Here is a 57,671-nt window from a genome sequence, read left to right as displayed (position 1 = left end):
TATGGACAGAATGTTCGGGCCAAACTTCGTTTCGACGCACGCAAGGGCTCCGGACCACTCGAGATCCTCAAGGAGCTCGCTCAGGTCGACACTTCGGAAGCTGACATTGCTCGAGCGCGCCTCACTGTCCTCATCTCCGAGGGCATGCCCCAGCAGCGGATCAGCGTCTTGGTCGACATCCGCGGTGTGCAGCATCCGAAGAAGGCCGAGTTCGATGCCGTCGAGACGTGGTGCGTTAGGAAGTATGGGCTGTTGGACAGCACCTGGGGGGTGAGGAGATCAAAGGATGTCCTTGCCAAGGCGCTGGTCGAGTACGGCGATCTGCTTCCCGTTGTCCGAGATTCGCTCGCTGGGCACTTCGCTCTGCCGAGCCGGCTCGACGAGATCCCCACTGTCGTCTTGAGAGAGTTCCTCGGGCGCAACGGGTACATCATCGGGAACGCGGCGCTTCTCGCAGATGTCCTTAGTGAGGCGGCCGCACGCCCGGAACTTGTCGGCGTGGCTGCCATCCCCGCGCTTGGGATTGGCGGCAGGACGGTCCAGGTCACCCCGATCGACCAGGTCGTCATCGCAGCAGCCGACGAGCTGGACGACCTGGCCTCGCACGGGCTCCGCTACATCCCGTCGGGTCCGTGGGGCGAGGCGCTCTCGAATGCGTGGAATCTGCAGACGGCTGCCGACGTGGTCGCGCGCTCGATCGACTGGGACGCGGCCGGCGATGCAGTTCCGGTCCTTGACGTGTACCCGACGCTCGACCGAGTTCTTCCGTCGGGGTCCGGGGTTGAGAACGCAATGCTGCGTCGGTGCAGCTCGATCGTCCGGCGCACGACGAGTCTTACCGGCTCTCGCGAGCAGCGACTCAGCGGACACGTTGACGGGTATACCGTGCTTGTTGACGCCGAGCTGTCGGACGTCGAAGCGCTCGTCGAGGTCAGCAGACTTCTTCGGCTTGGGCTTACACGTGCGGACGCTGAGGACGTCATCGCAAGTGACGAGCGTCTACGCAAGAATGCACTCGTCCAGACCGTGCAGGCCGCGCCGACCGAGAGCGCAAAGCTCCTGAAGCTCGTCGAACGCGCGGGTCTGGTCGCAAACCTGCCTGATGGTCTCCTCGACATCATCGAGGAGAAGCAGGGCAAGCAGTCCGACGCGGCCGTCGCTGACATCTTCCTCAGCACCTATGGCAACGACTCCCTACGCAGGCTAAAGAGCGCGATCGCTGCAAGGCACCTTGCGGTTCCGCGAGTGTGGGACGGTTCCTCCGAGGCCGATGGGTTCGTCACCAACTTGGGATTTCCCCGTGCATTCGCGGGAACCCGTGAGAAGAAGGCACCCGCAGTCGATATCGTTCCCGGCAGGGTCGACCTCAAAGCGCTCCACGACTTCCAAGAACACCTTCTCGATCAGATACGCGAACTGGTCCTCATTCGGGAAAAGGACGGTGAGCACCGCCGGGGACTCCTCTACCTGCCAACGGGCGCTGGAAAGACCCGTGTGACGACCGAATCGATCGCTCGGATGCTTCGGGATAACGAGCTTGCCTCGCCCGTCCTGTGGATCGCGCAATCCGAGGAACTGTGCGAACAGGCGATCGTCAGCTGGGCCGAGGTCTGGCGTGCTATCGGAGACCAACGTCCGCTCGAGATCACACGCTACTGGGGCGCCTACGAGGCGGACGAGTCCCTCCAAGAACTTCAGATCGTAGTCGCGACCGACGCAAAGCTCGCGCAGATGATTGACAGCAAGGTCAACAATCAGGCCCACCGCTGGCTGCAGGACGCCAAGCTCGTCGTCATCGACGAGGCTCACCGTGCTGGGTCTCAGCGGTACACCAAGATCCTCGACTGGCTCGGCATCGATCAGCGCCGAGGATCCCGCACCGCGCGTCCGCTGCTCGGTCTCACAGCAACGCCGTACCGAGGCACCAACCTTGAGACCAACAGACTCTTCGCCCAGCGCTTCGGCGACCGGCGACTCGACGCGCTCGACCGGGAGAACCCCACCGAGCAACTGCGCGAGATGCGAGTGCTCTCGAACGTCGAGCACCAGCTCCTGGACTCGAAGGTCACGATCTCCGAAGGCCCGACGATGGGCAAGACCGGAGCGGTCGCGTGGGACGACGTCTCGCGAGCAATCCTCGACAAGCTCGGCTCCAACCTCGACCGCACCCAATTGCTTGTCAACCACATTCTGCGTCAGGAGCCCGAGTGGCCGATCCTCGTGTTCACACCGTCCGTGGTCTCGGCGCACGTGACCGCTGCACTGCTTCGGACGCTCGACCGTACGGCCGAGGCCGTGGACGGTGAGATGAGGGGGCAGGAACGCCGGCGCAAAATCGAGAGCTTCAGGAGTGGCGAGACCAAGGTATTGGTGAATTGCGATCTGCTTACCCAGGGCTTCGATGCCCCAAAGGTGCGGGCACTCTACATCGCGCGCCCGACCTTCTCGCCGAACCGTTACGTCCAGATGGTCGGACGAGGCCTCCGCGGGCCACTTAATGGCGGGACCGAGAAGTGTCTCATCGTAAACATCGTCGACACGTTTGAGCAGTTCGACAAAGACCTCGCCTACACGGAGTTCGACTACCTCTGGACGCAAAAGGGAGCCCGAATCAAGTGACCTCTCCTGGCCAGGCTTCATACATCGAGTACCTTCGTAACAACTTCGTCGGGCCAAAGAACGGTGACGAGGACGAGGTCATCGAAGGCAGCCCTGTCTACGCCTACCTCACCGGAATGCTCTTCCCCGTTGAGGCTGGGGAAGGCCTGTCTCCAGAGAACCTGGATGAAAATCTGCTCCCGAGCGAGACTCCACTCGACGAGGGGGACGATTCGGTCGACCCCTTCGAGGGTGAGGCCGCCGATGACGACGACCTCGGTGGCTTGACAGCCGCGACCGGCTGGGCGCCGTCGTCGCTTGGTCTCTCGTTCATCCACGATGCCAACGAGCTCATCGTCCGAGTCCGCGCCGCACGGTACGAGCGCATCGAAGTCGCGGACGACAATAGCGACAACGGTGACGTGGAGTCCGATTCCGGCGTCAAGGTCGATGTCGCGGATGCGGTTGCCGTACCGCCCCATCACGAGGCGTGGAAGCGCGTGCCGCTGCCTGAGACCGCGGTCTCCGTCACGACCGGAAGCACCGGCGCCCACGAGCTGTGGGGCGGGCGCGCTCGCTTGCAGTGGCGCTCACGCCCTAAGAGAGACGAGCCCATCGTCACCGTCGCTCTGTCGAACGCGGCTGAGGTCCCCCTCGGCCGCGCGAAGCGCGAGATCGCCGACGTGCTTTTTCAGGCCAGCTTTTCCATTGAGGTGGTTACCGGTGAGATCCGTCCCTACCCGGGAAGTGTCGTCGTTAACGCCAGCGAAGAGGACCGCGAGCTCGATTACCGCTACCAGCGGCACACCAGCTACGCCGTCGGCCACGGCGTAGCTGGCACGTGGGGAGCCGAGCGGCCGGTTCAGAAGATCGAGACCGACTCCCTTCCCGTGGAGACCGTGCGGCCCATCAAGCGCCTCGAGATTGTGGACGACACACTCAAGATGAGCTGGCTTGCCGACGAGAGCATCGCCCCAGATGTGCTCCGCGACAGGCTGATTGCTTCTACGTCGGGCTACGCGGCATGGTCGGCGAGGCAGAGAGTCGTAGCCGAGAGCGCCCGGCCCGACCAGATGGATGTCGCGAAGGCAATCGTCGACCGTCAGGACACGGCAATGTCGCGCATTCGAGACGGTATCGACCTCCTCGCATCCAACGAGCAGGTTCGCAAGGCGTTCCGCATCGCTAACCTCGCCATGCGGATGCAGGCCGTGAGCCCCAAGAATCCCGACCCGGCATGGCGACCGTTCCAGCTGGCCTTCATCCTTCTCGCTCTGCGCTCTACCGTTGAGGAGGAGCACGACGACCGCGACCTCGTCGACCTCATCTGGTTCCCCACCGGTGGTGGCAAGACCGAGGCTTACCTTGGCCTCGCCGCGATCGAGATGGTCCGTCGTCGGCTCGACCGCGGATATGCGGGCGCCGGCACCGCCGTCATCACTCGCTACACGATGCGTCTGCTCACCGCACAGCAGTTCCAGCGCGCCTCCCGACTCGTTTGTGCCCTCGAACTCCTCCGTCGCGATGGCGAACCACTCAAGGGCACGGCGCCCTTCAGCATCGGACTGCTCCTCGGAAACTCGACAACACCGGGCACCTATGCCTCTGCACAAGTGCAACTCGATGAACTGATGAACCAGCAGACACCGCAGAGCCCGTTCCAGGTCCGAGTCTGCCCGTGGTGTAGCACCCCGCTGCTTCCCCCGCGACGCTCGATCCACAAGGAGAAGTATGGCTTCCGTGCGACGAAGCACTCGTTCACGGTCCGCTGCGTCTCGGACGTGTGCCCGTTCACCGAAGCCTTGCCGCTCCAGGTCGTCGACCAATCGATCTACGAGAACCCGCCGACGATCGTCGTCGCGACCGTCGACAAATTCGCGCGGTTAGCGTGGATCTCCGACGGCGGATCGATCTTCGGCCTGGACAGCGCGCCCTACGATCCGCCCTCCCTTCTTATCCAGGACGAACTTCACCTCATCTCCGGGCCGCTCGGGACCATCGTCGGCATCTATGAGGCTGCGATCCGTGCGCTCCTCGGCTGGCGTGGCACCAAGCCGAAAATCGTCGCCTCGACCGCGACCATCCGGTCCGCCGACGAGCAGGTCAAGGGCCTCATGGCCTCGCGTGTCGATGTCTTTCCACCCGCTGGCGTGGACGCCGACGACAGCTACTTCGCCAAGCTCGACACAGAGGCCCCGGGCCGTCTCTACGTCGGACTCATGCCACAGGCATTCCCGCAAGCGTGGGCCATCGGCCAGGCGGCCGGCCGACTCCTCGCCGCGGCCGAGTCGGTTGAGCTCACCCCTGCCGAACGAGACGCGTACTGGACGCTCGTGCTTTACCACAACAGCCTGCGCGAGCTCGGTCGGACTGTGACGATCCTGCGTGACGACGTCCGAGACAACCTGCAGCGCGAGCACGAGCGAGGGCTCTCCGAACGAACGCTCTCATCTGACGGCGTCTTCGAACTCACGAGCAACGTGAGTTCCCACGAACTCGTCGAGATTCTGGAGCGCCTTGAGACCCACGTCGACGAGGATGGCGCTATCGATGCGATCGCCGCGACGAACATCCTCTCGGTAGGCATCGACGTCCCTCGACTCGGTCTGATGCTCGTCAACGGGCAACCGAAGGCAACGGCCGAGTACATCCAGGCGACAAGTCGCGTCGGTCGTGACAAGGTGCCGGGCATCGTCCTGGCCCTCTACCGATCCGGCAAGGCGCGCGACCGTTCGACCTTTGAGTCCTTCAGGAACTTCCATGGGTCGTTCTACCGGTTCGTCGAGCCCACCTCGGTCACGCCGTGGGCGCTTCAGGCCCGTCGTCGCGCACTTCGCTCGGCCCTCGTCATCATCGCGAGGCACGCGATTGGATGGAGCGGCAACGACGATGCAGCACTGTTCGACTCCGAATCGGTCCAGGTGAAGAAAGCGATCAGCCTGCTCCTTGATCACATCGCGATTGCCGACCCGCGGGAGGCCAAAGCCACCGAGCTCGAGCTCCGTGCAGCGGCGGCGGACTGGAGCGTGCGCGCGAAGGACAAGGGATTGCCCCTGAAGTACGAGTCACGCCGAGACCCCAAGGAGCGACTCCTCAAGAACTTCGGAGACAATGCCCAGGGTTGGGCGACGATGCACTCGATGCGTTCGGTCGACAAGTCCGTCCGCATTCGACCGGTCGGAGAGAAGGCATGAACAAGCGCATCCTTCAGGTCACCGTCGCCCAGCTGATTTCACCGTTCAGCCCCGGAGCGATCGTCGACATCCTCGGCGAATCCTTCGTGACCCGGACCGCGGAGTACTGGCCGAAGCGCAGCGTGCTACCCGAGATCGAGTGTGAACGGCTCTCCTCCCGGCTCGGCGTCCAGAGGTTCTACGGCCCGCCGACGTCGGAGAACCCCGAGGACCCGAAGTCGATCGCGGTCAAGGTCGCTCGTTTTCCTGCATGGCTCTTCTGCCAAACATGCCGGCGAATGATCAAGTGGGGCCCGAAGGAGGAGCAGAGCGCTGCTCCCGTATGTCCCCACGATTCCGGCCGCCTGGTCCCGATGCGTTTTGTCGTCGTGTGCCGCGAGCGCAGCCACGCGACTGACGTGCCATGGGTCGACTGGGTGCACCGTGTGGCCAAGGACGGAGTGGCGTGTATTGACGCAACGCACCTGCGCTTCCAACAGGTCCGGGGCGGATCCCAGGGTCTCTCCGGACTCGAGGTCCACTGCGACGCCTGTCAGACCCGTCGAGCGTTTGGTGACCTGCGAGCAGATGTGCTTACCCGCGAGGGACTCACGTGCCGCGGCATCCAGCCATGGGAGTCCACGTGGGGCCAGTGCGCGAGCCCACTGGAGGTCTTGCAGCGCGGTGCGACAAGTTTCCACTACTCCGAGACCGAGGCGGCGATCGACATTCCCTCGATGTCCGGCCAGGTCCTGGATGCGACGGATCTCATCACCCAGCACCCGCTCTTCCTGGGGCTCAAGGACACCTTCGACCAGGCGTACGCGCCGGGACTCGCGAAAGCGATTGCGGACGACCTCGCAGCACAGGGCCACGCTGTCGACGCCGTCGCTGTAATGGACACCGCCCGTGGAGCGCGTGGCGATGAGCCCGACCCGCAGCACACCCACGGTGTCCTACTCGCCGAGGAGTTCGAAGCGTTCCGCGCGGCAGCCCACGACAAGGCGGACGAAGCAAACTTCAAGACGCGGGCCGTGACACTCGGTCTTGCCTCCAGCGACGTCGTCGAGCGGACGCTGGCCTCACTGTTTGACAGCGTGATCCTTGTCGACCGGCTCCGCGAGGTGCGAGCCGCGCTCGGGTTTAAGCGTTACCGCCCCGACGCGCGCCGTATCCCCTCAGTGACGAACACTGGGGAGGAGGCATCGTGGCTCCCTGCGTCCGAGGGGTTCGGCGAGGGCATATTCCTACGGCTCGACCCCAAAGCGGTCGAAGCATGGGCGTCCACCCCCGGCGTCGTCGCTCGCTCAGGGAAGCTTGCCGAGAAGTTCAGTGCATCTCGGTTCGCGAGCCGGCTGCACCCCTTCTCTGCCCAATACGTCGCCCTCCACACGTTGGCCCACACACTGCTGCGTGAGTTCTCCTTCATATCCGGGTACTCCGCCGCATCGCTTCGCGAGCGTGTGTACTGCGAGACGAACGGCGACTACGGCATCTTCATCTACACGACATCGAGTGATGAAGAGGGAACCCTTGGCGGCCTCGTGCGTGAGGGCGAGCACGATCGCATCGGCACCGCTCTGGCCAGGGCTGCCGAGCACCTCAACTGGTGCTCGAACGATCCGGTGTGCTCAGAGTCCTCCCCCCAGAACCTTGATGGTCTCAACCTTGCCGCCTGCCACTCGTGCCTTCTCGCGTCCGAAACCTCATGCGAGGGATCGAACTTGCTACTCGACCGAATGCTCCTGGTGGGCAACGAGACTACCGAGGGCCTGCTCCAGGAGGTCATAGGCGCGGTCGTCCGGGCTTCGTAAGACGCCGCAACGAGCGAGCCTCCCGAATGAGCCCCGGGCCAACTCCGTACGGTGGAGGCAGAAGCTTGACGGGAATATGGCGCGTGACGCGGAGACCGACAAGATCCTGGCCGATCGAGGCTGGATCGTCCTGCGCTTCTGGGAGCACGAGGATTCGTCGGTCGCGGCCGACAAGGTGCGGGCGGCTGTCGGCAGGGCCGGCTGAGCGGGTAGGCAAAGCTTACGGACGTGACAGCGCGGGGAGGTTGTGGCTCATTTGGTGGTCCGCGCGTTAGGTATCGCCTAGGTACGGTGTGACTACACCTGATGGTGGCGAGAGGATGGGCTCGGTGACTTCAGAATCATGTACCGACGTCTTACGGTGATTGTGGAGTGTGGCTGCGAGCACTGCGTTCAATACGCCGATCGCAAGGACCTCGGACTTCCGTTACGAGCCGAAGAAGTGAACGTCGAGGTGGCCGCCGCAGCGATCTGCGGCACTGCCAAGGGACTGCACTCGGTGGTGCAGAAGGCGTATCAGCTGCCATTCGGCCGGGTGGAGCCTATGCAGGAGAAATTCGGCCCCTGGGTCGCCTGACTTCGCACACGGGAACCTTGAGAGCCTAGGTGGAGCCGCGCGGGGAAGTGGTGTCTCGGTGCAAATGCCAGCACCTGATCTTCGAGTGGCACGCAGCAGGCACGCCCCGCGTCCGCTAACCTAGAAACCGCGGAATCCCAACGATCCAGCGCCCCCAAACCACATGATCAACTTCTAGTTGGTCGCTCGGCCGCCCTTGGGCGGTCGGCCGGGCCTCTTCTGCGTCCTGGGGTGTCGTGGACACCCATGGACGCGAACAGTCCGGCATGGGCCTTTTGCGGGCAGCATGCTCCGTCGGCCTGGCCCGGTGATCTCCCGCCGGCCTCGCCTGCACAGCTACCTCACGAAGCTGTTCGGCGAGCGCTAGTTGTGCCCATCAACAACCCGCTCGACGCGGTCGAAGTTGCTGGTCTCTCGGGGGTCGCCGACGTCACCCTCGGGGTCGGTGTCCAGCGGGACGACCTGGCCGTCGCGGCGCAGCGCCCAGGCCACCAGTGGCGCGCGCAGCTCGGTGTCGTCGTCCTTGTAGACGGCGACCCACACGTCGGCGGGAATGAGCTGCACGATGTGCTCGTCATTGCTGGTCTGGTCGCTGCTGACGTCCGGTGTCTCGGTCATGGTCGGCACGCTATCCGACCCGGTTGCCTGCGGCCGCGCACCAAGCCGGCACCGAGTTCGAGGAGGGTCCGCCGGCAGCCAGCTCGACCTTCTGATCGAGAGCCGCACACCGGCCGAGAGCCCCACGAGCACCGCCGTCGCTCCAGAGGCCAGCGGACCCGCCGGACTGCCGCTACAGCCTCCATCCTGTGAGGCAGGGACCAACGAGAGACGGGCGGTAGGTTCGGCCTCGAACCGGGTGGAACGGCCGGGCACGAGCGAGGAGAAGGCGTGTACAGCAAGCGCGAGCGAGAACCGAGCGACACGGACGGCGCCGTCGTCGGACCGGACGTGGTCGTACTGCGACATGCGGCTACCGAGCTCGCTCGACGCGGTGCTGACGATGCCGTCGCCCGGTTCCGGCGTGCGATCAGGATGCGGGACGTGGCCGACGTGACCCGAGGGAGCACATGAGATGCGCCCGACCCTGATCCTGCTGTCCGACTCCGCAACGAAGGCGGTGATCCTCGAACGTCTTCGAACGGCAGGGGAGTACCAGCCGGAGCCGGTCTTTGACCGCCTGACCGTGGCCGGTGCGTCGTTCGGTGTCGATCCCACGGACGCGGTCCTCGTCGAGTACGACGTCGGCGTGCTCGAGCGGGTGCTGCCTGGTGGCCGGGCGCACGCGGTGATGATCGAGTACGGCGCGCGCGAACAGGTCAGGCCGCTCGTGCTGGCAGTGGCAGACGGCCTCGACGGAGTCCTCGACACCAATTACGGACCGTACCTGCGGTTCGGTGACCTGCCTGCGTCAGGATGGCTGGCGCGGCCCGGACACCCGGGTCGGGATGACACACCCGGCGATCCGCTCGCGGTCTTCGAAGAGCAATCGGAGGAAGTGGTTCGCAATTGATATCGTCGATTCAACGACCTACCTGATCTGCAGGGGAGTCCGCGCCGCTCTGGCGTGTTCGATTCCGCGGAGGTCGTCATGGTCAATCCCCCTTCAACGTCGCGGTGGGTCCCGTTGTGGGACATGGTGGACGGCCCGATGCCACGAGGCCTCCTCGGCCTGGGTGACCCGGACGTTCATGTCATCGACGGTGTCCCCACGATGTTCCTCGGTGGGTTCAGCACCACGTTCCGGAACCGCCTGTACGTCGCCACGCTCGCCGAGACCGCCGAGACCGCCGAGACCGCCGAGACCGCCGAGACCGCCGAGACCGCCGATCCAGCCTCATCCACCTGGCGTATCGAGACCGACAACCACGGGCGCGCACGCCCCGTGGCCGCGGATCCTCCGCGAGGGGCATGGGACGGCGCCGGGATGCACACACCGTCCTACGTGCCGGCCGCCAACGGGCATCCCGCGCGGATCTACTACACCGGACGCGCCTCCCTGAAGCAGTACGGCGCTCAGAGCCGGTACGCCATCGGAGTGCTCGAGTACATCGATGAGCGGTGGGTGCGCCGATCGGAGCCCCTGATCCGAGGCGTCGCGCCACGGCTCAGTGTGCTCGAGCCCCTTGTCGTCCAGGATGACGGGCGCTACATCATGTGGTTCCAAGCGAACCAGCACGAGATCGGCCCGGGTGAGCTGCCGGACTATGAGCTGCACGTCAGCGAGAGTGCTGACGGGATCGCCTGGGGCGAACCACGGGTGTTCGCGACATCCGAGGAGGGGTTCTTCGACAACGCCGTCACGCGCACGCCAGATGGTTGGCTCATGGTCCTCGCACGTGGCGCCGACATTCACGGGACCGGTGGCTTTCCCCCGCAGGGCCTGTGGGTGAGCGTGGCGCCACAGCTGACCGCGGATCGCGCCGGCTGGTCCGAGCCGCGACATGTCGTGCGGACGGACGATCCCGGCACTCCCGAGTCCCTTGCCCGCGGTGTCTACGGCCCTGGGGTGCTGCGCACCGCAGGGCCTGACCGCACGATCGTCTATGCGACGGGCGTGCGTGCGACGCCGCCCTGGCCCCGGCTTCTCCTCCAGCGCCTTCTTGGCGGGCGACGGCTCCCGGTTCCCGCGCCCTTCTACCTCAGCGTGGCGGCGGTCGAGCTCTGAATGGGTCCCGCCGTCGAAGGAGGGACCAGCCCTCTCATCCCGCACGGTCGTGCGACGTGAGGCGTGGCACGCGGAGCAGCCCGAGATGCTGCGCTCTGGCGAGCGCCTCGTTGCGGTTCGAGACCCGGAGCTTCTGGTAGATCTTGCGGATCTGGCTCCGAACGGTGGTGACCGAGACGCCGGACTGCGCTGCCGTCTGCTCGGCGGTCGCGCCGGCGCTCAGAGCGCGGAGCACCGCGCTCTCGCGCGGGGTCAGGTGCACCAGCATGCCCGACGGCGGTGTGTTGCGTCGGGCAGGAATCGCGCCGCTGTGCAGCAGCAGCGGATTCGGCACCAACGCCAGCGCGGAGAGCTCGTCGAGCTCGTCGTCCCGCAGTGCGAGGAACGGCGAGACGTGGGCGGGCGTGGACCGCAGGCGGATCGCCGCCAGGAACGAGGTAGCGCCGCGCTCGGGGTGGCCCGTCCGCAGGCTGGCGATGGCCAGTGCCAGGTGGTGTCCCATCTGGTCGTTCACCGGAAGGTCGTGGTGCTGGAGCGCTTCGGCGGACATCCGCATCGCTTCGTGGTGTTCTCCGGCCAGGAGGTGGGCCCAGGTAGCGTGCAGCATCAGCGCCTCGACCTCGGCGTGCCGGTCGGCGAGGCTGAGCACACGTGTGCCGGCCCCGACCCTCAGGAGGAGCTTGGCCTCGGCGCGTAGGACGAGCTCTCCGGTCATCGTTGTCGGATCGGGTCGGAGGGCACCGTGCTGCTGGCGCGCCGTGTCGAGCATCCGCAGGCCCTTGTGCGGGTCGCCGTAGTGCGCCTCGTAGCCGGCGTTCGCGTAGGCCACGAACGGCCAGAGCTCCACCTTCTGTGTCACCGCCCCGATCCGGCTCAGAAGCCTCGCCGCCGTGGTGGGGTCGCCCTCGTCGATGGCGATGAGCGCGCGGGCGATCTCGGCGCCGACGGTGGTCAGGTGCTGGATCCAGTCCGGAAGGGGACCCGAGCTCTCGAGCGTCGCGAGCCAGGTGCGGGCGAGATCGAGGTGGCCTCGATAGGCGGCGAGGAGCGCGAGGTTCGCAGCGGCTGCGGTCCCGGCGTAGTGGGCGTAGGGCGGGTCGCCCGCTTCGTCGTGCGCCCTCGTGAACAGCTGGGTCGCTCTGTCGAGGGAGCCGGCAAGCATCGCCGTGAGTCCACGTTCCGCTGACAGCCATCCTGGACGGGCCGCTGCTCGGACCGACAGCCAGGGCAGAGCCGGTCGGACGGTACCCAGCCTGACCTGTGCGTCCGTCCAGGCACCCAGGTGCTCGGCCCCCTTGTAGTCCCCGCGCATGCGCCCGGAGATGACTGCGGCCGCACCGGCGGTGACGAGGTCGCCGGGCCGGGTGAGGGACGGCAGCCGCTTGCTGTAGCGCTGCCCCGTCACCACGTAGAACTGGAGCGCCCGGCGCAGCTGCTGGTGCTCGCCCTCGGCATAGCTCATGCGGTGGTAGCCGAGCAGGACGGCGTGCAGCAGTCGGGGACGTGCGTCGAACGCGCTGGAGGGGATGCCTTCGACCGCCCGGAGCAGTTCGGGCGCGAACCTGCTCGCCAGGTCGTACCAGAGGGCGTCGAAGAGGGCTTCGATCCGGTCGAGGTCTCCGGATCCGAGGCTTGTGCGGATTTCTGTGTCGGTGAGTGAGTCCAGTCCATCAGGTGAGGTGGGCACGCTTCGGATCCTGCCTCTCCCGCGAAGTGACCGCGCTGTCAGAGCGGGTGAAATTGATGTCAGAACTGATGATGCGGCTGATGATTTTTGCCGTCTCAGGCGACGAGCGACTCGCACATCGACGTCCTATGGGGAGTGCAAGAGGCACGCGACAGGCGCGTGCGAACAGGAAGGGACACCCATGCAGAGCTCGTCTGAAGGTCGTCGCACCGGTCGCATGAGAAGCCGTCAACGGACGAGGACGCCGAGAGCACCGGGCGGCGGACAGCGTCTGGTCAGGCGCCTGATCGGAGGAACGCTGGCCACCATGACGGCCGCGACAGGGATCGTCGCCGCAGCGGCGCCGCCGGCGTTCGCCGAGACCGTGTACGAGATCGAGGGTGAGTGGGAAGAGGGCACGCCGGCGACGGTGGGCCGCGGCGACGTGGTCAACGCCGTGTGGCGGGTCAACGTCAACGACGACGAGGAGGCGCCGGCGAACGAGCCGGTGGAGAACGTGACGTTCTCCGCCACCCTCGACAAGGGGCTGTTCGAGGAGGTCCCGAACGTGTGCCTCACGGCGGACGTCGATCCGGTCTCGGTGATCTCCGAGGACGGCAAGACGCTGACCTGCAACCTGGGCACCGTCGTGCAGGGCACCGCCGTCGTGGTGCAGACACCGGTCGTCGTCGACGGCGCGACAGGTGAGCAGCTCACCGCTGTCGGCGAGATCAACGGCCAGGAGCAGCCGCTGGACCCGATCGACATCGCGAACGACTTCGCGCTGGACATGCAGTTCGGCGGCAACACGGAGTACTACCACTGGAACGAGGACTACACGACGGTCGACGTCGACCTGCAGTGGGCGCTGCGGTTGGGCAAGGGGTCGGACCAGGGCCCGGACTCCGTGACCTACCGGCTGCAGCTCGCCGACAGCAACGGCGCCACTGTGACCGTGGGGACGAGCAACCGCGGCGTCGTGGGCTGTTCCCCCTTCGATTCCAACCGGGCGAGCGGTGTTCCCTGGTCGGAGCTGCCGGGTTACCCGGCCGACCAGCAGACGTCCTTCGTGGACAACTGCACGCTGACGCCGGTCGCGGGCCAGTCAGGAGTCTTCGACCTGACGCTGAGCGGCATCAACTATGACCTCGCCACCGTGCCGAAGTACGACTCGACGGTCGGGCGTGCCCCCCTGCCGACCGACTGGAGCTACATCGCCAGCGGCAGCATCTGGCTGCACGTGGCAACGAACCAGGCCGGTTCGATCACGCTGCAGTCCAACGCGCCGACGTACACGTCGACGACAGGGCTGACGTCCACCGACCTGGCCGGCAACAACTCCACGAGCAAGACCTACGTGCTGCCTGGCAGCTGGGCCGCACCGTGGTACCGGGGCTTCACCGGCGCCGGTGGCACGAACTGGGACGACACCTACCGCGTCTCGGCCGGGACGCAGGTCATGCAGTACCTCAACAACTACTACCCCTCCCGTCTGCCTGTTGCCCCTACCGCGCAGCAGGGGCAGTGCCTGGTGTTCGACGCGGACTACGTCGACTTCAGCCCGGTCCCCGAGGGCCAGGCACCGATGATCCTCGGCTTCAACCACGGCGGTGGGTCGGGCGCACTCGACAACCCGCCAGCGCTCGAGTACTACGTGGGCGACGTCGGTGACCCGAACACGTTCAACTGCGGTAGCGACCCGGCGAACTGGACGACCACGGAACCTGCGGACCTGACCACGATCCAGGCTGTCCGGATCCTCTTCCCGGACTCGCTGGCCACGGACGAAGGCTGGCACGGTATGCAGCTCCGGGCCTACCCCACGATCCAGGCCGACGCCCCCACCGGTCAGGACGTGTGGATGTTCGGCTCGGTGTACAACCCGGTCAGCGGTGTGTGGGAGGGCCCAGGTGAACCGTGGGACTCCAGCCCGATCGCACAGACGCCGGGAGCGCGCTACCCGTCCACGAACGGGCGCCGCGACATCCTCCGGATCATCTACGCGACCCCCGCCATCCAGAAGAGCGTCAACCGGGCAGTGGTCAGGCCCGGTGAGCCGGCGACGTTCACGCTGACGTACTCGGCCAACGGCTCGGGTGCGCTGCCCGACACGGTCGACGACTACTCGATCGTGGACACCCTGCCGGTGGGCATGTCCTACGTCGGCGGGTCGGCGGACCCGGAGCCGACGGTGACCACGAACGGCGAGGGGCAGCAGGTCCTGACCTGGTCCATCGACGATGTGCCGACGAACGAGGAGCAGGAGCTCACCTACCAGGCGGTGGCCGGCAACTCGGTGGTGCCGGGCCAGGTGCTCACCAACACCGCCACCAGCTCCCTGGCCGGTGAGTCGTCGCGTCCCGCGACCGCTCAGGTCACGGTCAGCACCAGCGGCAACACCCTGATCGCGAAGACCACCGACCAGTGGTTCATCGCCAACCCGGACGGTTCGGGCAACGGCACGGGGTCGTGGACGGTGACGCTCAAGTCCGAGGACCCGCTGCCGCAGGCCTACACGGACACCATCGACATCCTCCCGTACAACGGTGACGGCCGCGGGACGGGCTTCGAGGGCACCTATGCGCTGACGGGGGTGGACGTGCCGGCGGGCGCGACGGTGTACTACACCGACGCGGACCCGGCGACCCTCTCCGACGACCCGGCGGACGAGTCGAACGGTGCGGCGGGCGAGCCGTCGGCCGTGTGGTCCACGACGATGCCCGCCAACCCGACGGCGATCCGTGTCATCGGTGGTGAGCTCGCTCCGGGCGAGACGCTGGCCTTCAAGGTCAACATCGCGACCGAGGGCGCGGACCCGGGCGACACCTGGGTGAACCGTTCGCAGGCTCGTGCCGAGCACACCCGGCTCGTCATGCGCACGTCGGAGCCGCTGACCATGGGCACGATGTACTCGGCGTCGCTCAAGAAGTACGTCCAGGACCTCGACGGCACCTGGCGTGACGCGAACGATGTCGCCGACTACCCGGTCTTCCGCGACGGTGACACGATCCGGTACCGGATCGTGGTGGAGAACACGGGTCAGGGCACGCTGACCGACGTCGTCGTCTCCGACGACAAGCAGCCGGACCTGGGCTCGTTCACCATCGACTCGCTGGAGCCCGGTGGCTCGGAGAGCCACGAGTTCGAGATCACCGCTGACGCCTCGACGGGCGAGAGCATCGTCAACACCGCCTGCGCGGAGGCCGCCCAGCCGGACGACACCGAGGACCCGCCGACGATCAACTGCGACCCCGCAGGTCTCACGATCGTCGGTGACCCGGCACACGAGAAGACGCTGATCTCGGCGGAGCCGATCGGTGACGGTCAGTGGGAGGTCGTGTACGGCATCGAGGTGACCAACACGAAGGCCGCGGCCACGTCGTACACGCTGGACGACGAGCTGCACTTCGCCGACGCGGCGGCCATCGTCTCGGCCGAGGTGACGACGTCGCCCGACGGGGTGACGCTGGCCGAACCGGCCTGGGACGGTCAGAAGAACCTCACCGTCGCCTCCGCGGTGCCGCTCCTCGGCAACGAGGACGGTGACTACGAGCCACACCGGTACGAGCTGACCGTGATCGCCGACGTCCCGCTGCAGGTGCCCGGTGCGGGCACGGCGGACGACCCGACCACGTGCGGCGCCGACGGTGACGACTCCGACACGGCGTTCAACAACACGTCCGCGATGACCGACCCGGCCGGCCAGGTCGAGGACGATCAGGCGTGCGCGCCGATCCCGTCGATCGACATCACCAAGTCGGTCGTCGGCGACCCGGTCGCCGGCAAGGACGGGAAGTGGACGATCACGTACGAGATCAAGGCCACCAACAGCGGTGACGCCGACGGCAAGTACACGCTCACCGACCGCCTGCGGTTCGGTGCGGGCATCGACGTCACGTCCGCGGACGTGACGGCGACGCCCAAGGGTGTGACCGCAGCGGAGTCGTGGACCGGTCAGGGCGTCGAGGGTGACGACGCGAACGTCGTCGCCACCGCCGTGAACCTGCGTGCGGGAGCCACCCACACGTACCGGGTCAAGGTCCAGGCCACCGTCGACGGCGACGCCGCCAACGAGTCCACGTTCACGTGCCCCGAGTCCGGCTCCGGCAAGCCGGGCGGGTTCGCGAACACCGCCGGTATCGGTCACAACGACCTGACCGACAGCGCGGACGCGTGCGCCACCCCCAAGGAGCCGGGCAAGCCTGCCGAGCCCGGCAAGCCCGCCGAGCCTGGCACACCGAACGAGCCCGGCGACCCCGGTAACCCTGGAACGCCGAGCGACCGGTCGCCCCTCGCGATGACGGGCGCAAACATCGGGTGGATCGCCGGAGGAGCAGCGCTCCTGATCCTGCTCGGTGCCGCCGCGCTGGTCATCTCGCGTCACCGCCGCACCATCGGCTGACGCCTCCGTACCGGAAGCCCTGCCCGCAGCCCACACCCCCGGCTGTGGGCAGGGCTTCCGCCCCATCGAAGGGAAGTGGGCATGGACCAGACACCGATGACCGCACCCCCGGCAGAGGTACCAGCAGAGGCCGTCCGTCTCGTGCGCCTTGCTGCGGTCCTGAACCGAGTGACGGCGGGCGCGGTGCTCGTGGCGCTCGGCGTGCTCGTGCTGAGCTCGATCGACGCGACGGCGTCGCACGTGGCCGGGGGCGTGCTGGTGGCAGGGGGTCCGCTCGTCGTCCTGTGGCGTGCCGTCTACCTGTCCCGCCTGGTCACGACGGTGCTGAACGTGGCAGTGCTCCTGGTCATGGTGGACACGGCAGGCCGGCTGCTCGTGCGGTAGGCATGCACCGTGACGTGTGTCACAGCGCTCGGCCGTCGTGACTGCGGCTCGGCTGCGTCTATCGCAGGAGCAGGGCCGCTGAACCGCGCGGTCCGCGTCCTGAGAGGCACACACCATGCGCAACACTCCCGCGACCGGCGCCGTCGGCGCAGGCAGGTTCGCCGCTGCAGGGTTCGCCGGCCTGTCGACCGCGCATCCTGGGATCGTCCGTGTCGCGCACGGGTGCACGGTGGTCGGCGCGAGCAGGATCGGTCGTCGTGCCGCCGCGGCGGGCGAGCGGTGAGCGGAGCGTCGGTCGAGATCGTGATCATCGAGTCGCGTACGTTGCCGCCCAGTATCGGCCCGCGCGTGGTGGCCGCCGTGCCCGTAGCGGTGCTCGGGGTCGCAGTCCTGGTGGCTGCCGACCGGTTTCGCCACGGCGAGGCGGTACTCACGGCCCGGCTGCTCGAGCACCTGTTCTCCCGGCCGACGACGGTGCCCTCGGCGGAGCCGGTCTTCTACTACGAGTCGGCGGCGGGAGCGGTGCCCGTGTGGTCGAGCGTCCTCGTCGCCGGACCCGTCTCGGCCGCGTGGTTCGTGGGCGGCGCGCTCCTGGCGACCTCGCTGATGCTGCTCCTGTGGCGTCGTGCGCCCGTGGCTGGGCTGCTGGTCGCCGGCCTGGTCACGATCACGACGCTCGGAGTCGTCAGCACGGCGCGGACGATCCTGTCTGTCGAGGCGACCGCCCGCTGGGGTGAGACCGGGTTCGGCTGGATGATGCACACGGTCGGCGGCCCGGTCCTGATGATCGCGACCTTGTGCCTGTGCTCGCTGCTCTTCACTCCGGGCGGCCTGCTGGCGTCGGCGCGGCCGACGGGGGACGCGTGAGGGCCGAAGCGTCGCTGCCCAGACGGCTCGATACCGGTTCACCCAAGAAATCACAGCAAGAGCGTCATCACTCCTGCCCCGCTGCGTCGGTCCCGTCGGCTCGTGCTTGCGAGCCCTACGTCCGAGCAGAGAGAAGCAGCATGCCCCAGACAGCTCGCCGCGAGATCGCAGTGCTCTATGGAACGCGGCCGGAGGCCGTGAAGCTCGCCCCGGTCGTCAACGAGCTCAAGCGCCGCAGCACCCACCTGCCGCGCGTCGTGACCTCCGGGCAGCACCGCACCATGCTCGACCAGGTCAACCAGCTCTTCGACATCGTCCCTGACCACGACCTCGGCCTGCTGCGGCGCGGCTACTCGCTCGACGACGTCCTCATCGGCGCCGTACGGGGGTTCAGCGAGTATCTCGACGCGCACCCCGTCGACGCCGTGGTGGTGCAGGGCGACACCACTACGGCCTTTGCCGGGGCGCTGACCGCCTATCACCGGCAGATCCCCGTGGTGCACGTCGAGGCGGGCCTGCGCACCGGGGACATCTACTCTCCGTTCCCCGAGGAGGCGAACCGGAGGTTCATCACCACCATCGCCGCACGGCACTGCGCTCCGACGAACCTCGCGGCCCGCAATCTGCTCCACGAGCACGTGCCCGAGGATCACGTCACCGTCACGGGCAACACCGTCATCGACGCCCTGATGCATACCGCGTCCCGCTCGGGCCCCGTCAGTGAGCCGGTCATCGAGGCCGCCATCCAGGAGGGCCGTCGCCTGGTCCTGGTGACCGCCCACCGGCGCGAGTCCTGGGACGACGGGATCGAGCGGGTCGCGCGCGCCCTGGTCCAGGTCGCCGACCTGTTCCCCGATGTGCTGATGATCGTGCCGCTGACCGACAACCCGGTCGTGCGGGAGGCAATCGTGCCGACGGTCTTCAGCTCCCCGAACATCCTGCTGATCGACGCCCTGCCGTACGAGGAGTTCACCCGGATCCTGTCCAGGGCGACCGTCGTGGTCACCGACTCGGGCGGCGTCCAGGAGGAGGCGCCCGCCTTCGGCGTCCCGGTCGTGATCACCCGTGACGCCACCGAGCGCCCCGAGCTTCTCGACGCAGGTGGGGGAGTGCTGGTCGGCACCGTGACGGAACGCATCACCGAGACCCTGGTCGGCCTGCTGACCGACACGGTGCTGCACCGTCGCATGGCGTCGGCGCCGAGCCCGTTCGGGGACGGTCACGCCGCCGGCCGCGTGGCCAACGTCATCGACGACCTGCTCGCCGGCCGCCGGACCGACGACGCCACCGGGTGGACCGCGCACGCACTCGCTCGCTGACCCGCTCGGCTCCTGCTGATTGCTCGGTTCATGCCCGGAAGCTGGGGTTCTCGGGCATGAACCGAGCCTTCAGCAGGAGCCGCGTACCCACCGGAAAGGGAACTCGCATGTCCTACCTCTTGACCGATGCTCCGCCGTTGCCGGACGAGGCAGTGCGGCTGGTGCGGTTGTCGCGGGTCATGACCCGCGCCGCGGTCGGCGCACTGCTCGTGGCGCTGGGCACCCTCGTGCTGGCGTCGCTCGCGACCTCCCGCTATCTCGAGGCCACGATGCTGTTCCTCGCCCTCGGGCACGTGCTCCTGGCCGTCAACCCAGCCCGACGCCGCACCGCCTGACCCGCTCCGGGGACCGGTCCAACCGGGCCGGATCCTGTGCCGTGGCCCCGCAGCCTGTCGTGCGGGGCCACGGTCATGTCATCAGCCGGATCCTCAGTCCTAGCGCTCTGACCAGGCAGATCACCCTCCCGATCACCAGGGTGAGCCGCGACACGCGAGAGCTGGTCGAGCGTCTTCCCCCGTGCGTACACAGGTGCGCCGACGGTCCTGCTGAACCTCCGGACCGTCATCGCGAGGAGGGGACTGGGATGCCGATAACGACGACGGCGTGGCAGCGCGAGATCGGCCTGATGGAGCAGCGACGTGGGCATGCCGAGGTGCAGGGGGACGGCGAAGACCAGCTCGAGGAGCTCGGTGACGTCGAGCTCTTCGGCCGGGCGAAGGCCGGCGACACGTTTGCGGTGGACCTCGTATGGCGGCGGCACTACCCCTATGCGCTCAAGGTGGCACGGCGCTACACCCGCAACCCGTCAGACGCCGACGACCTGGCTGCCGAGGCGTTCGTGCGCATCTTGTCGTTGCTGCGCGCAGGGCGCGGCCCTCGCGAGCACGGAAAGACCTACGTGGCGCGGACGGTGCGGAACATCGCGACGGACCGCTCTCGCCGGAGGCAACCGCCGACCACCGTGATCGACGAGGCGCACGACCTGCCGGCGTCGGACGACCCGGCCGCCGCGGCGCTGTCGGCCATGGAGCTCGGCGACGTGCTGGAGGGGCTCGCGGCATGCCCACCGCGCCAGCGGTACGCCATGCAGCTGACGGTGTTCGAGGGAGTGCCGATCGCGAGGGTGGCCGCCGACCTGGGGATCTCCAAGAACGCCGTCGCGGCTCTGCTCGTGCGGGCCCGCGAGTCGATCCGACGGTTCGTCGCACAGCGCGTCCATGAGCACGGTACGGGTGGCCGACGCGCGGCCGCGGACCCCGGGTACCGGCAGCTGGTACCGGTTATGCGGGATCGTGCTGGGCGATCAGACGGCTGAGGGCTGCGACGTCCTCGGGCAGCGGCTGCACGGTGATCCGGATCGGTGCCCGAAGGATGCTCGGGTTCTTCTCGGCCAGGCTGGCCAGCGTGGCCCGAGCCCGCACGACGGCCGCGTGCACGTGGCCGGCGGGCTCGGACCGACCGACCACGACGGCGACACCGTCGCGGTAGCCGGTCGGGTAGTTCTCGCTGAAGGCGAGGCGGACGGCCTCGCCCAGCAGGACATCGCGCTTCCACCGGACGAGGCGGGCAGCCGCGCCGATCTTGCCGACCCGGCCGTCGATGGTCACCAGGAGGAGCGACCCGCCCTCCCGCGTGCTGTCGATGCCCGCGTAGACGTCGGCCGCCCGGGCGAGGAACTCGGCGTGCTGCGGAAGCCCGCTCATACCTCGCGCGGCGACCTCCGGGTCCGGTCCCGTGTCGGTGGTCTCCCAGGCTGCGGCGAACGCCAGCGTGACGGACAAGGGAATGGTCTCCGAGCACAGCTCGTAGAGCGTGCCGACATCGCGCAGTCCCTCCGTGATGCCGACATCGGCCAGCGCACGGGCCGTCCCGAGGGCCTGAGCGGGCGCTTCCGCCGGGAGCCCGTGCAGAACCGCGTGCGCCAGCGGAACGACTGCCGGTGCCGACCAGTCCTCGGGCATACGCCAGCCCTCGGCAACCGTGTGTCTGCGCCATCGCGCGCACAGCGTGCCGAGTGCGTCGTCTCCTGCGGGTCTCTTGTTCATCGCCGGGCTAGACGTTGGCACAACACGGTGGTGACGGCGCAACCCGAAGCCGCCCCCGGACGCAGAATCACCCCCCGGATCACCCAACTGACCTGCGCGGTTGCACGTACCGGGCGGTAGTATTCTACGCAATCAGGACAACTCCATCGACGTGCCAGGGGGCGCTCGCGGATGGTCGACACGACCAGCTCCACCCCGTCGCGGCAGCAGGAGAGTGCCGCGGGGTCCACGTCCGACGAGGAGCTGCTCGCGGGCCTCCGGTCCGGGCAGAACCAGGCGTTCGCCGAGCTCTACACGCGGTACTACCGCAGGGCGGCGGGGGTCGCTCGACAGGTGGTCGGTCACGGACCGGCAGTCGACGACGTCGTTGCCGAGTCGTTCACCTCGCTGCTGTCGGCCGTGCGCGGCGGAGGCGGTCCGGTGACGAACGTCCGCTCGTACCTGATGACGACGGTCCGCAACACCGCCATCGGGTTCCTGCGGACGCAGCAGAAGGCGGTGCCCGCCGAGGCCGAGGTGGTGGACCGCCCGCACCGTGACCCCGACGCTCTGGTCCGGGCCGACGACGACCACCGGGTCCGGCGGGCGTTCGCCGAGCTGCCCGCACGCTGGCGGCGCGTCCTCTGGTACGTCGACGTCCACGACCTGCCACCGGCACAGGCCGGCCCCCTCCTGGGCGTCTCGCCGAACGCGGTGTCGTCGTTGGCCCGCAGGGCTCGCGGACGGCTGAGGCGGGAGTACCTCCAGGCCCATCAGGACCGGGTGGCGCCAGGGTGCGAGGACTACGTCCCCCACCTGGCTCGGTACGTCGACGAGACGCTGGCTGTGCCCGTGCACCATCGAATCGATATGCATGTACTGGCGTGCGTCCATTGCACAGCGGCCGTCGACCAGATGCGGGACCTCAAGCGCCGCATGCGCGGTCTGCTGCTTCCGCTCGGCCTTCCGATCGCGGCCGCCGGCGAGATCGAGGGTCCCCATGCCGACGCCGAGGGTCCGGTACCCAGGACGGGGCTCGCGTCCCAGGCACTCGGCCGACGCTTGTGGTGGGCGCGGCCGCGCGTCGGGCGGCGGACGATCGTCCTCGGCGCCGTGGCCGTGGCGCTGTCGGCCGTGGTGCTGTCGACCGTCGCGGCGTCAGGTCTCGTGGGTGGCGTGCCGGCGGACGCGACGGTCTCCGTCGCGGAAGCGCCATCTGCTCCGGGTTCCGGTGGATCCGTACCCGGGCCCCAGCCGACCGGCGGTGGAGCCGGAGCCGGCGAGGACGATGCCGAAGCGGAGACCGACGATCCCGCAGGAGCGGTCCCGGCACCCGGCCCTGAGGTTTCCCCGACGCCCGGCGCTGGTCCGCGTGAGGCGGCGCAGGACATCCGTGGCGCTGAGGACGCGGCGGTGCGTTGGGAACGACCGGGACGTAGTGCGCCGGTCGTCGACCGGACACCCGCCCCGACGTCGGGCCCCGACCCGGGCCTGACGCCCGGCCTGCCCGCAGCTCCCGAACCGGTCCCCGCTCCTGATCCGGCTCCGATCGCCGAGCCGACGACGCCCGCCGAGCCGCCGCCTGCCGAGCCCACAATGCCCGCCGAGCCGACGCCGCCCGCCGAGCCGACAACGCCTGCGGAACCCACAACGCCTGCCGAGCCGACGCCGCCACCCGTGGTCCTCGAGGTCGAGCACGAGGACCTGGGCGACCTCGTGCCTGGCCGGCCCGGCGTCATCGGCGCCACGGTGACCAACCCGGACGCCGAGCCGACCGGTCCCGTCACCGTCGACGTCACGCTGCCCGCAGGCGTCGAGCTCGATGTGGCGGGCAGCACCCGTGCGGTCTCGGAGTGGTCCTGTATCCCGGGTGCGGGGGCATCGGGTGGTGTGAGCTGCGTCGTCGACACTCTTGTCGGGGGCGAGCCGTCGACGATGCTGGTACCCGTCCTGGTCGCCGCTGAGGTTGTGGAGGGCCAGGTCGACGTGCGGCTGGACGTGCGTGGCGACGGCGTCGTGCCCACGGGTGTGCACGGGTCGGTACCGGTGCGGGCGGGCGCACTCGCCGCCCGGTACGTGGCGACCGGTTCCGTCGAGGTCAGCCACGCGGGAGCGCCCGTCCTCCATTGCGACCCGGCCGCCGAGGGCTGCGCGGCGGTGGCGGACGGTACCGCCACCGGCTCCTCGCAGAACAACAATGCCTGGAACATGGTCTCCGTCGACGCCCTGGGCACGGGAACCCGCTCGTCCACGGCCCAGCTGGACCTTCCCGCAGGAGCAGAGGTCCTGGCCGCCCGGCTCTACTGGGCGGGAGGGTGCGACGGCGTGGTGGAGCCGGTCCGTGTGGCGCCCCCGGGAGCCGCTCTTGCACCCGTCGGGGGGACCTCTGACCTCGTCGTGGACCGCTCAGGGGCGCAGGCGTACCAGGCGAGTGCCGATGTGACCGACCTCGTCCGGTCGGGCGGAGCCGGGACCTGGGGTGTGGCCGACGTGTGCGCCACCGAGGCGATGGGCGGATACGGGGGCTGGGCCCTCGTCGTCATGCATCGGCCGCCCGGCACCGTGCCCGGCGGTTCGGGGCTCGCGATCGTCTACGACGGGCTGATGCCCGTGTCGCCCGAGGCCGGCCCCGCGACCTTTGCCGTGGCGGGCCGCCCTGGTTCGGTGGCACGGGTCGGCGCAGTCGTGTGGGACGGGGACCGGAGTGCCCCCGGAGATCAGCTCTTGTTCGACGGCGACCCCATGGTGCCGCTCCGGTGGGACGGCGCCGGGCCGGCCGGGCCCGGCTCGGCCGAGAACGCGTTCGACTCGACGGCCTGGGGCTCCTCCTACGCCAACTCCCTGGGAGTGGACGTGAAGCCGTTCGAGCCGGTGTCCCTGACGTCGTCCAGAGCGGAGCTCACCGCCATCGAGACCAACGGGGACGCGTTCGTCGTCGGGGTCGTCACAGTGACGACGGGGAGCCCGCCCTGAGCCTGGCGCGGACTATGGGGTCCAGCAGGCCCAGCTCCCGGGCCCGCCGGAGCGCCGCCGTGCGGTTGTGGACACCGAGCCGCCGGTAGACCTCGCGAATCTGTGTCTTGACCGTGTTGTGCGAGACGAAGGACGCCTTCGCCACCTCGGTCGAGGTCAGGCCGTCGGCCAAGCGGTGCAGAACGACGAGCTGGCGGTCGGGGACGACGACGAACTCGACCGGGGCCGGCCCTCCGCGTCGGCGCAGCACCTGAGCGATGTTCTCCCGGACGGGCTCGGGCGCATCCTCGGCCATCCGGCGCAGGATGTCGGACGACGCCCACCAGAAGGGCAGGGCGCCACCGAGCTGGTGTGCCAGGGCAGTCGCGTGGGCCAGCTCGCGACGCACGTCGGCGTCGTCCGTCGTCCCGTCGGTGATGGCGGTGAGCGCCTCGCCCGCCAGCAGGTGCGTCTCGAGGCGGGCCCCGGCCGTCGAGCCCTGGTGCCCGACGGCCGTGGTCGCCAGGAGCGCGTCGTGCGGCAGCCCCTGCGCGAGACGCAGCCGGGCGTCGAGCAGGGCAGCCGCGGGAGTGCGCCCGGTCAGGGAGCCGGCGATCACCACGGCGATCGTGCCCCGACCTAGCCCGAGGTAGAGCCGGCCGAGGTCGAGTGCGAGGAGTGGCGGGATCTGGAGATGGTCCGTGGACGGCTCCGCCTCCGACGGTGTGAGCCCACGCCGGGCGAGCGTGTCGCGGAGCTGGTTCACGGCGGGCTCCTCCTGGCGTCGCAGCGCGGCGAGCGTTGCCTCGACGTGCAAGCCGGCAAACCACAGCTCCGTCTGGGCGGCATCCTGCACTGCGTCGAGCAGGTCGTCGGGCAGGTCGTCGTTGAACCGCTCCAGGCGCACGAGAGCCGAGGCCAGAGCCGCTGGGTCGCCGACGGCGTGCCGCCACCAGGCGGGTGGCTCGGGCAGCGCATCGACCTCGGCAGACCAGTCGGCCGCAGCGTGCACGCCGGAGTCGAGCGCGTGGACGAGGGCCGCCAGCTCGGCTGCCGCTGCGGCGAGCGGTAGTGCTCCGGAGCCGAGCGCTCCCTGGTGGACGCTCTCCGCGTACCTCAGGGCTTCGTCGAGGAGGCCCGCCTCGATGGCGGTGACAGCGGCCTGCAGCCCGACGAGGACCTGTTCGAGGTCGAGCCCGCCGCGGGCCGGGCCGAGCAGGCCACGTGCCAGGCGCAGCGCGTCATCGGTGCGACCCGCACGACGAAGGCGCGCGATCCGGGCGAACGTCGGGAGGTGGCCCTCAGGTCCGTTGGGCCGCTGGGGACCGGTCAGCTGGGTGGTGGAGGTCTCGTGCGTGCCGGGCCGACCGGGGGAGCGCCGGGTCACCGACAGCAGGGCCCGTAGCTCCGCGGGGACGTGGTGGACAGGCACCGCAGCGGCCGCGCCCCAGAGCGCCTCGTGCAGCGTGGGATCGTGTCCGTCCAGCACGCCCGTCCACCCGTTCTGCAGCAGGTCGCGCACCAGTTCGGCGTCGCCGGACTCGAGCCCGACCAGGAGGGCTCCTCGCGTATCGCCCGCCTGCTCCCTCCGCCGTGCAGCCTTTGCCGCCCGCAGATGAAGCTCGTCCTGGCCTCGACCGCGCGCGTAGTCGAGCAAGGCACGGCGTGCGTTCGGCTCCACGGCGAGGACGTCGTCGGGTACGGACGGATCGTCGAGGACCAGGCCGGCGTCCACGAGGCGATCGAGAAAGGCGGGTGCGCCGTGGAGCTCGGCGAGCAGGCCGGTCGACGCCAGCTCTGTCCGGCTGAACCGAGGTCCGAGGCTGGCCTCGACCAGCACCCGGATCGCCTCAGGGGGCAGAGCGGCACGGAGCAGGGCAGCGCGGTGCGCGGCGGCGATGGTCGAGACGATGTCGTCCGTGACCGCGACGTCGCCGGCGTGTACGCGACGTACCTCCTCCAACACCGGGTAGATCACGGCGGCGAACCCTGCTGCTGCAGTGACCAGCAGGCGGGCCTGCGACCGGCTGAGGGGCGCGCCCAGCGCGGCGGCCGCCGCCTGCGCCTCGTCGGGACGGACGGCGAGATCGTGCAGGAGCAGCTCCAGGTGCTTCGGCGCCTCGCCGGCAGGGATCCGGCCGTCGAGGGTCGGGACGGACGCCGGGAGCGGCGCAGCAGTGAGGACGACGACGCGGCCCCGGCGCAGCAGCCGCGCGACCCGGTCCAGGTAGACCAACGCTTCCCCCGACGTCGGCCCCAGCCGGTCGACGACGAGCACCGCACCGTGGGCGTCGAGCGCCGCCGCCAGGCTCTCGCCGGTCAGCGCCTCGGCGATACCGGCGGTCTGCGGCTCCTCGGCGGTCACGTCCAGGAGCCGGTGATGCACAAGGAGGCCGAGGGCGTCGCCGTCCACCTGGTCGGACTCTGGGACGTCGACCCAGACCACCGTCCGTCCGTCACGGATCAATCGACGGGACCACAGTGCGGTGGCTGTGCGCCGGCCTGTGCCGCCCGGGCTGCGTAGCAGCACCATCCCGGTGGCATCGGTTCGCAACGCGTGGTCGAGGGCCCGTTCGACCGTCGGCCTGCGGAGCGCGCCCCCCGGTAGCGCGGGCAAACGTTCCTCGGCACGCCGGAGCAGGTCGGACGGAAGGGCCGGGCAAGGCACGCGCCCATCGGGCGGGGAGATTGGATCACACTCGTGTAGGACGACGTCCAGCCGGGGTCGTGTCACGTGACCTGGGTCACAGCGATCGCCTCGGCCCAGGCGCGTTCGATCCCCGTGTTCGTCCTCGAACTGATGAAGCGGCTGATGATCTTTGCCGTCTCAGCCGACGGGGAGTGCTCACTTCGACGTCCTATGGAGAGTGCAAAGGGCGCGCCATGAGCGCGTGGCAGGACTTTCGCATGCGACCTACGTGTACTGCGCACCACGAAGCAACGCACCGACCGAGGGAGCGACTGTGAAGTACCAGGCGAAGAAGGTCACCAAGCCCGTCTCCGGCTCGAACCCGCACCGGGTGTTGCGGACTGCATGGTCAGGTGCTGTCGCAGCCGTCACCGCGGGAGGTCTGCTGTTCACGGCTTCGGCAGCGGTCCCGGCCGCGCACTCCCCGGACGACGTTCGTGACCTTCCCATCCGACTCCATGGACCGACCGAGAGCATGACGGTCGAGCAGCCCGAGACCGCCCCGGAAGGGATCAGCCTGAGCCAGATAGTGGCCATCCTGGAGCGTGCAGGGGAGCAGGCGCGAGAACAGGGCTCTGACTTCAGTCCGACGGTTGCGCAGGCCGCGGTCGAGCTCGACATGCTGTACGCCACCTACACGATGCAGCTGTCGGTGTCGGACGAGAAGGGTGACGGTCCGCGTGTCGAGGACGTGTCCGTCGGGCAGGCCGTGCAGGTGTCCTACGAGCAGACCTCGGTGGTCGGGTCGGACGCGACGCGCCCGCAGGCAAGCTATGTCACGTACACCGAGCTGGTGACCGCGGCAGTGCGACTGGCGAGCATGCTGGACGCCCCGGTACCCATCGCCCGGGTGGAGGTGCACCGCGCCCAGGAGCGTCCGGGGCACACGACGCCGGAGCCTGTGGGGCCTGTCGAGACGTGGGGCGCGCCGGAGCGTCAGCGCCTTCCGCTGCGCGAGAGCCTGCTCGACGCGGTCACGCTGTTCGGCGGCTCCACCGCGGGCTATGCCAACGGCCGGATTCCCGCGGTGGTGCTCTGTCCGTTGGAGTTCGCACCTGGCCACATGGTGCGGTGCGACGCCGCGGAGCGGCTGACGGCGCTGAGCGACAAGTTCGAGCGGGAGTTCGGGTACGCGATCCCGATCACCGATTCCTACCGGTCCTACGCGCAGCAGGTTGCCGTGGCCAGTGCCAAGCCACATCTGGCAGCGGTCCCGGGCACGTCCAACCATGGCTGGGGCCTGGCCGTGGACCTGAGCGACCCGATCGCGGGCGGAGCGTCCCGGGAGTACGTGTGGCTGCGGGTGCACGGTCCGCACTACGGGTGGGACAACCCGTCGTGGGCCCGGCTGGGTGGCGCGAAGCCCGAACCGTGGCACTTCGAGTTCTTCGCGGCGGGCTCGGTCCCGAACCGTGCTGTCGAGGCGTCCGACGTCGGCACCTGGGATCCGGCTGCCGGTCCATCCGAACCACCGGCTGCCGCCAGCCCGCGCCACAAGCCGGCGTCCGGTCCCGCACGGGGGGACAGCCCGACCACTGGAGCACGGAAGCCGACGACGAAGCCGGAGGCCGGTCCGCCGTCGCAGAAGCCGTCCGAGCCCGCATCGAAGCCCAAGCCGAAGCCGTCCGACCCGAAGCCGAAGCCGTCGCCGAGCGATCCCAAGCCCGCGCCGAGCGACCCGAAGCCGACACCTTCGCCGTCGCCGTCGCCGACGCCGTCCGACCCGAAGCCGGCACCGAGCGAGCCGACGACACCCACGCCCCGCCCTACCCCCGAGCCGTCACCCGCTCCGTCGGAACCCAGTGAGCCGTCCTCCCCGGCGCCCTCGGAGCCGTCGTCGAGCCCGTCCCCGACGTCGACCCCGGACCGTGACGGTAGGACGCCGCCTACGCCGGTGCCATCGACCAGCCCGTCGGTGTCTCCGACACCGCTGTCCCGCCTCGCTCGCGGTCTGGATCTCTCCGCCGACGACTCCGAGAAATGACCCGAGACGCCCGGCCCCGTCGGTGCTCCGGGTCGGGGCTCAGCGTGTCGCCGGCTCAGTGTGTCGCCGGCTCCGCGGGGCTGCGGCGTGCGTAGGCGCGGGCGGCGCGGACCCGGTTGCCGCACCGGGTGGAGCACCAGTGGCGGCGGGCGTGCGTCCGCAGGAAGTACCGGCTGCACGACCTGGCGGTGCAGGCGGTCAGCGATGCCGCCTCGGGGCCGGTGACCAGGCCGACCGCGTCTGCCGCCAGCGCCGACATCGCGTGCTCGACGACCTGGGTGACCGGATGGACGGCCTCTCTGGCGAGCCCGTGGTCCGGGTCCCAGCGCAGCACCTCGGTCGCCGGCGCCAGGCGAAGCGCCGAATTGATCGCCTCCAGCGATTCGTCCGAGGGCGCGGTTCCCGCGGTGACCGAGTGGAACAGCTCGCGGATCTGCGCGCGCAGACCGGTCAGCCGGGACGCGCAGTACTCCTGGAGCGGAGCCCCTGGGGGTGCGAGGTGGCGCTCGACCAGCCACGCGGTCGCCGTCGCGGGAGTCGCCAGCGCGTCCACCGTGCCGCCGCCGGGGACCAGGGTGACGGAGTTCGCCAGGTCGAGCGCGCGATGTTCGGCAGCGCCGGGGGCAGGTGGTGGCAGGTCTGTGCGATGCGTCGAGGGGCTGGGCACTTTCTCATGCTACATCTTGCATTTATCCGTGAGGTATCGCGTAGAGTCATCATGGCAACGTGCCGAAGTTTCCATGAGAGGGAGTCACCATGTCTGTGGCGTCGACAGCGTCCGAGCAGTTCCACGCTCGTGTGATCAGTGGCCCGACCGTCGTGATCGAGTACGGCGGCCTGCGCCTGCTGACCGATCCGACCTTCGATCCGGCCGGCACCTATCCCGGCGCGTCGCCCCTCGAGCGCACCGTCGACTCGCCCGTCACCGCTGACGACGTGGGCGCGGTGGACGCTGTGCTCCTGTCGCACGACGAGCACGCGGACAACCTCGACACATCCGGCCGGGCGTTCCTCGAGAGCAGCCCGTTGACGCTGACCACCGTCAGCGGTGCCGCCCGTCTGGGCGGGAGCGCTCGCGGTCTGTCTCCCTGGGAGACGATCGACCTGCCGCGTCCGGACGGAGGGGCGGTGACCGTGACCGCCACCCGCGCCCAGCACGGGCCGGACGGCTCCGGGCCGGTGGTCGGTGACGTGATCGGGTTCGTGCTCACCGGTGCAGGCCTCCCGGCCGTCTACATCAGCGGGGACAACGCCTCGCTCGACGTCGTCCGCGAGGTCGCCGACCGCTTCGACGTCGATGAGGCAGTGCTCTTCGCCGGAGCGGTGCGCATGCCGGTGATCAGGGACGAGCCCGACCTGCTCACCCTCGACGCCGGGCGCGCGGTGGAGGCGGCGAAGATGCTCGACGCGGGGCGCGTACTCATCGCCCACGTCGACAGCTGGGCCCACTTCTCCGAGGATCTCCAGACCACCGTTGCCGCCTTCGACGAAGCGGGCCTGGGCGACCGCCTCGTGCGTCGCTGACGCAAGTCTGTCGGTTCGACGTGGTTCTGGGCGTACTGCGCTTGTACCCTCTCGCGGGTGAGCATGATCGGTGAGTACATCCGTTTGGAGCCGGGCGACTTCACGAGGGCGTTGTCCGAGCCCGAGTGGGTCCGCAGCATGATCGACGAGTTGTGGGATGCCGAGGAGGAGGGCAACGAGCAGGACCTACGCCTGATCGACGTCGACAAGGCTTGGCATGGCCTCGCACTCGTTCTTGAGCGCGCTGGAGTGTCTGCGGCGGTGGTGTTTGGAGACGACCAGGTGCCAGGAGCAGACGACTGGGGTTACGGCCCGCCCTCGTCCTTGAGCCCTGAGCGGGTCGCGGAGCTGGCTGCCGCATTGCGCTCACTCGACGGACCCAGGGCGATCGAGGCGGTGCCCGCAGAGGTCTTTGTCAAAGAGGACATCTACCCGCAGGGCATCTGGAATGAGGCCGGTGCTGGACAGTACCTTGCGGGCCATCTCGAACGGTTGACCACGTTCTTCGTCGACGCGGCTGACGCAGGCATGGGCATCTTCGTCTGGCTCGACTGAGCGAAAGAGGCGGAGCTACTGCCCGCGCCGACCGGGTACTGCTTGGCTGGCATCCTTACCTGTCGTGACGCACCTTCTCGAAAGTGGTCCGCTGGGGTGGGTCTTCATCGCGGTCGGAGCCATCTCCTCGGTTCGTTGGTGGCATCACGTCTGGACGTACACGACCAAGGCACTTCCGCGACCCGGCGGAAAGACAGCCCTCGCCGTCGAAGGGGCAATGCTCGCCCTGGTGTGGCTCATCGGCGGGGCAGTGGTGGTCTACCCCATTGTCCCCATGGCGTCTATCGGGATGGTGGTGGTTGCCGCTTACTGCTTTCCGGTCGCCTTCGTGGGTACGGGGCTGCTTGCTTTCTTCCGGGTCGACGAACTCATCGCGTGGATGGGCTGGCCACGACCTGAGGGACGGTGGCGACGGGGTGTTATCCGGGGTGTGGGAGTGGCACACGCCGTCGCGGGGCTCGCGATCGCCGTGCTCGTGACGTACGCCCTGCTGAGGGTGTCGACGGGCGCGTGACCTCGCCGGCCTCCGCACCCGACACCGTGGCATCCTGCGCCCATGCGGGAAGGCTGGTGGCGGGCATCTTCGACTGAGCGCGCACCGCACGGGAGAGTCGGTAGGGTCCCAGCATGGTCGGTCCGCGGCGTTACCGTGATGTGCATGCCATGACGATCAGCGCTCCGCCAGAGGCGGTGTGGCGCACGGTCCTCGACCAGGTCGAGGTGGTCGGGCGGCCGTCCTGGTACGTGCGAACGATCGGTTGCCGCGATGCGCGGCCCTCAGGCCCACGCCCGCTCGCCGCAGGGTCGGTCGTACCAGGGTTCCGCGTCACGGCAGCGGACCCACCGGGCAGCCTCGCGCTCGACGGCGTCCATCGCTTCTCGGTCTACTCCCTCACCTTCCGGCTGGTGCCCGACGGCGCCGGCACGCGCCTCGAAGCACACACCGACGCGACCTTCCCGGGTGTGCTCGGTGCGGTCTACCGGCTCCTCGTGATCGACTCGCGCCTGCACCGGGTTGCCACCCGGAGCATCCTGGAGCGCGTCAGGCGCCGGCTGGCCACGTCGCGAGAAGGCTACGACCGGCGGCAGCTGTGACGGCGCCTCCGGCAACGGCTGGAGCCTCAGCGATGACCGCCCCACCACCGCTGTGCCTGGTCATCAACGGGCCGTCGGCCGCGGGGAAGTCGACCCTGACGACGGCGATCCAGGATCGTGCCGAGGTCCCTCTCCTGAGGTTCGGCCTCGATGAGCTCTTCCGCATGGTGCCTGAGCACTGGGGCGGCGGGTTGCCGGGCGCCCGGCACTCGGACCTCGGATTTCGGTACGAGGCAGTTGAGGGGTACGCCGGTGTCCGGCGCATCCGTTCAGGACCGGACGGCATGCTGATGCTGGCGGCGATGAACGCGGCGATCACGGCGATGCTGCGGACCGGGCAGGGCGTGATCGTCGACGGACAGGCATTCGAACCCGAGGCCAACCGGGATCTCGAAGCTCAGCTGGGGGAGCTGAACCGGCGAGGTTCGGCGGTCGTCGCGATCGTCGAGCTCATGACGGAGGACAGCGAGCTTGAGGACCGGCAGCGCCGCCACCAGCACCCGGCAGGGCTCTCGCTGTTCCACAACAGTCAGCCACCTCAGTCGGCAGAACCTGATCTGGTCATCGACACGACCGGGCTTGACGCCACTCAGGTGGCAGACCTGCTCTGGGACCGGCTGGTTGTGATCTACCCGGCGATCCAGAGCGGCCACGCGCCGAGCGCCTGAGGACAAGAACGCTCGTCACGCCGGTCTGAGCGTGCCGATCTGGGCGGCGGCCTGCTCGGGCGACAGCCCTTCCGTGTAGACGACGCTCGTCCTGACGGCGTGGTTGAGCGGTTCGGCGACCCACTCGGCGAGAAAGTCGTGCCCGTCGCGGATCCAGTCGGTGTCCTTCACCGCGATCGAGCGTTCGCGCAGAAGAGCGACGGACCGCTCCGGATCGGGGCTGGGCAGCAGGAGGATGACGTCGTCGGCTCGGGACAGTGCGGTCCGCACGCGCAGCGCGCACGAGGGATCGGTGTAGCTGGTGTGCCCCGCCCCCAGGGCGATCACTGCACCGGCGTGGTCGGCCAGGACCTGTTCGACGGCGTGCGCCCGTGCGGGCTCCCACTCACGCTCGGCGGCGACGCGGCCGACTGCGCGGATGCGATCGACGAGGCGGTCCAGGTCCCAGCCGGTCTGGCCGTAGTAGGGCCAGGCCATCTCGTCGACGTCGACGAAGGGTGTGCCGAGCCGCGCCGCGACGAGCTTGCCGAGCGTCGACTTGCCGGCCGCGGCGGGGCCGATCAGCGCGATGGTCCGTGTCATTCCTCTGTCCCGCCCCTAGCCAATGACCGACCGCTACCTCGAGACGCGGTAGGCGGTCCTCGGGGGCCGGCCGGCAGCGGTCGTCACGACGTCCGCGAGCCGCGCGATCCCAGCCTGATGACACAGCGCGACCGTCACGTGGGCGGCGGCGATGGTGTCGGCGAGGGCGTCGTGATGCGTGAACGACGGCAGCCGGAGAGCGGTGGTGACGTGCGGCAACGAGTACTTCGGGAGGGTGAGCTGCCGTCGGGCCATCCGGAGGGCGTCGACCCACTCGTTACGCGGTGCCGCCAGCCGGTAGACCGCGGACGCCTGCTCGAACACGGGCCGGTCGGCGGGCACGTTGTAGGCGACGATCGGGTCAGCGCCGATGAAGTCGACGATCGTCGCGTGCACGGCCGCCCACGACGGCGCGCCCGACACGTGCTGCGCCTGGATCCCGTGCGCACGGACGTTGTAGTACCCGAAGTCGTCGTACCCGGCCGGAGGGCGGACGAGCGTGCCGTGCGTCTCGACCACCTGACCGTCCCGCACGCGGGCGACACCGACGGCGCACACGGACGCCTTGTTCGGATTCGCTGTCTCGAAGTCGATCGCGGTGAACGAGAGCCCGGGTAGGGGCGGGGGAACCGGCACGCCGCGATCGTAGCGAGCGTTGGGTGCGCCTCCGCTGCGCCGCGCCTGGCCGCTCGGCCGCCAGTCCGTCCGCGGCGCGCAGCTCGCGCTGTTCATCCTCGGGAGCCGGGCCGCTTTCGGCGCTGTATGGCCTGTCTTGACGGTTAAATCCCACGGATAGAACGATTTGGGCATTGCAGTGCATTTCTATGGTAGAAACATTCCCGACGGACCTCCTTCGCCAGCGCCCCGCGCTGCACCGGTGGAACTCCCCGGCTCTGCGTCGTCGCCGCGCCCTTGCGTGAGCCCACAGGTCCCGTCACCGCCTCGCCGGCACGGATCTGTGCCGGCACCCGAAGGTCGCTGACCTGCGGCGTAGTTGCGCCCAGGCCCGTACCGCCGATGAACGAAAGGAGCTCTGTGCTCTTCTGCCGGCCAGCACAGCACAGCACTGACCGACCCCGCACTACTCGCTCGGTCCGCCCCCTGCGGGTACCGCCCACTTAGCTGCCGTTCCCACTGCACCCGTTCATCCGGTCCGACCTCCGGCCCGGCTCCTGACGAGAAAGTGAGAACGCCTTGGGCGACCTACAACAACTTCCCGGGCCAGTCGTGGTCCTTCTCATGCTCCTGTTCTTCGGCGGCAGCTTCTACATGTCGGTCCGCACCAGCAAGAAGAAGGAGAACGCGGACGGCTACATGACCGGCGGTGGGAACATCGGGTTCGGCATCTCCGCCGCGTCGATGACCGCCACCTGGATCTGGGCGTCGTCGATGTACGCGTCCGCCACCTCCGGCTACACGTACGGGATCTCCGGCCCCATCCACTACGGGCTCTGGGGCGCCCTCATGATCCTGCTCATCTACCCCTTCGGGCGCCGGATCCGCGCCGTGGCGCCCCGCGCGCACACGATCGCCGAGGTCATGTTCGCCCGGCACGGGCGCTCGAGCCAGCTCATGCTCGCCGGCTCCAACGTGCTCGGCAGCGTGATCAGCCTGACGTCTAACCTCATCGCCGGCGGCGCGCTCGTCGACATGCTCACGCCGTACTCGTTCACGCAGGGCATCATCGCCATCGCGGCCGGGGTGCTCCTGTACACGCTGTGGTCCGGGTTCCGCGCCTCTGTGCTGACCGACTTCGCTCAGGTGCTCGCCATGCTCGGCGCGGTCGTGGTGATCATCCCGATCGTGTTCTTCGCGGCCGGCGGCCCGGGCCTGTTCGAGACCGGCGCGGCGAACCTCACGCCGCAGCAGCAGGACTTCTTCTCCTCGGACGCGTTCTTCAACCAGGGCGCCCCGTACATCGCGGCAGTGCTGGCCTACGCCATCGGCAACCAGACGATCGCCCAGCGGCTCTTCGCGGTCCGGGAGGACCTCATCAAGAAGACCTTCGTCACCGCGACGTTCGGGTACGGGGCGACGATCATCGGCGTCGGGATGCTCGGCGTCATCGCCCTGTACGCGGGAGTCGAGCCACTGGGCGGCGACCTGAACAACCTGATCCCGCAGATGGCCGCCACCTATCTGAACCCCGCGCTCCTGTGCCTGTTCTTCGTGATGATCATCGGCTCCCTGTCCTCGACGGCGGACTCCGACCTCACGGCCCTCTCGTCGATCGTCATGACCGACGTCTACGGGCAGAACATCGCAGGGAAGAAGCGCGCCAACCCGCGCACGATGGTCCTCATCGGCCGGCTCACGATGGTCGTCGCGATCGCGGCAGCGCTGGTCTTCGCGGGCGCCAAGCTGAACATCCTGGACCTGCTGGTGTTCGTCGGCGCGCTGTGGGGGGCGCTCGTGTTCCCCGTCATCGCGAGCTTCTACTGGGGGCGCGTCACGAACCTCGCCTTCAGCGCCGCGGTTCTGGCGGGCCTCGCCGCCTTCCTGCCGGTCCGCTTCTCCTGGGTCGACCTCTCCGGTGGGCTGGGGCTCGTCTCGGACGTCCTGTCCACCGTCGGCGTGGGCATCGTGCTCGGCCTCATGGCCTTCGGCTTCTTCGGCAAGCGGGTCGCGCTCGTCGTGGGCACGGTCGCGACCCTGGTGGCCGCGCCGTTCGCGATCGGGTTCCTGCACACCTACCCGGTGCTGTCCGGATCGCTCGTCGCCTACGCGGTGAGCACCATCGTCTGCGTCGCACTGACCCTGCTGAACAAGGGGACGTTCGACTTCGCGCTCATCAAGGAGCGCACCGGCGACTTCGACACGGAACCGGGCGCCAACCGCCTGGACGACCGGCCGCGGCAGGGTGAGCCCGTCGCGGCCCGAGGGGAGCTCTCATGACAGTCCTGCTCACGCTCTACGTGCTGATCTGGCCACTCGTCGTGGCCGGCGTGCTCTTCGTGATCGGCCGCGCCTTCTATCGTGAGGTGCGCGCAGCCAAGGCTGAGGGGCGCAGCGTCATCTAGCGCCCGGGCGCCCACGCCGACCGGCTGTCGAGGGCCTGGCCCAGCGGATACCGCGGGCCAGGCCCTCCGTGCTGTCGCGGCTCAGTGGTGGTGCTCGTGGCCGGCGCCGGGCACGACCGGCGTCGCCCCCGGACGCGTCCACTGGGGCACGGGCCGTCGGGTCGGCCCCCAGGTGGCGCCACCCTCGGCGTCCGTGGCCCAGTACCAGCAGGAGGCCTGGCCTTCAGGCCACCCCTCCGGCATGTCCTCCCAGGCCTCGCCGCGGCCGTAGGGGGTCATGTCGAGCAGCCCGAAGATTCCGGACGCCGGCTCGTTGCCACGGCCCGTGGTCCGGTAGGTGAGGTAGACACGGTCGCCGTCGCGCAGGAAGCAGACGATGTGGCCCATGTCGACGCCGAGCGGCGCCGGCAGCCCGCGCACCGAGTACCAGGGCTCGGTGTAGCCCATGAACTCCAGGTAGGGGGCGACCTCGTCCCAGGGCCCCTCCGTCAGCATCGCGAACGAGACTCCGCGCACGGAGAGGTACGGGGCGGCCTGCTGGATGTGCCAGGCGTTGATCGTGCACCCGGGGCACTGGCCCTCGATCGGGTCGCCGTCGTGCCACATGTGCTGGTAGACCACGAGTTCGTCGCGGCCCTGGAACAGGTCGATGAACGGCACCGGTCCGTCGGCGCCGGTGACCTGGACCGTGCCGTCGAGCTCGACCATCGGCAGCCGGCGTCGGGCAGCGGCCAGCGCGTCGCCCGCACGGGTGTGCGCCTTCTCGCGCGCCAGGAGCTCCTCGCGGGTGGTCTGCCAGGTGTCCCAGTCGACGACAGTCGGCCGAGCTGGTCGGCCGGTCCGGGTGGACGTCTCGGTCATGGTGCCCTCCAGTGCCTCGGGTTCGGGCGCCGCGGCAGCGCCCCTACCAGTCCGACGGCGAACCGGTCGTGAACTCATCGGCGCCCGCCTACGAGAGGGTCCGGACACTCCCGGATCGGCCAGCCGTCATGGACGCCACCTCACAAGCACCTCGGCACCGGCGCGCTCCAGCTCGTGTTCGACCGGTTCGACACGTAGTAGTCGCTGACCCAGCGCCCGTCGCGCAGCCTGTTCCATACCGAGGTGGTGCCCGACCGGCTGCCTGCCTTCTGGCACATCACGGCGGCCAACGAGCCGCGCCGCAGCGGGCTGCCGGTCGTCGGGTACGACACCCCCGGACCGGTGCGGGCGTTGAGCGAGTCCGCCGTCACCTGCCCGGGATAGGTGCAGCGGGGCAGCGCCGTAGAGAACCCGGTGCTCGACGGCGTCGAGACGTAGTAGTCGCTGACCCACGCACCGGTGGTGAGCCGGTCCCACACCGTGGTCGGGCCGACCTGCTGTCCGGTGCCCTGGCACACGACGGACAACGAGGAGCCGGGCGCATGGGCGCGGACCACCGGGTACGAGGTGGACGGCCCCGAGCGGGCGTTGAGCGAGCTGCTGCTCGTCACCTTGTAGGCGCGTGCGACGGTGGCGACAGGTGCCTTGATCACGTCGGAGTCGATGTTGATCCGCACTCCGCCCCAGGTCTCGTCGTGGTCACCGAGGTACTGCTTCGCGCGCTGATCGGTGGCCCAGTGCGAGTTCGGTGCCGTCGGCCAGCCGGACAGCGACGTGTCACCGTCCCAGCGGGCCATCCACACCGCGTCCGGCCGGGCGTACGTGGTGGAGCTGTACGAGTCCGAGAGGTCGCGCAGCCCCGAGTTCTGGTGGACGTACACCCCCGCCAGATACCCCGACGAGTGCAAGGTCTTCGTCCACGCCGAGACGTACCGCCGCACTGCCGTGCGGCACGTGGAGTCGGTGCGGTCGTAGTGCTCGACGTCCGCGTACAGGGCGCTGCCCGACAGCATGCCCAGAGCCTGGGCCTTCGCGACGGCGTCGGTGGCGTCCGAGTTCCCCCGCGCCGTGGCGTTGGTCGCGGTATAGCGGTTCGGCTTGTCGCCGACCATGCAGTACGGCTGGTACCCGAAGTAGGTGGGCAGCAGGCGCCAGCCCGCCACGGAGGCGTCACGCACCCACGCGGCGGTCAGGTTCGGTTGCGTGCAGCCGCGGTTGTTGCCACCGAAGTACACGTTCACGACCGTGAACGGCGACGTCCCCTTCCATGCCTGCAGCGCTGACAGCGACGGTGCGGTGCACGTGTCGAAACCGGGGCTGTCGGCCCGCGTCACGGTCGATGCGGACCGGTAGGCGACCGGCGTCTCGGGCTCGGCGGCGGCGGGGACGGTGAGCCCGACGAGCAGGAGAGCCAGGCTGCTACCGAGAGCGGCCAGGCCTCGGACGACCTTGCGTGCGGCGGCCATGGGACACCTCCGGGAGACGGTCCGTTCGCCTCCTCGAAGTATGCGCCGACCACCAGGGTTCGGGTGCTCCCGTTCGTAACGATTCAGGCGCCCGGATGGTCTGCGACCGACCCGGGCTCGATGGCGCCGTCGAGCCCGGGCCGGTCCCGGTCATGACGTGCTCGGAGCAACCGTGGCGCGCTCCGGCGCGAGGGCCTCGGCCAGCACCGTCCGCACGTCGTGCGGCTCGCGCCCGAGGACCTGGCTGACGCCGTCGGTCGGCCTCTCGTTGCGGCCGTCGAACACCTCGCGGCAGAGCTCGGTGAGCAGCGTCGCGGTCTCGGCCCCCGCCTCGGCCGCGACGGCGGCGTGGAAGTCGTCGAAGCCCATCGGCACGTAGCGGACGTCGCGCCCGGTGACCTCGGTGAGCAGCGCGGCCACCTCGGCCAGGGTGAGCGACTCCGGGCCGGTCACCTCGTACCGGCGGCCCGCGTGGCCCTCGCCGGTGAGCGCCTCGACGACCACGGCGGCGACGTCGTCGACGGAGACGAACGGTTCGCGCACGGCACCGGCGGCGAGCGCGAGCACCCCGGTCTGCACGGCGTTGTTCAGCATGCCCTCGGTGAAGTTCTCGGTGAACCAGCCGGCGCTCACGATGGTCGCGGGGATGCCGGACCCGAGCACGATCTCCTCGCAGCGTCGGGCGCCCTGCTCGCCGCGTCCGGAGAGCAGGACGATGTGCCGCACGCCGGCCGACCGGGCCACCTCGGTGAGCCGGGTGATCGTGACGTCCGCACCGGGCGCCGCGAGGTCCGGCACGTAGGTGACGTACAGGCGGTCGACGCCGTCGAGGGCGCGGGCCCAGCCGTCGGGCTGCTCCCAGTCGAACGGGAGGGCGGTGCCGCGGGCGAGCCGGCGGACCGCGTGGCCGCCGGCCTCGAGGAGGGCGGCGACGCGGCGCCCGGTCTTGCCGGTGGCGCCGATGACGGCGAAGGTCGTGGGGTCCGTGGAAAATGCGTTGGTGTCCATGCGTCCACCCTGGGCGCCGGTGCTCGGACGGAACAGCCCCGCCAGTCCGCAGTTCTGTGCCGTGCGTCCAGCACCGCGGACGTCCGGCAGATCGGCATGCCAGGCTGGACGCATGGTCAACACGCCACCCGGTCAGGCCGGCCTCGTCGGCGACGGCCTGCACCTGCTGCGCTTCACCGGGGCGCTGTACTGCCAGGCCGACCTCACGGCGCCGTGGGGCGTGGCGTTCCCCGCGATCGAGCCGTGCATGATGCTGCCGGTGGTGCTCGCCGGGCGGTGCGTCCTGGAGATCGGGGGCGAGCGGCACACCCTGGAGGCGGGCAGCGCCGCGCTGATCACCCGTGGTGCGCCGCACCGGCTGCTGAGCTCCGCCGACGCGCCGAGCACCGGACTCTTCGACATCCCCGTCGAACGGGTCGGCGAGACCTACGAACGCATGCGGTTCGGGGGCGGCGGCGAGCGCACGCAGATCGCCTACGCCGCGATGACCGTCGACGAGCCGCTCACCGCCCGGCTGGTCGCAGAGCTGCCCGACCTGATCCGGGTCGATGCCTGGGCCGGCGGCGAGCCGGGCGCGTTCGGGACGGTGCTGCGGCTGCTGGCCCATGAGGCGCAGACTCTGGAGCCGGGCGGTGAGGCGGTGATGACGAGGCTCGCCGACGTGCTCGTGATCCACGTGCTGCGCCGGTGGCTGAGCACGTCCGACGAGGCGCGCACCGGCTGGCTCGCCGCGTTGCGGGACCCGCACGTGGGCCGTGCGCTCAGCCGGCTGCACGCGCGGCCCGAGCACGCCTGGACCCTCGTGGAGCTCGCGCAGCAGGCGGGCATGTCGCGCTCGGCGTTCGCCGAGCGGTTCACCGCGCTCCTCGGCGAGCCGCCGATGCGGTACCTCGCCGGCTGGCGCCTGCAGCAGGCGCACACGGCGCTCACGACCACCACGGACCCGGTGGCCACGATCTCCCGCCGGGTGGGCTACGGCTCCGAGGCGGCGTTCGGGCGGGCCTTCAAGCGGCACCACGGGATGTCGCCCGGTGCGGTGCGCCGAGCGCGCCCGGCAGGGTCCCCTGGTTCGCTGCGGACGGCGGCGGACGCCGTGGACGGCGCTGTCGCCGTCGACGCCGGAGAGCGGCGGTAGCCTGCGGCCATGAACGAGCAGTCGGTCTACGGGTAGCGCTGTGCCGAGCGCAGGCCGCCGTATCGCAGGGTGGTGGCTCTGGGTCGTGCCGGCGGCCGTCCGCGCAGGTCACCGTTCGGTCAAGCCGCACTCAGTATGTGGCGGGCGTCACATGCGCGGAGGTACTGTCGCGGTCTCGACCGGATTTCGCCTCATATGGATCAACCTCTACCGGATCAACGATGATCGGAGACGGACATGACCCCCGCCCGACCCCGGAAGGTGGCCGCGTACGGCGCTGCGCTGGCCGGCCTCAGCCTCGTCCTGGCCGCATGTTCCTCTGGCGCTGACCCCGCCAGCTATCCGGAGGACGACATCGACGTGATCGTGCCGTTCTCCGCCGGCGGTCCCACCGACACGGTGACACGCATGATCGCCGAGCCCATGTCGGAGGACCTCGGCGTCCAGCTGGTCGTGCAGAACATCGACGGAGCGGGCGGCACCGTCGGTGCCGGCCAGGCCGCCACGTCCGACCCGGACGGCTACACCGTGCTCATGCACCACATCGGCATGTCCACCGCGCCGGCGCTCTACGAGGACCTCGCCTACGACCCGATCGCCGACTTCAAGCCGGTGGGCCTGGTCACCGAGGTGCCGATGACGATCATCGCGAGCTCCGACTTCGAGCCCGAGACGTTCGAGGAGTTCGTCACCTACGTCCAGGAGAACGCGGACACGGTCACGATGGCGCATGCCGGCGAGGGTTCCGCGTCCAACCTGTGCGGCCTCCTGCTGACCGACGCCCTCGGCGTCGAGGTCACCGCCGTCCCGTACGACGGGACCGGGCCCGCGATGGCCGAGCTGGTGGGTGGGCAGGTCGACTTCATGTGCGACCAGACCACGAACACGACGGGCCAGATCACGGCCGGGGAGGTCAAGGCCTACGCGGCGACGACACCGGAGCGGATCGAAGCGCTGCCGGACCTGCCCACCACCGCGGAGGGTGGCCAGCCGGACATCCAGGTGAGCGTGTGGCACGGCCTGTACGTCCCGGTCGAGACGCCTGACGAGGTGGTCACCACGCTGACGGAGTCGCTCAAGGTGGCGCTGGCCGACGAGAAGGTCATCGACCAGATGGCCGACCTCGGCACGGCCCCGGTGAGCGAGGACCAGGCCACCCCAGAGGCGCACGCCGCCCTGCTCGAGGAACAGACCGCGACCTGGGCCGACATCATCGGCGCCAGCCAGGGAGGCTGAGATCGGCGTTCTGCGGCCCCGCTCGACGAGCGACCTCGTCGCCGGCCTGGTCTTCCTCGGGCTCGGCGCGGCCTTCGCGATCGGCGCGCTCGGGTACGACCTCGGCTCGCTCCTCGAGATGGGGCCGGGATACGTGCCGCTCACCCTGGGGGTCGTGCTCGCGGCGCTCGGCCTCGCCACGGCGATCAAGGCGTACGTCGCACCCGACCCGGCCTCCGGTGAGGCGCCCACGGGCCCGGTGGCCGACGCCCCGGTACCCGCCCCGGTGTCGGACGCCGTCGTGTCCGACGGCCCGCTGACCGACGGCGGACCGGCCGACGCCGAGGAGCTCGACACGCGGCCCCTCGCCGGGATCCAGTGGCGCCCCACCGTGGGGGTGTTCGCAGCGGTGACCTTCTTCGCGCTCACCATCGACGGGCTGGGCCTGCTGCCCGCCACGTTCGGCACCGGGCTGCTCGCGGCGCTGGCCCGGCCCGGCACCAGGCTGGTGCGGGCGCTCGTCATCTCCGTCAGCCTGACGCTGGCGAGCTGGATCATCTTCGTCGTCCTGCTGCAGCTGCGCCTGGCGCTGTTCGGCGACTGGCTCGGCGGGTAGGGGGCGGCGATGGACCTGCTCGACAACCTCGCACTCGGGTTCTCCGAGGCGCTCCAATGGCACAACATCCTGTTCTGCCTGCTCGGCGTCGCGCTGGGCACCGCCGTCGGCGTGCTGCCAGGCATCGGCCCGACGGCGACCATCGCCCTGCTGCTGCCGATCACCTTCGGGTTCGACGACCCGACGTCGGCTCTCATCATGCTCGCAGGCATCTACTACGGCGCCCAGTACGGCGGGTCCACGACGGCGATCCTGCTCAACCTGCCGGGGGAGTCCTCGGCGGCCGTGACCGCCATCGACGGGCACCAGATGGCACGCGCCGGGCGGGCCGGCGTGGCGCTCGCGGTGGCCGCGCTCGGGTCGTTCGCCGCGGGGACCGTCGCGACCGTCGTGCTCGCGGTGGCCGCACCGCCGCTGGCCAGAGCCGCCACGTCGTTCGGTGCCGCCGAGTACTTCTCGCTGGTCGTGCTGGGCCTCATCGCGTCGATCGCGCTGGCGAGCGGGTCGACGCTCAAGGCGCTCGCGATGATCGTGCTCGGGATCCTGCTCGGCACGATGGGCCAGGACCTGTACACGGGGACGCCGCGCTTCACGTTCGGCGTGCGCGAGCTCTACCAGGGGCTGAGCTTCGTCGCCGTGGCCGTCGGCGTGTTCGGTATCGCCGAGATCCTGCGCAACCTGCACGACCCGCGCACCAGGACCCGCATGGTGAGCCGGGTGGCCAACCTCTGGCCGAGCAGGACAGAGCTGCGGCGCATCGTCGGCCCGGTGATCCGCGCGACGGGGCTCGGGTCGCTGCTCGGCGTGCTGCCCGGCGGCGGGCACGTGCTCGCCTCGTTCGCCTCCTACGCCGTCGAGAAGCGGGTCTCGCGGAACCCCGGCGAGTTCGGGCACGGGGCGATCGAGGGCGTGGCCGGACCGGAGTCGGCGAACAACGCGGCGGCGCAGACGTCGTTCATCCCGCTGCTGACGCTCGGCCTCCCCGCGCACCCGGTGATGGCGCTCATGGTCGGGGCGTTCATCATCCAGGGCATCACACCCGGTCCCGACGTCATGACCGAGCAGCCGGCCCTGGTCTGGGGCCTGATCGCGTCCATGTGGATCGGCAACGTGCTGCTGGTGCTGCTCAACCTGCCGCTCATCGGCCTGTGGGTGCGCATGCTGTCGGTGCCCTACTCGGTGCTGTTCCCGGTCATCGTGGTGTTCGCCTGCATCGGGACGTACTCGCTGGGGCAGAACCCGTACCACGTGTTCGCGGTGGCGGTCTTCGGCGTGCTGGGCTTCGTGCTGGTGCGGTCCGGGTGCGAGCCGGCACCGCTGCTCCTCGGGTTCGTCCTCGGGCCGCTGCTCGAGGAGAATCTGCGCCGCGCCATGCTCATCTCGCGGGGTGACCCGACGGTGTTCGTCACGCGCCCCATCTCGGGGGTGCTGCTGGGGCTCGCGGTGCTCGCGCTGGTGGTGGCCGTGCTGCCGGCGATCCGGCGCAAGCGGGACGTGGTGTTCGCCGAGGACGAGTAGCCGGCCGGGCTCAGACCGTGAGCAGGCCCCGGGCCAGGGCGGTGACCGCGCCGGCGACGGCGACCGTCAGCGCGACCCGAGCCGCGACCCGGGCCGGGATCCGGCGCGCCAGCAGGGTGCCGAGGCCCACCCCGCCGAGCACGGCGACGAGCAGCACGGGCCAGACCCACCATGCGGGCATCGTGCCGGCAGGGATCGCGCCGAAGCCGAGCTTGGTGGCGACCGACATGGTGTTCATGACGATGAGGAGCGGCTGCAGGGTCGCGGCGAACGAGCGGTGGTCCCAGCGGGTGGCCAGGGCGTACGCGGTCCAGGCCGGCGCGGCGACACCCGACGTCGTGTTCATGAACCCGGCCGCGAGGCCGGTCACCACTGCGACGGAGCGGCCCTTGATCCGGACGCGGCGACGGAGCACCGCCGACGCCGCCAGCGCGGCGAGCACCGACCCGCCGACGATGACGTCCAGCCAGGCGGAGTCGGCCTCCCGCACCGTGAGCGCGCCGAGCGCGGACCCCACGAGCATGAGCGGCAGGATCGTGACGACGCGCCGCCAGTCCACCCGGTCCCGCAGTGCCCGCAGGATGAGCAGGGCGGTGACGATCGCCGCCACGTTGCTGACCAGCACGCCCACCGACGCGCCGAGGAGCACCGTGAGCACGGGCGCCGCCACCATCCCGAGGCCCATCCCGGCCACGCGCTGCAGCCCGGCCCCGAGTACGACGGCGGCACAGGCTGCGATCAGGGCCGTCGTCTCCACGCCGTCACGCTATCCGACGTCAAACGTAGGCCGGGTCGCTCTCACAGCGCTCATAGAGCGACCAGACCTACGTTCGACGCCGGGGGCCGGGGGCCGGGGGCCGGGGGCCGGGGGCCGGGGGCCGGGGCCGGCGGCTGGGTCAGGCGCTGACGTTGTCGTCGTAGTCGACGTCGCGCGTCTCCCGCTCCAGGAGCAGCGCGACGAGCGTGATGACCCCCATCGCGGCGAGGTAGATGCCGACGAGGACCGGCGAGCCGTCGGCCTTCGCCCAGAGCCACACCGCGATGAACGGCGCCAGCGCCGCGCCGAGCACCGACGACAGGTTGTACGCGACCGCTGAGCCGGTGTAGCGCACGTTGGCAGGGAACAGCTCGGGCAGGACGGCGGCCATCGGGCCGAAGGTGAGGCCCATGAGCGTGAAGCCGATGATCAGCAGGCTCTGCACGCCGATGTGGCCGGCGGAGAACAGCGGCACCCAGACGCCGCCGAACAGCACGATCGCGACCGTGACCCAGATGAGGTGCGCGCGGCGGCCGAACTTCTCCGCCATCGGCCCTGAGACCAGCGTGAAGATGCCGAAGAAGACGACGCCGATGATCAGCATCCAGAGGAAGTCGATCTTCTCGTAGCCGAGACCAGCGGGGGAGCCGTCGGTGGGGTCCGTCGGGGCGATGCCGTAGTTCAGCGTGAACGTCGTCATCAGGTAGAACAGCGCGTACGTGGCCAGCATGATGAACGTGCCGGACACGATCTGCTTCCACGACGTGCGGAACACGCGGGCCACCGGCATCTTCGCGACGGCGGAGGCCTCGACCACCTTGCGGAACGCGGGCGTCTCGAGCAGCGACAGCCGCACCCACAGGCCGACGATCACGAGGATCGCGGACGCGAGGAACGGGATGCGCCAGCCCCAGGTGGCGAACTGCTCCGGCGTGAGGGCGCTCGACAGGGAGATGAACACCGTGTTGGCAAGAATGAAACCGATGGGTGCGCCCAGCTGCGGGAACGTGCCGTAGATGGCCCGCTTGCCCGGGGGCGCGTTCTCCGTCGCCAGCAGCGCGGCGCCGCTCCACTCGCCACCGAGCCCGAGCCCCTGGCAGAACCGGCACAGCACGAGCACGGCCGGCGCGGCCACTGCCCAGCCGGGCGTCGACGCCGCGGGGATGAGCCCGATCAGGACCGTCGCGATCCCCATCGTGAGCAGCGACGCCACGAGGGTCGCCTTGCGGCCGACGCGGTCGCCGAAGTGGCCGAACAGCACCGAGCCGAGCGGCCGGGCGACGAACGCGACGCCGAACACGGCGAAGGACGACAGGAGCTGGGTGGTGGGGTCCTCGGCGTTCGGGAAGAACAGCGCGGGGAACACCAGCGAGGCCGCTGTGGCATAGATGTAGAAGTCGTAGAACTCGATGGACGTACCGATGAGGGACGCGACGACGACGCGGCCCCTGGGGTTGCCGGCCGGCGGCGCGCCCTGCTCGCCGGCGGCGGTTCCGGCGGTCGGTGATGCGGAGGTGCTCATGGCGGGGACATTAAGCAGCCTGTCCGCGATTCGGGAAGCGCGTCTCATTTCGTGGACAGGCCCTTGACGTAGGCTGCGTCGCGGCTTCGCACGAGTGTTGGCGGAACCTGGCGTGTCGTGCTGCGACGGGGTGCTTCACGAGTGAAGGTGTAGTGAACGGTGAATACTCCCGTCCGTGCGCATGTTGGCACGACCGGCGGTGGGGGACAGGGTAAGGATCGACCGGGCGCCCCTCAGTCATCTGAGTCCGGCCCCGCCATCGGAAAACCATCATCGGAACGAACGAGACGACGACGAGCATATGAACGATCTGCTGTATGTGAACGGCGGCACCCCACTGAACGGGACCATCACCGTTCGAGGCGCAAAGAACTTCGTGTCGAAGTCCATGGTGGCTTCCCTGTTGGGGGAGACCCCCAGTGTGCTGCGGAACGTACCGCAGATCCGTGACGTCAAGGTCGTCTCGGGGCTCCTGGACCTGCACGGTGTGAACGTCAAGTACGACACCGACGCGGGCATCCTCGACCTCGACCCGTCCAACGTGGAGGCGGCCCACGTGGCCGACATCGACGCCCACGCGGGGTCCAGCCGCATCCCGATCCTCTTCTGCGGGCCGCTGCTGCACCGGCTCGGCGAGGCGTTCATCCCCGACCTGGGCGGTTGCCGCATCGGCGACCGGCCGATCAACTACCACCTCGACATCCTGCGCCAGTTCGGCGCCGTCGTCGACAAGCGGGCAGGCGGCATCCACCTGCGCGCGCCGCGCCGCCTGCAGGGCACCAAGATCTCCCTGCCCTACCCGTCGGTGGGCGCGACGGAGCAGACGCTGCTCACGGCAGTGCGCGCGGACGGCATCACCGAGCTCTCGGGCGCGGCGATAGAACCAGAGATCATGGACCTCATCGCCGTCCTCCAGAAGATGGGCGCCATCATCTCGGTCGACACCGACCGCGTGATCCGCATCGAGGGCGTCGACCGCCTCGATGGCTACACCCACACCGCCCTGAACGACCGGATCGAGACCGCGTCCTGGGCCTCGGCGGCCCTCGCCACCGGCGGGGACATCACCGTCAAGGGCGCCACCCAGCCCGAGATGATGACCTTCCTCAACACGTTCCGGAAGGTCGGCGGCCGGTTCGAGGTGCAGGACGACGGCATCCGCTTCTGGCACGCCGGCGGCCAGCTCAAGTCGATCGTGCTCGAGACCGACGTGCACCCCGGGTTCATGACCGACTGGCAGCAGCCCCTCGTCGTCGCGCTCACGCAGGCCACCGGCCTGTCGATCGTGCACGAGACGGTGTACGAGAACCGCTTCGGGTTCACCGACGCCCTGCGCAAGATGGGCGCGACGATCCAGGTCTACAAGGAGTGCCTGGGGGGTCGCGACTGCCGGTTCGGCCAGCGCAACTTCCACCACTCCGCCGTCGTCTCCGGCCCGACGCCGCTCTCCGCCGCCGACATCGAGGTCCCGGACCTGCGCGGCGGCTTCTCGCACCTCATCGCGGCGCTCGCGGCCAACGGCCGGTCCACGGTGCGCGGCATCGGACTGATCGACCGCGGCTACGAGAACTTCCAGGAGAAGCTGGAAGCCCTGGGCGCGGACGTGGCCCGAGCCTGACAGCAGTGTGGTGAGTGCGACCGTTGCGCCCGAACCGGGCAGGTAGGCGCAACGGTCGCGCCCACGACCGAGGGTGGGCGTCGTGGGCGGCTGAGCCGAGTATTGTTCTGGACCGTGTCCATCCCACGCCCTGAGTCACGCATGTATCGCTTCATCGCGTTCATCGTGCGGAACCTCATGTTCGCGCTGTGCAGGTACGACTGGAAGGGCGGGGAGAACTTCCCGGCCAAGGGCGGGTTCATCGCCGCGGCGAACCACGTCACCGAGCTCGACGCACTGACCCTGGCGCACTACCTCTTCGACAACGGCAGGGAGCCGCGCATCCTGGCCAAGCGCGGCCTGTTCACCTCGCCGCTGACGGGCTGGGCCCTGCGGGGCACCAAGATGATCCCCGTTGACCGTGAGTCGGCCAAGGCCACCGAGTCGCTGCAGAACGCGGCGAGCCAGCTCGGCGACGGCGCCTGCGTGGCGATCCTGCCGGAGGGCACGCTGACGCGGGACCCCGACTACTGGCCGATGGAGGGCAAGACCGGTGTGGCCCGCATCGCCCTGACGACGCGCCTGCCGGTGCTCCCGGTCGCCCAGTGGGGGGTCACCGAGATCATGCCGCGGTACGGCCGCCTGCGCTGGCCGTACCCCCGCAAGACGGTGACGATCCAGACCGGCCCGCCCGTGGACCTGAGCGACCTGTACGACCGGCCCCAGGACACCGCGACCCTGCGCGAGGCCACGAGCCGCATCATGGACGCCATCACCGCCGAGCTGGAGCAGATCCGTGGCGAGGTGGCTCCCAAGCACCGGTTCGACCTGCGCAAGCACCCCGAGTACGAGGCCAAGATGACTACCTACCCCCCGGTGGAGCGCCCGTGAGCGCGGCCACGTCCACCGCCCCGACCAAGGTCGCCGTGCTCGGCGCCGGCTCGATGGGCACCACGTTCGCCATGGTCCTGGCCGACGCCGGCTGCGACGTCACCCTCTGGGGCCGCGACGCCGCCGTGCTCGACGCCGTCGACCGGACGCACCGCAACGAGAAGTACCTGCCGGGGGTGCAGCTGCCCGCCATGCACGGCACGACCGACCCGGCGGTCGCGCTCCGCGGCGCGTCGATCGTGGTGGTGTCGGTGCCGTCCCAGGTGGCGCGCGCGACCCTGGAGTCGATGAAGAGCCTGGTGCACGAGCTGGCGGCGCCGGACGCCGTGGTCGTCTCCCTGATGAAGGGCGTCGAGCTCGGCACGGACAAGCGCATGAGCCAGGTCATGGCGGAGGTGCTGGACCTGCCGGACGAGCGGGTCGCCGTCGTCTCCGGGCCCAACCTGGCACCTGAGATCGCGGAGCGGCAGCCGACGGCGACCGTGGTCGCCTCGCGCAGCGAGGCCACCGCGCAGCTGGTCGCCTCCGCATGCTCGACCGGCTACTTCCGCCCCTACACGAACACCGACGTGGTCGGCGTGGAGCTGTGCGGCGCGGTGAAGAACATCATCGCGCTCGCGGCGGGCATGGCCCAGGGCCGCGGCTTCGGCTGGAACACGCTGGCCACGCTGATCACGCGAGGGCTCGTGGAGATCACGCGCCTCGGTCTCGCGCTGGGGGCCGACGCCGCCACGTTCGCAGGGCTGGCCGGCATGGGCGACCTGACGGCGACGTGCGCGTCGCCGCTGTCCCGCAACCACCGGCTCGGCAAGCACGTCGGCGAGGGGCTCACCCTCGAGGAGGCCATCGCAGCGACCGGTGGCACCGCGGAGGGCGTCAAGTCGTCGCAGTCGGTGCTGGAGCTGGCCCGCGCCCACGACGTCGAGATGCCGATCACGGCGGGCGTCGTGGACGTGCTGGCCGGCAAGCTGCCCCTGTCCGAGCTCGCGGCGGCGCTGCTCGCGCGGCCCCAGAAGTCCGAGGTCGCCGGCTGACGGCACCCGCCGTCCGTCAATGCTGGACGTCGACGACGACGCGCGTCGGGTTCTCCAGGAGGAACACGCGGAACGGCTGCTTGCCGTCGTCGATCCCGGCGAACGCGGTCGTGTACCCCTCGAACCAGTAGCGGTACACGATCTCGTCCACCGACTCCAGGTCGTCGGGCTCGAGGCGCTCGCGGGAGAACTCCTCGACGCCGCTGTCCGTCGGCGCCGCCGTGCCGGACAGCGACACCCGCAGGATCGCCTCGCCGTCGACCTGGACGGCGTGCCCGGAGCCGTCGTCGGACGCCTGGTCCACGTACTCGACGCGCCAGCCGGGCGTGCCGCTGCCCGTGCCGTCGAGGTCGAACACGATGCGGTCGTAGCCGTCGTGCTCGGCGACGCGGAGGTTCGTGACCGACAGGAACGTCTCGCCCTCGCCCGTCGGCTCAGCGGTGTCGGGCCTCGTGTTCGCGGGGAACGGCGGGCCGGTGGCGACCTCGGTCGCCGAGGCGGCCGGCTCGGGCGCGTCGTCCGCGTCGTCCGCGTCGTCGGAGTCGTCGTCGTCGGAGTCGTCGTCCGAGCCGTCGTCACCTGAACCGCCGTCGGCGGGCGGCGAGGCTGCGGCCGGGTCCGAGGCGACGGGCGCGGGGCTGGACAGGCCCACCCCCGGTTCCTCCGAGCTCGGTGCGCCGCTGGTGCACCCGGCCAGCAGCAAGGCGGCGACCGCTGCCAGGGCAGCGGCTGTCGAGGCTGTGCGATGTCCGGCTCGTCCCATGTTTCCAGCGTAGAGCCTGTCGTGCGCCGTGGCTGGTCACGGGTCGATCGATGCCCTGCCCCGACCCGGTCGAAACCAGGGCCGACAACATCGGAGCGGTCAGCACTCTTGACTTGTGAGACATGTGATGTACTACATTTACCTCACGTAGTTCGACTCACTGGCGAGCCCGAACGAGGAAGGTTGCGATGAATCCGATCACGCGAAGAGATCTCCTACGCACCACAGGCCTGACCGCGGGTGCTATCGCCCTCACCGGTCACGCTCCGGCCAACGCGGAGGCCACCCCGAGCGGGGACCCCGACGCGCCGGAGACCAACCCCATGCAGCTCTGGTACACCGCCCCGGCGGCCGAATGGCTGGAGGCGCTTGCCGTCGGCAACGGCCGGGTCGGCGCCATGGTGTTCGGTGGCGTCGCCGCCGAGACGCTCATGCTGAACGAGGACACCGTGTGGGCAGGCGGGCCGCACGACTACGCCGACCCGCGCGGGAGCGAGGCTCTCCCGGAGATCCGGCGGCTGATCGACGAGGAGAAGTGGGGCGAGGCCCAGAAGCTGGCCGACGAGCGGTTCATGGGCCGGCCGACCGAGCAGATGCAGTACCAGCCGGTCGGGGACCTGCACCTCGACTTTCCTGACCTGACCGGCGAGATCACGGAGTACCGCAGGTCACTCGACCTGACCACGGCCATCACCACGACGACCTTCGTGGTCGACGGCGTACGCCACACGCGGGAGATCTTCAGCAGCCACGCCCACCAGGTGCTCGTCGCCCGGTTCACCGCCGACGCGCCGGGGGCGATCTCCTTCGACGGGCGGTACGAGTCGCTCCAGGAGACGTCGACGCACGCGCACGACGCCCGAACGCTCGCCCTCGAGGGCCGCAGCGGTGAGGCAGAGGGCCTCGAGGGGAAGGTGCGCTTCGTCAGCCTGGCCCGAGCCGTGGCCGAGGGCGGGAGCGTCACCTGCGGTGCCACGCGGCTGCGGGTCCGCGGCGCGGACGCCGTCACGCTGGTGGTCTCCATCGGGACGAGCCACCGGAACTACCTCGATGTCAGCGGCGACCACTTCGCCAAGGCGGTGGAGCCGCTGGAGCAGACGCCGGTGCAGGGCTACGGGCTCCTGCGGCGGGCGCACGTGCGCGACTACCAGGAGATGTTCGGCCGGGTCGACATCGACCTCGGCACCTCACCGTCCGTCGACCTGCCGACCAACGAGCGGGTCATCGCCTTCCGGGACGGACAGGACCCGCAGCTCGCGGCGCTGTACTACCAGTTCGGCCGCTACCTGCTGATCTCCAGCTCCCGTTCCCCCGGCCAGCCGGCCAACCTCCAGGGCCTGTGGAACGACAAGATGCTCCCGCCGTGGCAGTCCAAGTACACCCTGAACATCAACTGCGAGATGAACTACTGGCCCGCCGGTCCGGCGAACCTCGCCGAGTGCTGGCAGCCGCTGTTCGCGATGATCGAGGAGCTCGCAGAGTCCGGAGCCCGGACCGCCAAGAAGATGTGGGGCGCCAAGGGCTGGGTCGCGCACCACAACACCGACCTCTGGCGCGGCTCCGCACCGGTGGACTTCGCGTACTACGGCGTCTGGCCCACCGGGGGTGCCTGGCTGTCGCTGCTCTTCTGGGAGCACTACGAGTACACGGGCGACCTGGACACGCTGCGCGAGTACTTTCCCGTCCTGCGCGGAGCGGTGGAGTTCTTCCTCGACACGCTGGTCCAGGACGAGGCGACCGGCTACCTCGTGACGAACCCCTCGCACTCCCCGGAGATCAAGCACCACGAGATCGACGGCGAGAGCGTGAGCATCTGTGCGGGCCCGACCATGGACATGCAGATCCTGCGGGACCTGTTCACAGCGTTCGACAAGGCCTGCTCCGTGCTCGGCCAGGACCGCGTCATGGCCGCCCAGGCGATCGCAGCGCGCGACCAGCTGCCGCCCAACCAGATCGGCCACCTCGGTCAGCTCCAGGAGTGGCTGATCGACTGGGAGGAGGCTGCCACGGAGATCAGCCGGCACGTCTCGCACCTGTGGGGCGTGTTCCCCAGCGACCAGATCACCCCGCGGCGCACCCCGGAGCTCGCCGCGGCGGCGGACCGCTCGCTCGAGCTGCGCGGACCGGCGGTGACGGCCGGCTGGTCGCTCGCCTGGAAGATGAACATCCGTGCGCGGCTGCTCCAGGCCGACGGCGTCTACACCCACCTCACCCAGCTGCTCTCGAGCGGCCGGACCGCGCCGAACCTGTTCGACCTGCACCCGCCGTTCCAGATCGACGGGAACTTCGGGGGAACCTCGGCGATCAACGAGACGATCATGCAGAGCCACTCGGGCGAGGTCTGGCTGCTGCCGTGCGTGCCGGACGCCTGGCCTGCGGGCAAGGTCCGCGGGCTGCGTGCCCGTGGCGCCTTCGAGCTCTCCATCACGTGGACCGAAGGACGCCTCCGGACAGCCAGGATCCAGTCGCTGGCCGGCAACACCATCCGGCTGCGCACCGACCTGCCCGTCCGGGTGTCCGGCCCCGGCGGCCCGGTCGACGTCGAGCGACCTGGGGACGGGCTCGCCGTCTTCGAGACGCGGCGCGGGGCCACCTACGTGGTCGAGCCGCTGACCTGACCGCTCACCGGGGCCGGTCACCGAACCGGCAGCCCAGACCACCCGCAGGACCCGCACCCACGAAAGGACACCGATGTCCAGACAATGGATTCGGAACAGTACCGTCGCTGTTGCCGCGCTGAGCCTGGTGGCCACCACCATGGCCGGTGGAGGGATCGCCTTCGACCGCCTCGCGAGCGCCGTGACCTCCGGCGCCTGCCCGCAGCTCTACGTCTCGCCCACAGGGGACGATCAGGGCAAGGGCTCGCAGGCCGACCCGTGGCAGACGGTCGCCAAGGCCCGTGACCACATCCGCGAGCTGGGCCTCAACAGCGAGAACCGCATGAAGTGCGACATCACGGTGAACCTCGCGGCGGGCGAGTACCCCGTCACCGAGACCATCGAGTTCACGGAGCAGGACTCCGGCGGCGGTGGCCACCAGGTCGTGTACCGCAGCGCGGACGGCCCGGGGAAGGCCAACTTCGTCGGCGCGGAGGAGATCACCGGCTGGGAGCCGCACCAGGACGGCATCTACAAGGCGAAGGTGGACCCCGGTCAGTCGTTCCACACGCTGTTCGAGGACGGCAAGCGGTCCGAGATGGCGCGGTACCCGAACCGCACGTCGGAGGACACGCACGCCCCCTACCTGTTCTCCGTGCTCGGTGAGCCGGAGAAGGAGGCAGTGCGCTCGTGGCTCTACTGGGAGGACGGCGACTGGGACCCGGCCTGGGACGACACCCCCGAGGGCAACCCGCTCAAGGATGCCCAGGTCACCGTGTGGTCGGGCGGCTCGTGGAGCTGGTTCACCGACACCGTCCCGATCATCGGCCAGGACTACCGCAAGAACTTCGCCACCCTTCAGCACTGGACGCGCTACGCGATGGTGAACAGCCGGAGCGGCTCGCGCTACTACCTCCAGAACGCCATGGCGTTCCTCGACAAGCCGGGCGAGTACTACGTGGACCGGGACGCGGGCGAGCTGTACTACATCCCGCGCGGTGACATCGACGACGTCACCATCATGCGACCGACCGTCGCGAAGATGATCGACGTGAAGGGTGCCTCGCCCGAGGACCGGGCGCACGACATCACCTTCGACGGCATCGGCGTGCAGTACTCCGACTTCGTCGACTGGTACCGGGCGGGCTGGATCAGCGCGGGCGACTCGGGCGAGGTGCACAAGTACCCCGAGTACGACCGGCAGATCGAGATGCCTCGCCACCGGTTCGGCGCCATCACGCTGGAGAACACGAGCAACATCACGCTCACGGGTACGCATCTTCGCGACACCGGGTTCCACGGCGTCTATGCCCTGTTCGCGAATGACAACCTGACCGTCGAGGACTCGCTCCTGGAGAACCTCGGTGCCGACGGCATCAAGGTCGAGGGCGGCTGGCCGGGGGAAGGGGACCTGTCCCACGACCACACGTTCCGGAACCTCTACATCCACCACGTGGGCGAGCTGGTCCCTGGCGACGCTGCGGGGATCGAGCTGATGAGCACGGGCAACAACACGGTCGAGCACGTCCACGTCCGGAACTCGTCGCGCTACGGCATCAGCCTGGAGTCCCGGCCGGAGGTCGTCGACGGCGACCAGTACACGGACAACAACACGTTCCGGTACATCCGGCTCGAGGAGGCCGGTCTGGACTCGGGCGACATGGGGGCGTTCTACACCTACGGCGTCGCCAACCAGGAGCCCCACCCGATCAAGAACACGGTGGACCAGATGGTCATCGGGGACGTGATCCCCGACCCCGCAGGGGCGATGCCGGACAGCGGCACCCGCGGCGTCCACATGGACGCCGGTGGCTGTGGCTTCTCGTTCAGCAACATCGAGGTGGGCGAGACGACCGACCAGTCGTACCAGTCCTACCAGTGCAACGAGGTCGCCAACGGCAACTGGGAGGACGACTTCGACCCGGCCCAGATGGAGTACGACCTGATCGGTGTCACCGACACCTTCCCTTACCCCGTCCCGGAGGACTGATCTCCGCGAACGGGCTGTAACTCGGTGGCGGGGAGCCCCGTCGCGGGCTCCTCGCCACCGTTCCGTTCGACCGACTTCCGTTCGACCAACCGAGAGGACGACGATGTCCAGACAATGGATCCGGAACGGCACAGTGGCGGTCGCCGCGCTGAGCCTGGTCGCCACGATGACCGGCGGGGGGATCGCCTTCGACCGCCTCACCAGCGTCGTGACCTCCGGCGCCTGCCCGCAGCTCTACGTCTCCCCGTCCGGGGACGACCAGGGCAAGGGAACGGCAGACGACCCGTGGCAGACGATCACCAGGGCCCGTGACCACATCCGGGAGAAGGGCCTCAACGGCGAGGGCCGCATGAAGTGCGACGTCACGGTGAACCTCGCGGCGGGCGAGTACCCCGTCACCGAGACCGTCGAGTTCACGGAGCAGGACTCGGGCGAGGGCGGGCACCAGGTCGTGTACCGCAGCGCGGACGGCCCGGGGAAGGCCAACTTCGTCGGCGCGGAGGAGATCACCGGCTGGGAGCCCCACGAGGACGGCATCTACAAGGCGAAGGTCGACGGCGACACGCCCTTCCACACCCTCTTCGTCGACGAGGAGCGGGCCACGACGGCGCGTCACCCGAACCGGACGTCTGAGGACACCCACGCGCCTTACCTGTTCTCGCGGCTCATCGAGCCGGAGAAGGAAGGGGTCCGTGACCAGATCGGCTACAACCCCGGCGAGTGGGACGAGTCGGCCGACCTGCGCTCGTACACGAGCTGGCCGGCACAGGTGACGATCTGGTCCGGCGGCTCGTGGAGCTGGTTCACCGACACCGTGCCGATCAAGAACGCCGACACCGCGGACAGCGACAACAAGCTCATCCTGGACCACTGGACCCGGTACGCGATGATCAACAGCCGCAGCGGGTCGCGCTACTTCCTGCAGAACTCCCTCAGCTTTCTCGACCAGGCGGGGGAGTACTACCTCGACCACGAGGCCGGCGAGGTGTACTACAAGCCGCACGGTGACATCGACGACGTCACGGTCATGCGGCCGACGGTCGCCAAGGTCATCGACGTCAAGGGCGCGTCGCCGGAGAAGCGGGCGCACGACATCACCTTCGACGGCATCGGCGTGCAGTACTCCGACTACCTCGGCTGGTACCGCTCCGGGTGGATCAGCGCGGGCGACTCGGGCGACGTGCACAAGTACCCGGAGTACGACCGGCAGATCGAGATGCCGCGCAACCGGTTCGGCGCCATCACCCTGGAGAACACCAGCAACATCACGCTCACCGGGGCGCATCTCCGCGACACCGGCTACCACGCCGTCTACGCGCTGTTCGCCAACGACAACCTGACCGTCGAGGACAGCCTCCTGGAGAACCTCGGTGCCGACGGCATCAAGGTCGAGGGCGGCTGGCCGGGGGAAGGGGACCTGTCCCACGACCACACGTTCCGGAACCTCTACATCCACCACGTGGGCGAGCTGGTCCCTGGCGACGCTGCGGGGATCGAGCTGATGAGCACGGGCAACAACACGGTCGAGCACGTCCACGTCCGGAACTCGTCGCGCTACGGCATCAGCCTGGAGTCCCGGCCGGAGGTCGTCGACGGCGACCAGTACACGGACAACAACACGTTCCGGTACATCCGGCTCGAGGAGGCCGGTCTGGACTCGGGCGACATGGGGGCGTTCTACACCTACGGCGTCGCCAACCAGGAGCCCCACCCGATCAAGAACACGGTGGACCAGATGGTCATCGGGGACGTGATCCCCGACCCCGCAGGGGCGATGCCGGACAGCGGCACCCGCGGCGTCCACATGGACGCCGGCGGGTGCGGCTTCTCGTTCAGCAACATCGAGGTGGGCGAGACGACCGACCAGTCGTACCAGTCCTACCAGTGCAACGAGGTCGCCAACGCCGACTGGGAGGACGGCTTCGACCCCGCGCAGATGGAGTACGACCTCATCGGCGTCACCGACGCGTTCCCGTACCCGGTCCCGGAGGACTGACCAGGGCACGTCGGCCGCGATCGGCTGAGCACTCGCGGGCCGAGCCCGCCGAGACCCGCCCGGGTCTCGGCGAGCTCGGCCGGCGGGCTCTCGGCCAGCGGCTCCCCGGCCAACGAGCCCTCGGCCAACGGCCCGTTCACGCCGCGC

General features: G+C 69.5%; 48 protein-coding genes (2 of these 48 cut by a window edge). 34 read left to right on the top strand and 14 right to left on the bottom strand.

Annotated elements, in window-relative coordinates; genetic code table 11:
* From ACFS27_RS05055 to ACFS27_RS05035, 5 genes are all read left to right on the top strand, one after another.
* On the top strand, positions 1–2,619 hold the 3' portion of the coding sequence (locus tag ACFS27_RS05055; protein WP_377180754.1) for a DEAD/DEAH box helicase. It extends 2,076 nt beyond the left edge of the window; the window shows 2,619 of its 4,695 coding nt (coding positions 2,077–4,695); the start codon falls outside the window, past its left edge; it ends in the stop codon at positions 2,617–2,619.
* A complete protein-coding gene (locus ACFS27_RS05050) occupies positions 2,616–5,792 on the top strand; it encodes a helicase-related protein (RefSeq protein WP_377180753.1) in 3,177 nt (1,058 codons plus the stop codon). Before ACFS27_RS05055 ends, ACFS27_RS05050 begins: the two co-directional genes overlap by 4 nt.
* Complete coding sequence (gene drmB / locus ACFS27_RS05045; protein ID WP_377180752.1) at positions 5,789–7,585, top strand: DrmB family protein; 1,797 nt, start codon at positions 5,789–5,791, stop codon at positions 7,583–7,585. The genes ACFS27_RS05050 and drmB overlap by 4 nt, the downstream gene beginning before the upstream one ends.
* A 76-nt stretch (positions 7,586–7,661) precedes the next feature.
* Complete coding sequence (locus tag ACFS27_RS05040) at positions 7,662–7,790, top strand: hypothetical protein (RefSeq protein ID WP_377180751.1); 129 nt, start codon at positions 7,662–7,664, stop codon at positions 7,788–7,790.
* Positions 7,791–7,928: 138 nt separating this feature from the next.
* Positions 7,929–8,162, top strand: coding sequence for a hypothetical protein (locus ACFS27_RS05035; RefSeq protein ID WP_377180750.1), 234 nt, complete (start codon positions 7,929–7,931; stop codon positions 8,160–8,162).
* Positions 8,163–8,525: 363 nt separating this feature from the next.
* Here the strand turns inward: ACFS27_RS05035 and ACFS27_RS05030 are convergent, their stop codons facing one another.
* The gene (locus ACFS27_RS05030; RefSeq protein WP_377180749.1) at positions 8,526–8,780 is read right to left on the bottom strand and encodes a hypothetical protein; all 255 of its coding nucleotides are present in this window, start codon (positions 8,778–8,780) and stop codon (positions 8,526–8,528) included.
* 270 nt (positions 8,781–9,050) lie between these two features.
* Here ACFS27_RS05030 and ACFS27_RS05025 point away from each other — a divergent pair, with 270 nt between their 5' ends.
* The 3 genes from ACFS27_RS05025 to ACFS27_RS05015 all read left to right on the top strand — a co-directional run bounded on the left by ACFS27_RS05025 (position 9,051) and on the right by ACFS27_RS05015 (position 10,827).
* Positions 9,051–9,233 (top strand): hypothetical protein, encoded by a 183-nt coding sequence (locus ACFS27_RS05025; RefSeq protein ID WP_377180748.1) that lies wholly within the window; start codon positions 9,051–9,053, stop codon positions 9,231–9,233.
* A 1-nt stretch (position 9,234) separates the two neighbouring features.
* Complete coding sequence (locus tag ACFS27_RS05020; protein ID WP_377180747.1) at positions 9,235–9,672, top strand: hypothetical protein; 438 nt, start codon at positions 9,235–9,237, stop codon at positions 9,670–9,672.
* Between the two features lie 138 nt (positions 9,673–9,810).
* Positions 9,811–10,827, top strand: a complete 1,017-nt coding sequence (locus tag ACFS27_RS05015) for a hypothetical protein (RefSeq protein WP_377180746.1) — start codon at positions 9,811–9,813, stop codon at positions 10,825–10,827.
* 34 nt (positions 10,828–10,861) lie between these two features.
* Here ACFS27_RS05015 and ACFS27_RS05010 read toward each other — a convergent pair whose 3' ends face one another.
* Positions 10,862–12,514: a helix-turn-helix transcriptional regulator gene (locus ACFS27_RS05010; protein WP_377180745.1), complete on the bottom strand. Its 1,653-nt coding sequence runs from the start codon at positions 12,512–12,514 to the stop codon at positions 10,862–10,864.
* A gap of 307 nt (positions 12,515–12,821) precedes the next feature.
* Here ACFS27_RS05010 and ACFS27_RS05005 point away from each other — a divergent pair, with 307 nt between their 5' ends.
* The 7 genes from ACFS27_RS05005 (at position 12,822) to ACFS27_RS04975 (ending at position 20,780) form a co-directional block, all read left to right on the top strand.
* A complete protein-coding gene (locus ACFS27_RS05005) occupies positions 12,822–16,895 on the top strand; it encodes a DUF7507 domain-containing protein (RefSeq protein ID WP_377180744.1) in 4,074 nt (1,357 codons plus the stop codon).
* An 81-nt stretch (positions 16,896–16,976) separates the two neighbouring features.
* On the top strand, positions 16,977–17,279 hold the full coding sequence (locus ACFS27_RS05000; protein WP_377180743.1) for a hypothetical protein: 303 nt from the start codon (positions 16,977–16,979) through the stop codon (positions 17,277–17,279).
* Between the two features lie 115 nt (positions 17,280–17,394).
* Positions 17,395–17,562, top strand: coding sequence for a hypothetical protein (locus tag ACFS27_RS04995; RefSeq protein ID WP_377180742.1), 168 nt, complete (start codon positions 17,395–17,397; stop codon positions 17,560–17,562).
* On the top strand, positions 17,559–18,146 hold the full coding sequence (locus ACFS27_RS04990) for a hypothetical protein (protein WP_377180741.1): 588 nt from the start codon (positions 17,559–17,561) through the stop codon (positions 18,144–18,146). Before ACFS27_RS04995 ends, ACFS27_RS04990 begins: the two co-directional genes overlap by 4 nt.
* Before the next feature lie 140 nt (positions 18,147–18,286).
* On the top strand, positions 18,287–19,465 hold the full coding sequence (gene wecB, locus ACFS27_RS04985; protein ID WP_377180740.1) for a non-hydrolyzing UDP-N-acetylglucosamine 2-epimerase: 1,179 nt from the start codon (positions 18,287–18,289) through the stop codon (positions 19,463–19,465).
* Between the two features lie 107 nt (positions 19,466–19,572).
* On the top strand, positions 19,573–19,800 hold the full coding sequence (locus tag ACFS27_RS04980; protein WP_377180739.1) for a hypothetical protein: 228 nt from the start codon (positions 19,573–19,575) through the stop codon (positions 19,798–19,800).
* Between the two features lie 248 nt (positions 19,801–20,048).
* Positions 20,049–20,780 (top strand): RNA polymerase sigma factor, encoded by a 732-nt coding sequence (locus ACFS27_RS04975; RefSeq protein ID WP_377180738.1) that lies wholly within the window; start codon positions 20,049–20,051, stop codon positions 20,778–20,780.
* Here the strand turns inward: ACFS27_RS04975 and ACFS27_RS04970 are convergent.
* Positions 20,746–21,510, bottom strand: coding sequence for a hypothetical protein (locus ACFS27_RS04970; protein ID WP_377180737.1), 765 nt, complete (start codon positions 21,508–21,510; stop codon positions 20,746–20,748). The two genes, ACFS27_RS04975 and ACFS27_RS04970, sit on opposite strands and share 35 nt — an antisense overlap.
* Before the next feature lie 171 nt (positions 21,511–21,681).
* On the opposite strand from ACFS27_RS04970, the gene ACFS27_RS04965 reads away from it, so the two are divergent.
* Positions 21,682–24,462, top strand: a complete 2,781-nt coding sequence (locus ACFS27_RS04965; RefSeq protein ID WP_377180736.1) for an RNA polymerase sigma factor — start codon at positions 21,682–21,684, stop codon at positions 24,460–24,462.
* Here ACFS27_RS04965 and ACFS27_RS04960 read toward each other — a convergent pair.
* Positions 24,434–26,887 carry a helix-turn-helix transcriptional regulator gene (locus ACFS27_RS04960; protein ID WP_377180734.1) on the bottom strand — a complete coding sequence of 818 codons (2,454 nt, stop codon included), beginning with the start codon at positions 26,885–26,887 and terminating at the stop codon, positions 24,434–24,436. The two genes, ACFS27_RS04965 and ACFS27_RS04960, sit on opposite strands and share 29 nt — an antisense overlap.
* A gap of 718 nt (positions 26,888–27,605) precedes the next feature.
* On the opposite strand from ACFS27_RS04960, the gene ACFS27_RS04955 reads away from it, so the two are divergent.
* Positions 27,606–29,114, top strand: coding sequence for a M15 family metallopeptidase (locus tag ACFS27_RS04955; protein WP_377180733.1), 1,509 nt, complete (start codon positions 27,606–27,608; stop codon positions 29,112–29,114).
* Between the two features lie 55 nt (positions 29,115–29,169).
* Here the strand turns inward: ACFS27_RS04955 and ACFS27_RS04950 are convergent, their stop codons facing one another.
* Positions 29,170–29,781, bottom strand: a complete 612-nt coding sequence (locus ACFS27_RS04950; protein WP_377180732.1) for a CGNR zinc finger domain-containing protein — start codon at positions 29,779–29,781, stop codon at positions 29,170–29,172.
* A gap of 89 nt (positions 29,782–29,870) precedes the next feature.
* Between ACFS27_RS04950 and ACFS27_RS04945 the strand changes: the two genes are divergently transcribed.
* The 5 genes from ACFS27_RS04945 to ACFS27_RS04925 all read left to right on the top strand — a co-directional run bounded on the left by ACFS27_RS04945 (position 29,871) and on the right by ACFS27_RS04925 (position 32,956).
* Positions 29,871–30,638, top strand: a complete 768-nt coding sequence (locus tag ACFS27_RS04945; RefSeq protein WP_377180731.1) for an MBL fold metallo-hydrolase — start codon at positions 29,871–29,873, stop codon at positions 30,636–30,638.
* Positions 30,639–30,701: 63 nt separating this feature from the next.
* Positions 30,702–31,193: a YfbM family protein gene (locus ACFS27_RS04940; RefSeq protein ID WP_377183599.1), complete on the top strand. Its 492-nt coding sequence runs from the start codon at positions 30,702–30,704 to the stop codon at positions 31,191–31,193.
* 64 nt (positions 31,194–31,257) lie between these two features.
* Positions 31,258–31,707, top strand: coding sequence for a hypothetical protein (locus ACFS27_RS04935; protein WP_377180729.1), 450 nt, complete (start codon positions 31,258–31,260; stop codon positions 31,705–31,707).
* A gap of 149 nt (positions 31,708–31,856) precedes the next feature.
* Positions 31,857–32,288 (top strand): SRPBCC family protein, encoded by a 432-nt coding sequence (locus ACFS27_RS04930; RefSeq protein WP_377180728.1) that lies wholly within the window; start codon positions 31,857–31,859, stop codon positions 32,286–32,288.
* A 32-nt stretch (positions 32,289–32,320) separates the two neighbouring features.
* The gene (locus ACFS27_RS04925) at positions 32,321–32,956 is read left to right on the top strand and encodes a phosphotransferase-like protein (RefSeq protein ID WP_377180727.1); all 636 of its coding nucleotides are present in this window, start codon (positions 32,321–32,323) and stop codon (positions 32,954–32,956) included.
* A gap of 15 nt (positions 32,957–32,971) precedes the next feature.
* On the opposite strand, the gene ACFS27_RS04920 is transcribed toward ACFS27_RS04925, so the two are convergent.
* Together ACFS27_RS04920 and ACFS27_RS04915 are read right to left on the bottom strand one after the other, a co-directional pair.
* A complete protein-coding gene (locus ACFS27_RS04920; RefSeq protein ID WP_377180726.1) occupies positions 32,972–33,538 on the bottom strand; it encodes a shikimate kinase in 567 nt (188 codons plus the stop codon).
* Between the two features lie 33 nt (positions 33,539–33,571).
* Positions 33,572–34,174, bottom strand: a complete 603-nt coding sequence (locus tag ACFS27_RS04915) for an exonuclease domain-containing protein (protein WP_377180725.1) — start codon at positions 34,172–34,174, stop codon at positions 33,572–33,574.
* Between the two features lie 603 nt (positions 34,175–34,777).
* Between ACFS27_RS04915 and ACFS27_RS04910 the strand changes: the two genes are divergently transcribed.
* Together ACFS27_RS04910 and ACFS27_RS04905 are read left to right on the top strand one after the other, a co-directional pair.
* Positions 34,778–36,433 (top strand): sodium:solute symporter family protein, encoded by a 1,656-nt coding sequence (locus ACFS27_RS04910; RefSeq protein WP_377180724.1) that lies wholly within the window; start codon positions 34,778–34,780, stop codon positions 36,431–36,433.
* Positions 36,430–36,558, top strand: coding sequence for a putative transporter small subunit (locus ACFS27_RS04905; RefSeq protein ID WP_377180723.1), 129 nt, complete (start codon positions 36,430–36,432; stop codon positions 36,556–36,558). Before ACFS27_RS04910 ends, ACFS27_RS04905 begins: the two co-directional genes overlap by 4 nt.
* A gap of 81 nt (positions 36,559–36,639) precedes the next feature.
* Here ACFS27_RS04905 and ACFS27_RS04900 read toward each other — a convergent pair whose 3' ends face one another.
* The 3 genes from ACFS27_RS04900 to ACFS27_RS04890 form a co-directional block, all read right to left on the bottom strand.
* Positions 36,640–37,419, bottom strand: a complete 780-nt coding sequence (locus ACFS27_RS04900) for a DUF899 family protein (RefSeq protein WP_377180722.1) — start codon at positions 37,417–37,419, stop codon at positions 36,640–36,642.
* A 140-nt stretch (positions 37,420–37,559) separates the two neighbouring features.
* The gene (locus ACFS27_RS04895) at positions 37,560–38,885 is read right to left on the bottom strand and encodes a glycoside hydrolase domain-containing protein (protein ID WP_377180721.1); all 1,326 of its coding nucleotides are present in this window, start codon (positions 38,883–38,885) and stop codon (positions 37,560–37,562) included.
* 150 nt (positions 38,886–39,035) lie between these two features.
* A complete protein-coding gene (locus tag ACFS27_RS04890) occupies positions 39,036–39,893 on the bottom strand; it encodes an NmrA family NAD(P)-binding protein (RefSeq protein WP_377180720.1) in 858 nt (285 codons plus the stop codon).
* 112 nt (positions 39,894–40,005) lie between these two features.
* On the opposite strand from ACFS27_RS04890, the gene ACFS27_RS04885 reads away from it, so the two are divergent.
* The 4 genes from ACFS27_RS04885 (at position 40,006) to ACFS27_RS04870 (ending at position 44,377) form a co-directional block, all read left to right on the top strand.
* Positions 40,006–41,028 carry an AraC family transcriptional regulator gene (locus ACFS27_RS04885; protein WP_377180719.1) on the top strand — a complete coding sequence of 341 codons (1,023 nt, stop codon included), beginning with the start codon at positions 40,006–40,008 and terminating at the stop codon, positions 41,026–41,028.
* 237 nt (positions 41,029–41,265) lie between these two features.
* Positions 41,266–42,264, top strand: coding sequence for a tripartite tricarboxylate transporter substrate-binding protein (locus ACFS27_RS04880; protein WP_377180718.1), 999 nt, complete (start codon positions 41,266–41,268; stop codon positions 42,262–42,264).
* 1 nt (position 42,265) lies between these two features.
* Positions 42,266–42,859 carry a tripartite tricarboxylate transporter TctB family protein gene (locus ACFS27_RS04875; RefSeq protein WP_377183597.1) on the top strand — a complete coding sequence of 198 codons (594 nt, stop codon included), beginning with the start codon at positions 42,266–42,268 and terminating at the stop codon, positions 42,857–42,859.
* 9 nt (positions 42,860–42,868) lie between these two features.
* Positions 42,869–44,377 carry a tripartite tricarboxylate transporter permease gene (locus tag ACFS27_RS04870; RefSeq protein WP_377180717.1) on the top strand — a complete coding sequence of 503 codons (1,509 nt, stop codon included), beginning with the start codon at positions 42,869–42,871 and terminating at the stop codon, positions 44,375–44,377.
* Between the two features lie 10 nt (positions 44,378–44,387).
* Here ACFS27_RS04870 and ACFS27_RS04865 read toward each other — a convergent pair whose 3' ends face one another.
* Together ACFS27_RS04865 and ACFS27_RS04860 are read right to left on the bottom strand one after the other, a co-directional pair.
* Entirely contained in the window at positions 44,388–45,134 is a 747-nt protein-coding gene (locus ACFS27_RS04865) for a TSUP family transporter (protein WP_377180716.1), read from the bottom strand.
* Between the two features lie 139 nt (positions 45,135–45,273).
* Positions 45,274–46,656, bottom strand: coding sequence for an MFS transporter (locus ACFS27_RS04860; protein WP_377180714.1), 1,383 nt, complete (start codon positions 46,654–46,656; stop codon positions 45,274–45,276).
* 301 nt (positions 46,657–46,957) lie between these two features.
* Here ACFS27_RS04860 and murA point away from each other — a divergent pair, with 301 nt between their 5' ends.
* From murA to ACFS27_RS04845, 3 genes are all read left to right on the top strand, one after another.
* The gene (gene murA, locus ACFS27_RS04855) at positions 46,958–48,274 is read left to right on the top strand and encodes a UDP-N-acetylglucosamine 1-carboxyvinyltransferase (protein ID WP_377180713.1); all 1,317 of its coding nucleotides are present in this window, start codon (positions 46,958–46,960) and stop codon (positions 48,272–48,274) included.
* Between the two features lie 141 nt (positions 48,275–48,415).
* Positions 48,416–49,144 (top strand): lysophospholipid acyltransferase family protein, encoded by a 729-nt coding sequence (locus ACFS27_RS04850; protein ID WP_377180712.1) that lies wholly within the window; start codon positions 48,416–48,418, stop codon positions 49,142–49,144.
* Positions 49,141–50,178, top strand: coding sequence for an NAD(P)H-dependent glycerol-3-phosphate dehydrogenase (locus ACFS27_RS04845; RefSeq protein WP_377180711.1), 1,038 nt, complete (start codon positions 49,141–49,143; stop codon positions 50,176–50,178). The genes ACFS27_RS04850 and ACFS27_RS04845 overlap by 4 nt, the downstream gene beginning before the upstream one ends.
* 16 nt (positions 50,179–50,194) lie before the next feature.
* On the opposite strand, the gene ACFS27_RS04840 is transcribed toward ACFS27_RS04845, so the two are convergent.
* Positions 50,195–50,941: an AMIN-like domain-containing (lipo)protein gene (locus tag ACFS27_RS04840; RefSeq protein WP_377180710.1), complete on the bottom strand. Its 747-nt coding sequence runs from the start codon at positions 50,939–50,941 to the stop codon at positions 50,195–50,197.
* Between the two features lie 188 nt (positions 50,942–51,129).
* Between ACFS27_RS04840 and ACFS27_RS04835 the strand changes: the two genes are divergently transcribed.
* The 3 genes from ACFS27_RS04835 to ACFS27_RS04825 all read left to right on the top strand — a co-directional run bounded on the left by ACFS27_RS04835 (position 51,130) and on the right by ACFS27_RS04825 (position 57,524).
* The gene (locus tag ACFS27_RS04835) at positions 51,130–53,559 is read left to right on the top strand and encodes a glycoside hydrolase family 95 protein (RefSeq protein ID WP_377180709.1); all 2,430 of its coding nucleotides are present in this window, start codon (positions 51,130–51,132) and stop codon (positions 53,557–53,559) included.
* A 127-nt stretch (positions 53,560–53,686) separates the two neighbouring features.
* The gene (locus ACFS27_RS04830; protein WP_377180708.1) at positions 53,687–55,528 is read left to right on the top strand and encodes a right-handed parallel beta-helix repeat-containing protein; all 1,842 of its coding nucleotides are present in this window, start codon (positions 53,687–53,689) and stop codon (positions 55,526–55,528) included.
* A 103-nt stretch (positions 55,529–55,631) separates the two neighbouring features.
* Complete coding sequence (locus ACFS27_RS04825) at positions 55,632–57,524, top strand: right-handed parallel beta-helix repeat-containing protein (RefSeq protein WP_377180707.1); 1,893 nt, start codon at positions 55,632–55,634, stop codon at positions 57,522–57,524.
* A gap of 136 nt (positions 57,525–57,660) precedes the next feature.
* Here ACFS27_RS04825 and ACFS27_RS04820 read toward each other — a convergent pair whose 3' ends face one another.
* Positions 57,661–57,671: the 3' end of a GlxA family transcriptional regulator gene (locus ACFS27_RS04820; protein WP_377180706.1), read on the bottom strand. Its footprint extends 961 nt past the window's final position; only the last 11 of its 972 coding nucleotides appear in the window; its start codon lies off the right edge, out of view — the gene reads right to left on this strand; its stop codon occupies positions 57,661–57,663.

Source organism: Promicromonospora vindobonensis, assembly GCF_042685865.1.
Lineage (GTDB): Bacteria > Actinomycetota > Actinomycetes > Actinomycetales > Cellulomonadaceae > Promicromonospora > Promicromonospora vindobonensis.
The sequence above is the reverse complement of the archived record's forward strand: the minus strand, read 5'-3'. Positions and strand labels throughout refer to the sequence as shown.

What these genes read in the sequence shown, in the direction of transcription:
- ACFS27_RS04940 (WP_377183599.1), top strand. Translation starts at nt 30,702, where the DNA reads ATGATCGGTGAGTACATCCGTTTGGAGCCGGGCGACTTCACGAGGGCG.
- ACFS27_RS04920 (WP_377180726.1), bottom strand. Translation starts at nt 33,538, where the DNA reads ATGACACGGACCATCGCGCTGATCGGCCCCGCCGCGGCCGGCAAGTCG.
- ACFS27_RS04860 (WP_377180714.1), bottom strand. Translation starts at nt 46,656, where the DNA reads ATGAGCACCTCCGCATCACCGACCGCCGGAACCGCCGCCGGCGAGCAG.
- ACFS27_RS04900 (WP_377180722.1), bottom strand. Translation starts at nt 37,419, where the DNA reads ATGACCGAGACGTCCACCCGGACCGGCCGACCAGCTCGGCCGACTGTC.
- ACFS27_RS05015 (WP_377180746.1), top strand. Translation starts at nt 9,811, where the DNA reads ATGCCACGAGGCCTCCTCGGCCTGGGTGACCCGGACGTTCATGTCATC.
- murA (WP_377180713.1), top strand. Translation starts at nt 46,958, where the DNA reads ATGAACGATCTGCTGTATGTGAACGGCGGCACCCCACTGAACGGGACC.
- ACFS27_RS04910 (WP_377180724.1), top strand. Translation starts at nt 34,778, where the DNA reads ATGCTCCTGTTCTTCGGCGGCAGCTTCTACATGTCGGTCCGCACCAGC.
- ACFS27_RS04955 (WP_377180733.1), top strand. Translation starts at nt 27,606, where the DNA reads ATGACGGTCGAGCAGCCCGAGACCGCCCCGGAAGGGATCAGCCTGAGC.
- ACFS27_RS05000 (WP_377180743.1), top strand. Translation starts at nt 16,977, where the DNA reads ATGGACCAGACACCGATGACCGCACCCCCGGCAGAGGTACCAGCAGAG.
- ACFS27_RS04850 (WP_377180712.1), top strand. Translation starts at nt 48,416, where the DNA reads ATGTATCGCTTCATCGCGTTCATCGTGCGGAACCTCATGTTCGCGCTG.
- ACFS27_RS04995 (WP_377180742.1), top strand. Translation starts at nt 17,395, where the DNA reads ATGCGCAACACTCCCGCGACCGGCGCCGTCGGCGCAGGCAGGTTCGCC.
- ACFS27_RS04945 (WP_377180731.1), top strand. Translation starts at nt 29,871, where the DNA reads ATGTCTGTGGCGTCGACAGCGTCCGAGCAGTTCCACGCTCGTGTGATC.
- ACFS27_RS04880 (WP_377180718.1), top strand. Translation starts at nt 41,266, where the DNA reads ATGACCCCCGCCCGACCCCGGAAGGTGGCCGCGTACGGCGCTGCGCTG.
- ACFS27_RS05040 (WP_377180751.1), top strand. Translation starts at nt 7,662, where the DNA reads ATGGCGCGTGACGCGGAGACCGACAAGATCCTGGCCGATCGAGGCTGG.
- drmB (WP_377180752.1), top strand. Translation starts at nt 5,789, where the DNA reads ATGAACAAGCGCATCCTTCAGGTCACCGTCGCCCAGCTGATTTCACCG.
- ACFS27_RS04890 (WP_377180720.1), bottom strand. Translation starts at nt 39,893, where the DNA reads ATGGACACCAACGCATTTTCCACGGACCCCACGACCTTCGCCGTCATC.
- wecB (WP_377180740.1), top strand. Translation starts at nt 18,287, where the DNA reads ATGCCCCAGACAGCTCGCCGCGAGATCGCAGTGCTCTATGGAACGCGG.
- ACFS27_RS04925 (WP_377180727.1), top strand. Translation starts at nt 32,321, where the DNA reads ATGACCGCCCCACCACCGCTGTGCCTGGTCATCAACGGGCCGTCGGCC.
- ACFS27_RS04870 (WP_377180717.1), top strand. Translation starts at nt 42,869, where the DNA reads ATGGACCTGCTCGACAACCTCGCACTCGGGTTCTCCGAGGCGCTCCAA.
- ACFS27_RS05005 (WP_377180744.1), top strand. Translation starts at nt 12,822, where the DNA reads ATGACGGCCGCGACAGGGATCGTCGCCGCAGCGGCGCCGCCGGCGTTC.
- ACFS27_RS04905 (WP_377180723.1), top strand. Translation starts at nt 36,430, where the DNA reads ATGACAGTCCTGCTCACGCTCTACGTGCTGATCTGGCCACTCGTCGTG.
- ACFS27_RS04980 (WP_377180739.1), top strand. Translation starts at nt 19,573, where the DNA reads ATGTCCTACCTCTTGACCGATGCTCCGCCGTTGCCGGACGAGGCAGTG.
- ACFS27_RS04840 (WP_377180710.1), bottom strand. Translation starts at nt 50,941, where the DNA reads ATGGGACGAGCCGGACATCGCACAGCCTCGACAGCCGCTGCCCTGGCA.
- ACFS27_RS04885 (WP_377180719.1), top strand. Translation starts at nt 40,006, where the DNA reads ATGGTCAACACGCCACCCGGTCAGGCCGGCCTCGTCGGCGACGGCCTG.
- ACFS27_RS04970 (WP_377180737.1), bottom strand. Translation starts at nt 21,510, where the DNA reads ATGAACAAGAGACCCGCAGGAGACGACGCACTCGGCACGCTGTGCGCG.
- ACFS27_RS05035 (WP_377180750.1), top strand. Translation starts at nt 7,929, where the DNA reads ATGTACCGACGTCTTACGGTGATTGTGGAGTGTGGCTGCGAGCACTGC.
- ACFS27_RS04825 (WP_377180707.1), top strand. Translation starts at nt 55,632, where the DNA reads ATGTCCAGACAATGGATCCGGAACGGCACAGTGGCGGTCGCCGCGCTG.
- ACFS27_RS05030 (WP_377180749.1), bottom strand. Translation starts at nt 8,780, where the DNA reads ATGACCGAGACACCGGACGTCAGCAGCGACCAGACCAGCAATGACGAG.
- ACFS27_RS04930 (WP_377180728.1), top strand. Translation starts at nt 31,857, where the DNA reads ATGACGATCAGCGCTCCGCCAGAGGCGGTGTGGCGCACGGTCCTCGAC.
- ACFS27_RS04895 (WP_377180721.1), bottom strand. Translation starts at nt 38,885, where the DNA reads ATGGCCGCCGCACGCAAGGTCGTCCGAGGCCTGGCCGCTCTCGGTAGC.
- ACFS27_RS04965 (WP_377180736.1), top strand. Translation starts at nt 21,682, where the DNA reads ATGGTCGACACGACCAGCTCCACCCCGTCGCGGCAGCAGGAGAGTGCC.
- ACFS27_RS05020 (WP_377180747.1), top strand. Translation starts at nt 9,235, where the DNA reads ATGCGCCCGACCCTGATCCTGCTGTCCGACTCCGCAACGAAGGCGGTG.
- ACFS27_RS04975 (WP_377180738.1), top strand. Translation starts at nt 20,049, where the DNA reads ATGCCGATAACGACGACGGCGTGGCAGCGCGAGATCGGCCTGATGGAG.
- ACFS27_RS04835 (WP_377180709.1), top strand. Translation starts at nt 51,130, where the DNA reads ATGAATCCGATCACGCGAAGAGATCTCCTACGCACCACAGGCCTGACC.